A 47049-nucleotide genomic window follows, 5' to 3' on the forward strand; every position below is an offset into this window, starting at 1 on the left:
GAAAACCCATGAATTTGGATTGCGTGCCACCAGCAGAATCAAGACCTTTGTTTTCAAGTTCATCTCTGTTCCTGCGAAATGGATTAAGACATCACGTAGGCATGTATTGAATATTTACTCAGACAACAATGCTTATGCCAACCTGTTCAAGACAGACTTTGGTTAAAGACCATGCTTTTCTGGTTAAACCAGCGTATTACCTCAAGTCGCTTTATGGGGTAAGGGGATTTTGTGTCTGCGACATTTCTGTTGTGCAAGAAATATGTACAATAAAATGAATTTTGTCGCTTTGCAAGCAAAATCCCACTAAACCCTATAGGTTGCGGATTTGAGGGTATCAATATCCCAAACATCGGCTATCAGGCCAGTTTCTTTTCTCCGCCAATAACCTTTTTTTCCTTCCAGCCGAGCTGTTCCATATTATTGTCAAGAAAATCATTAACTACAGCTTCTATTACTGGTACGGAAACCGAATTACCAAACTGCTTGTAGGCATAGGCATCAACTGGGTTCACGGTAAAAGAATCAGGAAATCCCTGCAATCTCGCACACTCCCTAGGAGTTATCCTTCGAGCCATGTTGTTTTGTATGACTCCCAGACGGTTGGAATCGGAAGAGGTAAGCGTGATAGAGATGCTGTCAGGATCAAGGAACTTGAATACCTCAAACGACATGTTACCACATACCAGATTATACTTCCCGTCAGTTTCCTGAATATATCCTTTTTGAAGCAATGAAGGAATAATATCCACGATGTCTTCTCTCTGATAGAAGGTCTTGATTTGCTCTAGGGTGAGTCGCTTCCCATCTTTATCTTTCCCAAATTCGGGATGGCGTCTATGAGTAACCAGCAAATTCAGGAATTCGATTTCATGCTCAGTACATTCGCCCTTCTTGCCCAGTTCCCATGAATGAATCGCCTGTCCGCCACGATAATCAATCAAGCGGTAACCATGGAGCTTGCTCAAATCCATGCCAGCTACTTTTCTTAATTGCTGTTGGAATGTTTCTGAACAATAATACTTCTTATCTACATTTTCTTCGAGAATCTGGGATACAGTAGCTCGCCTCTGACCATAAGAGAAATCAAACAGACTGAGTTCACCTTGATTCTTCTTGAAAGCATGTGAATCTGTTGCCCCCAAATTGGTCTGAAGCGTCATCTTCGGCTCAGCTCCCAATATTCCAAGTATGTATAGACGGACACGGTTTTGCGGAACACCAAAATCAGAACTGTTCAGTAACAAATCGTATGTACCATATCCCAAATCATGCAGTTTTTGCATGATGGTTTCAAAAGTTCTTCCGTGATCATGTGTATAGAGTCCCCTAACGTTTTCAAGCAGAAATGCTTTCGGCTTGTATTGCCCCAAAATTCTCTCTATCTCAAAAAACAGAGTGCCTCGTGTATCGCCAAAGCCCATGCGCTTACCTGCGTAAGAGAAAGGCTGACATGGGAAACCTCCCAACAGGAAATCAAAAGAGGGGATTTCGCTAATTTCATGTATATCCCCCTGTGGATACTCCCCAAAATTAAGTTGATAGGTCTCACATGCCCTAGGGTTTATTTCGCTGGAAAGTACGCAGTCTGAAAGGATACCATGTGCCTTGAGAGCATTGGATACCCCTAATCTGATACCGCCTATTCCTGCAAATAAATCAATGAAATGTATCATCCCAATTTCTCCTTTATAAATTCGATTAATAATTGAAACTCCTTCTCCGTATAGCCCACATTGCAATGGCTGTTCAAGCACATATCGTTGGCAGCAGAGGTTCTGGAGAAGTTGCCGGCTCCATCAATGATATAAGCCACATAGCTTCTTCTGTTGATTGTACTCTGAAATCTGGCACGTGCTTCACGTCCCTTTCTTTCTACTGTACTATTTGATGTTTCCTGGAAAGAAACTTCTATACCTACATAAGGCTTAAAACGGCCTTCATCTGCCATCCTATCGACAACAATATCAAATGTAGCTTCCTTGTCATCGTCAAGCTGGACTCCCGGAATCGTACCATTGCTTACTACACGATACTCTTTTCCGAGTTTTTCCGACAAATATCTGACGGCATACAGCTGCGCTGCATTTCCAAGATCATTTGCCGTCTTTCCTCCTACTATGCGACTTACACGAATATAATTCTGCTTCACATAGGCTGCAATCTTGCTTTTTTCGCCTAGCAAGGAACCAAGCTTGCACTTTTCCAACACCGCTCTTGTTCCTGCATTGGCAGAATATGCCCCGAACAGCAAGAGTACGATCAAGTCTTTGCATAGATTCTCGTTCCTGCAAGAAGCATGCAGCCCCTGTATGGAATCTATTTGCAGCTTCTTATTAGAAGGTGAACCTTTAACAGGCAAGCTGGTAAATGAATAGAAATATTCTCTGTCGCCCATTTTATACGCAAGGGATTTATCTGTAAAAAGCTCAGAGAATGAAGCATTGAAACGTTGCAGCTGTTCTGAACCTACATCAGACAAAATCATGAGATGCTTCAGAAACAGATGCCATCCGAACTTTGACGCTTCTATAAGCGAAAAGATTTGGGCAATATCTGTTCTGTCGGCAAGATTCAACAACGAGATAAATTTACCCTGAGTATCAAGCAAGTACTGCAAGATGCTCATCTCTTCGGCTTCTCTCTTGACTTCTTCCGGCCACCATTTCGAACCAACTGCTTCCAGTTCCTGAATAGTGCGAATATATTTATCTTGATCCATACTTCTTTATTTTAAAGTTTCTGCAAAGATACATAAAAAAAATGAGATGGGCTTTTTTTTTAGATATTATTTCAAAAAAAAGTTCAATCAGCCCACTGCCTACAACTTCATTAATTCAAACTTGTTTTCTTTTTCCGGTAATTAACATCGCATCAAGGATATCGAGGTGATAGAGAAAATGGAAAAGTTAACTTGTAAAAACTAACATGGTCTCTATTGGCGATGAATCCTTTCACAGCTTGGAGCATGCCGTATTGGAAGGCCTCACTGTTCTTGTTGTATCAGTTCATCTTCGTTGAGTGACTGAAGGGCGTTCAGAAGGTTTCTCATTCGATTAGGATGATTGCCGAATATCTTCTTGAACGTGAGGTCTGCCTTAGGATCCAAGTACTTCATAACCATCTGTTTTTAAATTCTCAAACGCAAAGTTGCGACTTTATTTTCATATCTGCAAGGGATTTCTAGGAAAAGTTACGGAAAAAGTTATTTTTAGACGCGACCCAGTCGCCATGTTAGGACAATAGCTTGTTATTTGCCCGGTCTTTGAAAGCTTTTGCCCTTTACCTTTCCCTTCGACCGGTGACCGTTGGTTCAGGGAGTATGGTACCTAAAAGGTTATTCAGTATTCAGTTATTCAGTTTTTTTCGCGATAGTAACCCTTTTTGTAGTTATAAATTGTAAGTAATTATTTTATATTATATATATATATATTTATATATATATAATATACTATCTATACAGAGAATGGTAACAACAGCGAAAAAAACTGAATAACTGAATACTGAATACGTTTCCCGAAAACGGGTATTACTTTGTAATATGCTGATTTATATGGCAAAACATAGTTTTCTATGCCACAAAACATAGAGATGCACCCCACAAAACATAGAGTTTGATTTCTTTAACTAAGTTTCAAATCGTAAGTTGCTGAAAATCGCTCCTTATCACATGCAAAAATTTGGTAGATAAAGAAAATCTTCGTATCTTTGCATTGTGATTAGAAGAAAGATATCACCCTTCTTTTTCACCATCAATCGGAAGATATAGGTACCAATCGGAAGAAAGATGAATCAGAGAACATTAAAACATTAACCCTTTAAAAATTAATTGATTATGGGAATTGGAACTAGTAAGTATCGTAAAGTAATGCGTACCCCACAAAGTGGTGAGAACGCTGGTAAGAAACTCTGGTATGCTACTGCAGTGAGCGACCGGGAGATGAACTTCGAGGACTTCGTAACTCACATCTCTGAACACAATTCGCCTTACAGCCGAGGCACCATCCACGGAGTGCTGATGGATACGCTCGACTGCCTGAAGGAGCTGATTCTCGACGGCAAGAGCGTGAGACTCTCCGACCTCGGCCTGTTCTCCATCGGTATGACCTCGCGCGGTGAGGAAACCAGAGAGAAGGTGACGGCTGCAAGCGTGCAGGGGGTTCACCTGATTGTGAGAAATACCAAGAACTGGAGTAATGCCGAGCTCAAGAAGCTCACCAAGATCGTGGCATACGATGAGTATGTAGCCGGCGAAGGAGGCGGAACCTCCGGTACTCCTGGCGGAGGCTCAGGCTCCGGTGATACCACTCAGGGTGGCGGCACTCAAGAGGGCGGCGGCTCTCAGGAAGGCGGCGGAACCCAGGAAGGCGGTGGCGGTAACACCGATAGTGGTGACGTTGGCTTCTAGGCATAGCCCCTTCGGGGGCTTTGCTCAGGTACTGAAACTGAATTAATCACTAATAAATTCAAGTTTCGCAAGTGAGGGAAATGATTGAAGTTAAAGAAGTTATCACTCCCTACGGTCGTTCCTTCTAACTTCCCTAACTTCACTGAATTTCCCCATATGCGAAAGTTCAGTTAATCACTAATAATTAATCACTAATGAAATGAAAATGAAGCGTGAAACTTGGAAGACAATCATTCAGATCTTGTTGTCTATCGTAACGGCAGTAGCCGCATCGCTCGGAGTAACGAGCTGTATGTAATAGCAGTAATGTGCTGTATGTAATAGCAGTAATGTGCTGTATGTAATAGCAGTAATGTGCTGTATGTAAATTTAGGTTCTTAATATCCTCTCCATTCTGAAAGCCGGCTGATTTTAGGCTCATCACTAAAAATCAGCCGGTTTTGTATTTTCCTGACGGGGGTACATGTGATAACCTTCATCAGATGTTAAATCGGATAATTCTTGTTAAATAAATCGATTATTATCTCGCATGGCTATACCTTTGCACCAAAATTTATAATCAAAAGGATAATATTTTAAAGGATAATATTTTAAAAAAAAAGAGAAGTAACATGAGTGAAAAAACAGAAAGTTCAGTAGCCTGCAACCCGCATCGGGTAGGCTTCCTGGGGCTGCTCGTCACACTGGGCATCGTGTTCGGAGACATCGGAACATCACCCCTCTATGTGATGAAGGCCATCCTGCATACAGGCGAAACCATCAGCGAAAGCACCATCCTGGGTGCACTGTCCTGCATCATCTGGACACTCACCCTGCAGACCACCATCAAATACGTATGCGTGGCGCTGCGTGCCGACAACAATGGCGAAGGTGGCATCCTCGCCCTCTACGCCCTGCTGCGCAAGATGAAGAGAAAGTGGATTTACATTCTTGCCATCATCGGTGCCAGCACCTTGCTGGCAGATGGAATCATCACACCTGCCATCACCGTGACCACAGCCATCGAAGGACTCGAGAGCATCAGTCCCCACCTGCCAGTCATCCCCATCACCCTGGGCATCATCACCATCATCTTCTTTGTGCAACGCTTTGGCACAGAGAGCATTGGCAAGTCGTTTGGCGTCTTCATGCTGATATGGTTCCTGCTGCTGGGCGTAACGGGAGCTTTCAGCATCACCTCTTATCCCTTGATACTGAAGGCGTTCAACCCCTATTATGCAGCCATGCTTCTGGCAAGATCGCCGGAGTGGTTCCTGATTCTGGGCGCCGTGTTCCTCTGTACCACCGGTGCCGAGGCTCTCTATTCCGACCTGGGCCATTGCGGCAGGAAGAATATCGCCATCAGCTGGGGCTTTGTGAAGACCATGCTCATTCTCAACTATCTGGGTCAGGGTGCGTGGGTGCTGAATCATGTGGATACATCAATGGCCGTGAATCCGTTCTTTGCCATCATGCCGCAGAGCATGCTGTTCTTCGCCATCATCATGGCCACGGGTGCGGCAATCGTGGCGAGCCAGGCACTCATCAGCGGAACCTTCTCCATACTGAGCGAAGCCATGAACCTTCACTTCTGGCCGCGCATGCGAATCAAGCATCCTACCCATTTAAAGGGACAGCTCTATATTCCGATGATCAACCTCGCCATGTACATCGGCGTGGTGCTCATCATCCTGCTCTTCCGCGACTCCTCGCACATGGAGGCAGCCTACGGTCTCGCCATCACCATCACTATGCTGATGACCACCCTGCTGCTCGGTTTCTACCTCCACAGCAGGGGCGTGGCGCGGATTTTCACAATGCTGTTTATGGGCGCTTACTGCACCATCGAAGCCATCTTCCTGGCAGCCAATCTGTCAAAATTCCTCGCAGGAGGATGGTGTACGATGCTCATAGGCGGAATCCTCTTTCTGATGATGTATGTGTGGGTGAGAGCCATGAAGATACGCCGACATTATATCAGCACCAAGCCGCTGAATGATTATTATCAGATTATCTCCGACATCAAGGCCGATGAGAGCATTCCCAAGTACGCTTCCAATCTGGTTTATGTAAACCACGCCAGCAAGGAAGGCACCGTAGACGACAAGCTGCTTTACTCCATCATCAACAAGCAGCCGAAACGTGCAGACCATTACTGGCTTATCAACATGGAGTTTGTTGACACACCTGATACGCTGGAGTACAGTTGCGAGACATTGATTCCCGATACCCTCTACAGCGTGACGATGCACATTGGCTTCCGCATAGAGCCTAGGGTGAGCCTCTATCTGCGCCAGGTGGTGGAAGATCTTGTGGCAAGCAGGAAGGTAGATTTGAGAAGCACCTATCCATCGCTGCGCAAGAACGGCATTCCGGGCGATTTCCGTTTCATCATCATCCACCGCGTTTATTACCCTGAGAGCTCAGATAATCGTCAACAGAATTTACTGATGAGCATCTACGCCATTATCAGCAAGATTGGCATCGACGAGCCTAAGGCTTTGGGGCTGGATACTTCCATGGTGGTGGTAGAACGGGTGCCGCTCATCATCAGCCAGCGCACCGGAAGCATCAGGCGCATCGCCCGGATTGAGGAGTAACAGGAAGATTTTCCGACACAAAAAAATCTGCCAGATGATAACTTTTCGGATTATTATTTGTATCTTTGCACCGGAATTGCGCAAAGCAAGGTTGAAAGATAATAAAAAGACAATTGAATGGGAAATAAAACAACAGCAATGGAGCGGGGAATGCAGCGACGAACGGAACTGCTCCTGGGAAAGGATAATCTTGAGAAATTACAGTCGGCACGAGTGCTCATCTTCGGTATCGGAGGCGTGGGGTCATGGTGCGCTGAGGGACTGCTGAGAAGCGGCGTGAGGAACATCACCATCGTGGACAGCGACCGCGTCTGCGTGACCAACTGCAACCGCCAGCTGATGGCAACCAGCCGCACCATCGGCGAGGTGAAGGTGGATGCACTGCGCCAGCGCCTGCTGGATATCAACCCTGATGCCAACATCACCGCCTATCAGAAAATATATCAGGCGGAAACAGCCGATGAATTCCACATGGAGGAATACGACTTCATCATCGATGCCATCGACTCGCTGAAGGACAAGGCAGATTTGATTCTCCGTGCCACTTCCCTTCCGAAGGAAATCACCTTCATTTCTTCGATGGGTGCAGCCCTGCGCAGCGACCCGTTCATGGTGAGGAAGGCTGAGTTCTGGAAGGTGGATGGCGATCCGCTGGCAAGGGCCCTGCGCAAGAAATTCAAGAAGAACAAGACGTTTCCCCGTCGCAAGTTCCAATGCGTTTTCAGCGAGGAAAAGCCGATGCAGAACAGGGGCGACCAGCGACTCGTGGAACACGAATGGTGCTCAACAAAGGCGCAGATCAACGGTTCGCTCTGTCACATCACCGCCACTTTCGGCATGGCAATCGCAGGAATGGTCATCAATCACATCATCGATTGATGGCTTGCATCATAACCAGGTGTGTGCATACTTTTCAACTTTCCCTAATGAATAAATTTATTTGAGAGCAAAAAAAACAAGATTTTCTTGCTTAATAAAAATAAAAGTCTTATCTTTGCATAAGATTAGCATGATGTTTAAATATAATCAGGAGGAGAAAATATGTTGATATACGTAGCCAACCCACTTTATGATGCCGTCTTCAAGTATATGATGGAAGACGAGCGAATAGCCAAGACATTGCTTTCTGCACTCTTGCAGAAAACGGTGATTGCTGTAGAAATGCGACGTCACGAGTATCCTAACATTTCTCGTGATGCCATATCCATGTTTCGTGTTGATTTTGCGGCAACCGTATTGGAAGACGATGGCAGCAAGAAGCTTATTCTGATAGAATTGCAGAAAACATGGCTGGAGACGGAGACCTTGCGCTTTCGCCAATATCTGGCTGTGCAGTATAACAACAAGGAGAATATGCGCAAGGAAACCAAGGGCAAGTTTGCCCTGCCTACTGTAGCTGTTTATCTGCTGGGGCATTGCGTGGGTGAATTCAAGGATCCCGTAATCTATGCCAAGCATAAGGTATATGACTATGAAGGAAATGAAATTCTCCAGGAGAAGCCAGACCCATTTGTAGAGAGTCTGCAGCATGACAGCATCATTGTCCAGATTCCGCTGCTGAAAGGAAGAGTGAACAATAGACTGGAGAAAATATTGAGTGTGTTCGATCAGTCACAGATTTATCCAGATGACCAGAGAATGCTAGAGTTGGATGAAAATAAATATGCGGATGATGCAGAAATGGCTCATATCCTTCATCGTCTCCAGTCGGCAGCCGCTAATCCTGATATCAGAAACAGAATGAATGCTGAGGATGAATTCTTCCAGGCTTTGGAAGACAGGGATACTACTATTATGAAGAAGGATAAAATCATTAAAGAGCAGAATGCGAAGATGGAAGAGCAGAATGCTGTGCTTGAAGAGCAGAAAGCGAGGATGGAAGAGCAGAAAGCATCTTTGCGTGCTGCAGTCTTGGCTCTGTCGAAATCTGGCATGGCTGCAGAAATGATAGCAAAGACATTGCATATCGAAGAGGAGAAAATAAAAGAAATATTATCCTAGCCAATAACATCAAAACAGAAGAAGGCGATAGTAGACACATCGTGGTGAGCCACGGCCGCGTCCGTGAGCATCTCTGCGGCATCTACGAGTTCCTGGAATCCAAGAAAATGGAAAGCCTTCAGGAGCTGGAAAAGAAATAATATTCTAGTGGCGTATATGTGGGAATTGATTGAAGTTAAAGAAGTTATCACTCCCTACGGTCGTTCGGGAAGTTAAGAGACAATAGTCATCTGGCGTAAAACTTAGAACATTTGTCCCTTTAACTTCCCCTTAACTTCCCTCTAACTTCCCTCTAACTTCCCTCTAACTTCCCTCTAACTTCCCTCTAACTTCCCTCTAACTTCCCTCTAACTTCCCTCTAACTTCCCTCTAACTTCCCTTTAATTTCCCTTTAACTTCCCTCTAACTTCCCTTTTATCTTCCCTTTAACTTCCCTTTAACTTCCCTTTAACTTCCCTTTAACTTCCCTCTAACTTCCCTTTAACTTCCCTCTAGCTTCCCTCTAACTTTCCTTTAACTTCCCTCTAGCTTCCCTCTAACTTTCCTTTAACTTCCCTCTAACTTCCCTTTAACTTCCCTCTAACTTCCCTTTAACTTCCCTCTAGCTTCCCTCTAACTTTCCTTTAACTTCCCTCTAGCTTCCCTCTAACTTTCCTTTAACTTCCCTCTAACTTCCCTCTAACTTCCCTTTAACTTCCCTCTAACTTCCCTCTAATTTTGTTCCCAAAAAGGCAGTATATTTAACAAATAATAACATTCCTGCTTTCTTTATAATATATTAACTATTACAATTTGGAAATATTACAAACTTTTCTTACCTTTGCAGTCGAAAATGAATAAAAACAGTAAAAAATATACAATTCTCAGAATTTATGATGAACAGGATAACCAATTATATTCTCCTCATCACATTCTTAATATATGGCGGCAGAGCGCCAGCACAGAATGTCAAGCATGAGAACGACTCCGTGAAGATGAACAAACCATTCAATATGGATGTACGGACGAACATAATATATGACGCATTACTGATTCCCAACGTAGGAGTGGAATTCGACCTCGGCAAGAGATGGACGGTTGCCGCCAACGCCATATATGGCTGGTGGAACAACGACCGTAGCCATTGGTACTGGCGAGCCTACGGTGGTGATGTTGCCTTGCGCAAATGGCTGGGAAAGGCAGCCCGAAGGAAAGCCCTCACGGGGCATCATGTCGGGGTGTACGGCCAGATTTTCACCTACGATTTCGAAACCGGTGGAAGGGGCTACATGGGCGGCAAGCCCGGTGGCACGCTCTGGGACAAGATGAACTACGTGGTGGGAGCCGAATATGGCTACTCCCTCCCCATCGCCCGAAGATGGAACATCGATTTCACTATCGGAGCCGGATACTGGGGCGGAATCTACCACGAATATCTCCCACAGGACGGTGAATACGTATGGCAAGCCACGAAGAAGCGGCAATGGATAGGCCCTACAAAGGCTGAAATATCCCTCGTCTGGCTCCTGGGCAAAGGGAACTGTAATCAGGGAAAATCCAGAAGGAAAAATTCTTTTCTGATGGATTCCACAGACTGGAAAGGAGGTGGCGATGATTAGAAGAATCCTTACATTTTTCATCCTCCTGCTCACCCTTATCCTGACTTCCTGCGAGCATAAGGAACTCAAATTCCCCGAAACCGTCAAGTTCCGTTCCCTCAGAGTGGTGCTGAAATGGGAACAGCTGGCAGACTTCGAGAAGCCGGAAGGAATGCGAGTCATCTTCTTCCCTCTCCAAGGCAAAGGAGATCCCTGGATATTCGACTTCCCGTATGGTGAAGGCCGGACGATAGAGTTGCCAGTCAACGACTATGCCGTGGCGAGCTACAACTATGATGCCGACGGCATTCTGTGGAAGAATACTGACAGTTTCTGGCAGTTTACCGCCTATACCCGCTCCGTTCAGACGCCTGATGGCGAGCATGCCTGCATCACTCCTCCGTGGATGTGCGGCTACTATCTGGAAACGGTTTCGGTCAAGGACAATGGCAAGGAAGACGAGCTGGTCATCACGCTCTATCCCGAGAACAAGGTGAGCCGATACACCTACGAGGTGCATGGCATCCGCCATCTTGAGAGAGTGGCTGACATCAGGGCGAGTCTTTCTGGAATGTCGGGTTCGCTGCTGTTGGCAAACGATGAGTTGCCCGATGATGTTCCATCCGAGCGCCTGCTGTTTGGCGGCGAGGTAAAGGACGGTCAGATCAGGGGCGGCTTCTACACCTTCGGCTATCGCCAGAAGAGCACCGAGCCTCATGTGTTCAAGCTCTACATCAAGAGTCGCACGGGCAAGTTGCATGTTCTGGAGCAGGACGTAACCCAGCAGGTCCGTTCCTTCCCTGTAGAGGGCCATATAGGCAATGTTCATCTGGTATTGAACTTTGATTTCGGCATTCCGGAGGATTCCGGAGGCATCAAGGACGATGCCGGATTTGACGTAGGAGCCGATGACTGGGCAGACGTAAACACGGATATTCAGTGTTAGAAAATATGCGATTCAGAAAGTTTTCAGGTAAAATAAACCAATTATATATTTAATGTTTCAGTAAATTTAATTATCTTATGAACAAAATTTATTTATTAACCGCAGCCTTTGCCGTAATGGCATCGCTGTCAGGATGCTCGGACACCGAGCTCGCAAGCATTGACACCGTTCAGGAAAAGACCCCAATCGGCTTCCATACCGTTGGCAGCCAGATGGAATCTAGAGCAACGATTATTAATTCTGGGGATATCACAAAAACGGACTTCAAGGTATATGCCTTTGATGGTGATGGTAACGCTTTTATGGGTAATAATGATACTGATAATGATTTTTTCGCTCATAATGGTGTTCACATCAAGTATGACGCTGTGAACAGTGCCTGGACATATAATGATCCTTCAAATCTTCGATATTGGCCAAATTATTCGCTGGATTTTTATGCAGTAAGTCCTGCAACCTTTCCTGGTGAATTGTCTTTAGGTTGGAAATTTAACCATGAAAGCCCAACGATTTTCTATTCACCCAGCGATGAGTATGCCAATACATCAATTCCTGCCAATGTTGATGTAATGTACGCTGTTGCCAAGGGACAGACAAAATCTGGTGGCGGGAAGGTGAATTTAGCTTTCAAACACATTTTGTCACAAATTGCTTTTCAGGCAAAGACCAATGATCCAAACTTAGTTGTAGAGATTAATGAAATTAAGCTCTTCAATATAAAGTTTAGCGGTTACTTTGATATTCCTACAGATAATACTGCACCGAAAAGAAAGAATTGGCGACCTAATGACCTCCAAAGAGGTGGTCTTGATTTCACTGTTATAAAAGAAGGAGCAAATATTACGGTAAATAGTACTACAGATGCTACTGATATATCTAAAAAGACACCAATGTTAGTTATCCCTCAGCAGTTGAGAGCTTGGCAAACCAGTACAACAACACCTAAAACAAAAGACGATGCTGATAAAGACAAAGAAGGCTATTTAGGTATTAGTTGCAAAATTAAAGTAAACGGAGAATATATAAAAGGTGACGCAAGTAAATTTGAGTACATTTGGGTTCCATTCGGAGCTGATTGGCAACCAGGCAAGCGTTATGTCTACACCCTGATATTCGGTGGTGGTTATGATGAGCATGGTCAGCCAATCTTAACTCCAATTAATTTCGAACCATCAGTAGAAGATTGGGGAAATGTTGATGACAATACTTCAACAGACAAAGACATTCCATTGTATCAATAACATTCAATTAGGCAAAAACTTCACAAGTAAGTCCAATTATAGATAAAATCCCCTGCAAGAGAACAGCAACAAGCTACCTCTTGCAGGGCTTTTCATATCCCTACCCTTTTTATCCATAGTTTAAAGAAGCTCGTTTTACCCATATTTTAAAGACCCCCGTTTTACCATACGCCCTGAACCAACGGCCATCGGCCGAAGGGAAAGGCGCAGAGCCCGTTTTCCCCATACGCCCTGAAAGGGCAGAAGCTCCTAGCCCAGGGCATCGCCCTGGTTTTTTATTGTCGCAAACCTGTCGCCCTGTAAGGGCGCCTTGCTGAAAACGCTATTATACCCAGGGTGCTGCCCTGGGCTAGGAGCTTTTGAGCCTTCAGCCCGTTCTTGAACCACATGAGAAAGTTCTGTATTTTCATATCCCACGGATATATTAATTTATCTCTCAGAGATATTTTCATAATTCACAGAGATATTAGCCCCGTCCTTTTAGAAATAAAGATAAACCAGGGAACTGTAGAGCTGGACGGAGAGAACGTAGAGGAGATAGAGCGGAGCAAAGACGCGGATGCCTGAATACGACGCCTCATAAGCCTCCGTGAGCGAACGGAAGCGGTTGCTCGCCACACCAAAGGTGAGACTCATCACCATGACCGCAAAACAAATGTACGGAAGGAGACTCTTCGTAAAACTACTGCCCCAGATGCCACCCATCACGTTCAGCAATATAGCATGGGGAACCATCGTGAGACAAACCATCACGAAGACGAACAGCAGAAACTCGAAAAACACCACTCGCATGGCTACCCGCTGGCGATATTCCCTGCCGTTGAAATGAAGCAGACCGCTCCTGTAGAGTGCCCCCAGCGAGATGCAGAGCAGCAGGAGCCAGACCAGCATCGGCTGCATCAGATTCTCCGTAAAGCGTCCGAAGAACCATCGGATGCCCTCGGCATTGAGCAACGTGCGCGGGAAGGTTTCCGGCATCGCAGCCGTCTGCAGCCACGATACCAGCACCAGAACGCACTGGCCAACCAGCAATCCGCTAGCCAGCCATGCCCCCAAACGGGTCAACTTCCGATAAATCGATATCCTATTCCTCATAGTCCTATTCCCCATGACTTATCTCCCTCGTGACCTACTCCTCGTCAGCCACGAGATTATCAATATCCAGGATGCGCAGTTCGCAGGCCCTTACCACCAGTCGGGTGGCATTCACGCTATTGCCGTTGTTGCCGTCAGGAAACAGCTTCTGCACCAGCTCGTTCTGGCGCTTCTCCAGACTCTTCACGCCGAAAGGCATTCCTCGCAGGCCAGTAATCTGCTCCTTGGTGTAGCCCAGGGCAAGATGGCGCAGAAAACGCTCGTCATATTCATCAATCTCGTAATTGATGAGAGCCTCCTGGCGCATCAGCTCGCTGTTTACGCTCTTTTTGAATCGCTCGATAATCTTCTTCAGGATAGGCTGGTTGAAGACCATCTTCTTGCCGCCCATGCAGCTCGCCACATCACCACGGGTGAGCAGTTCACCGCTCTTTAGGATGATTCCGTCGCATCCGGCATCCAGCGCATCCACCCAAAGCTTCTCGTTGAGGATCTCGCCCGTAAAGATGAGCACCTTCACGTCGGGATACTGCTGCTTGGTGCTGCGGCAGATTTCCACGCCAATGGTGGTAGAACCGCCCAATCCCAGATCGAGCAGCACGAGGTCGGGCTTCTGCGCCTTGATAAGTCGCCAGTAAGCCGGTTCGTTTTCGGCAGTTCCAATGATTTCTGCCTCAGGAATGTCGGTCTTGAAGATGCCCTCGGTACCTTTCAGCTCCAGTGGCACATCTTCTACTATAATCACTTTAAAATTCTCCATATCTCTATTCTATTTTAAGTATTTCTATTCAACTCCAGCTTGAGTTTTCTCATTCTGAACTTCTGTTATTTCTAATTCAACCTTATGTTTCCATCTTTCCTTCAAGCCCTCGAAGTCGATTCTCTTAACGACCGCTACAGGCAGGACAGCCGTGATGATTGCACTGCCGTCAGATCCGGCAGTGGAACTGAGACCGCAGCCGCGCAAGTTGGTAATATCACCTACCTCTCTGGCTATCTGTCTTGCCACGAGATAATTGACATCCACGGTAGTTGAAGAAAAGAAATCGGTAATCTGGCGGGAAACGTAAGCCGACTCATGCTGCTTCACATACACCTCGGCATAAGGATTTCCGTCCGTAGTCTCGATTCTGATGTCGCACTTCTTCGTATTGGCTATCAGGATTTCGAAAAGAAGCTCCAGCAGGTGGTAATCCAGCCTTACCATACCCTTCGCCTGCTCCATCGCCTGAGTACTCAGCATGGTATATACCGATTTGTAATACTCTATCAGCTCGCGTAGCGATTCCACATCATCGGGATTGGTTTCGATGAGCTGTCGGATGCGCGACGGATAATACATCGTTTCGTGTTTCAGGGCAGAGAGACAGTTGTCGAGCACCTGATTGGCAACATACAGCTTGTCGCCCTCGTATTCCGTTCGATGGATTTCATCTTCCAGCAGTTCCAGTCTGCTGTAGTCCTTCCGGACATCTGCAATGCCGTCGTTCAGCGCTTTCTCGATGCGCACCACCACCTCGTTGAGCTGTTCGCTGTTGGCTCTACGGCTGGTTTTCTCATCCCATATCTCGCTGATTCGCTGCAGCTTTTCCTTGTCAGAGCTGCTGCTGAGCAGAATCTGGTTGATGGTATTCACCTTGTCTACGGCGAAGCGATAGCGCAGGATGTGGCGATAATACAGCAGATAGTAAGCCAGCGGCAGCTGCAGCAGGAGGAGTATCAGGAGAACCACCGCCACATTCTTGGAGTTTTTGGAAACCTCCATCGTGCGCACGTATTCATCGAGCGTATTGTCGGCGCTCATCTCCCTGAAGAGCTGGGTGTAGACCTTGTTGTTGCTGGCATACAGGTCCCACTGGTGGAGCGCCAGGGCTGCCACAGCACTCTCGTTGCGGATATCGAGAATCACGTTGTAGTCGGTTGGCAGACTGTCTCTGAGCCACTGCAGTTCGGCTATGGCTCCCGACTTGGGATACTTCACCATCAGGAAGGTTCCCTTAGGCCGGAGCGAGAGATAATGGCGGTTGAGATACTCTCTTGCTGAATCGGCGAAGGCAAGCGTGCGCTCGTAATGACCGTTGACATTGCTGAAATAGGCGCTGTCGGCATACTGGTCGGCTCGCTGCAGATTGAGCGGCTTCTGAACGGCTGTACGCTTGTGCTGATGATGAGAGCCATGAGATTTCTGCATCTTTGCCCAGGCGCTGCCTGAAGGAAGACATGAGAACAGGGCTATCAGCAACGACAGCAGGAGCATACGACCCGCAGGAAGGCGGAAGGCAAAACGGCTCCCCTTGCCCACCTTGCTTTGTACAGAAATATCGCACTTGTCAAACATGCGGCTCGTCTTCTTGTATTTCTCGATGATTCCCTTGCAGTTGATCAGTCCGAAACCATGTCCGCCGGTATAGGCGCGGTCGAAGACATGAGCCAGCTGTTCCTCGTCCATACCCCTTCCGTTGTCCGTGATGGAAATCTCCACATACTTATCCTCTGCCTTGACCTGAGCCTCGACGACCACCTCACCACCGGCAGGAGTAAACTTCCTGGCGTTGTCGGCTATCGTATTGATCATGAAGAGCGTCAGGGCACGGTCGGCTTTCAAAACAGCATCCGTCGGCTTCACCACGAGCCTGATGCCCTTCATCTGGAAGCTCGTCTTTCCCTTCTCCACAATGTCGAAGAGCTGTTGCAGGGAGAAGCTCTCAATGCGGAGATTCAGCATTCCCTGCTTCATCTGAATCCAGCGTGTCAGGGTACTGTTATAATCTTCAATGACATCTACCAATTCCAATATATACTGGTAGCGCTGTTTTCTTACCTCCTCGGTTTCACCACCCTTGCAGAGTCGGGTCACCTCGTTCAGCATACGGTTTATATACGAAAGATTTGAGTTGGCAAACTCCACTTTGGTGCGCTGCTCCACGTTGCGTTCCTTGTTGGCAGATACTCTCATCGTCAATTCCATACGGCGTTCTGTTTCCTCTTCAAACTTCTCAAGGAATTCTTTATGTTTCTGAGCATTAAGTTCCATTCGTTCATGCAGAGGTTTAAGCAGTTCTTCCGTGGATTCCTCCTTGGCTTTCTTGCGCTTCATATAGTCGAAGACATAGAGCAGGATGACGGCAATGACAATCATGGCTATCACGGCGATGATCATGACATTGAGAATCGTGGCGATATCGTCGAGCTGGGCTGCACGGGCTTCGAGCTGGCGGTCCTGTCGGGAAGACTCCTGCAGGTCGAGATAGGCGTTGCGGTTGTAGTCGCTCTTCACCTTGTCGTCGAGTGCGGAATAAGCCAGACTCATCTGCTCGCGGATGGAAGCCACGAGGTCGGGCGCCTGGAAGATAGCCTTGTTGTCATAGAGCGCATGGTTCAGACAGTCGAGCGACGACTGGTAATCCCTGATTTGCCAATAGCACTCGGCAAGGGTACGATGGGCTCCTGCCGTCTGATAAACATCGCCATAGCTGCTGAAGAGATTGAGCGCCCGCTGGGCAAAGTTGCCGGCAAGCAGGTTGGCTGGCATCTGCTCGATGTTGAGATACTGGAAGGCAGGCAGGTTGTTCCTGATGAGGAACTCCCGGTTGTCTTCATCCTGGATATGTTCGCTGATAGCTTGAAGGGCATTCGCCTGCCAGTAAGGATAAGGATTAGGACCGCTCGCCAGCATGTAGCATCTGATGAGCATATCGAATTCTGCCTGCAGAATCTCGTGCTGAGTACCGTGGGTAATCGCTCCACCCGAACCGTAATTGTAGAGATAGTTCAGATACTGGGCTGTGTCCTGCTCCAAGGCGTCAGGGTCTATCTGGTTCAGGGCTTGCATCATCGGCTTCTCCAACTGCACATAATAGAAATAGGTGGAAGCCACAACCGCAAACTCTGACTGGGCATAGACCGCACGCTGATATTCACGAGGAGGAAGGTTATCAGTCTCCTCGCCTATTCGGCGCAGTCGGCGCATCGCTTTCTCACGATAGGCGTAGAAATCCTTGTTGCGGGCTTCCCGCTGACAGAGTCGCATATTCTGGACGTCGGCAATAAGGAGTTCTATCTGGTTGTCGCTGCGTTCTTCCACCTGGTTGAGCCACTGTTTGGCAAGCTTGTAATCCATCTTGGCTATAGCCACGAAGGCAAGGTTGTTGCAAGCCTCTGCATAACCGGTAGGATAATCGCCGGAAAGAGCTAAGGCTCTCTTTGCCAGCACTTTGGTAGAGTCGAGGTTGCGATAGTGAAGAGCATAGGATTGGCTGTTCAACTTATCCACCTCATACTGATGGGCAGGCGAACAAGCTGAAAAGAAAAGCGCCGCCACCACCACAAGGTTGATGACGACGCTATAAAGATGACATTTCTTTTTATGCATAAGCATAAAAACCAAACAACTTTTATTTAAAAACGATTTTCAAAATTAAGCGCGAGCCTTGGCAATATAGCCAAGAGCTTCCTGGCACTTAGCTGTGATAGCAGCCCAGTCGCCAGCAGCAACAGTCTCCTTAGGGAAAAGCTTAGAGCCCATACCTACACAGAGAACGCCAGCCTTGATCCAAGGAGTAAGATTCTCCTCTGTTGGCTCTACGGCACCTGTTACCATGATGTTGCTCCAACGCAATGGTGCCATCACATTCTTGACGAATGAAGGACCACCTACGTTACCTGCAGGGAATACCTTGGTTACATCGCAACCTGCTGCCTGAGCATTGTTGATTTCTGTAACAGAACCACAACCTGGTGAATATGGTACCAGGCGACGGTTGCAGACTGGTGCAATGTCAGGGTTGAAGTTAGGACCTACGATGAAGTTGGCACCCAACTGGAGATAGAGAGAAGCTGTACCAGCGTCAACCACTGTACCAGCACCCAAGATCATCTCAGGGCAAGCCTTGTCAGCCCACTTTACCAACTCACCGAAAATCTCGTGAGCGAAGTCACCTCGGTTAGTAAACTCGAAAACGCGAACGCCACCCTCATAGCAAGCCTTGATTACGTTCTTGCATATTTCAACGTCCTTATTGAAGAATACAGGAACCATACCAGTCTCTTTCATGGCTGCCATGACCTGCATTTTGCTAAACTTTGCCATTTTTATTTTAATGTTAAGTGTTAAATGTTATCGCTGAACGCGACCATTAGCGTTACCGCCAGCAAGACTCTCTACCTCATCAGCAGAAACGAGGTTGAAGTCGCCAGGGATAGTGTGCTTCAATGCAGAAGCAGCTACTGCGAACTCCAATGCCTCTGCCTGAGTCTCCTTGGTCAGGAGACCGTGGATCAGACCACCAGAGAAAGAGTCACCACCACCTACGCGGTCGATGATAGGGTTGATATCATAGTGCTTGCTCTGGTAAAAGTCCTTGCCGTCATAGATAAGAGCCTTCCAGCCGTTGTGTGTAGCAGAGAGAGACTCACGGAGAGTAGAAACAACATACTTGAATCCGAACTCCTTCATCATACCCTGGAAGATGCCGTAGTAACCCTCAGCATCTGTCTTGCCGCCCTCTACGTCAGCATCTGGCTTGAAGCCCAGGCAGAGCTGAGCATCTTCCTCATTACCGATGCAAACGTCAACGTACTTCATCAAAGGACGCATTACAGAGATAGCCTTCTCTGAAGTCCACAGCTTCTTGCGGAAGTTGAGGTCAACAGAAACAGTTACGCCATGACGCTTAGCAGCCTCACAAGCCAACTTGGTCAACTCAGCAGCCTTGTCGCTGATAGCAGGAGTAATACCGCTCCAGTGGAACCACTGGGCACCCTCCATGATCTTATCGAAATCGAAATCTGCAGCATCAGCCTCTGCGATAGCGCTGTGAGCACGGTCGTAGATAACCTTTGATGGGCGCATAGAAGCACCAGTCTCAGCATAGTAAAGACCAACACGGTCGCCACCACGAGCAATGAAATCAGTGTTTACACCATAGCGACGGAGAGCATTCAGGGCAATCTGACCAATCTCGTGCTTTGGCAGCTTAGATACGAAGTAAGCCTCGTGACCATAGTTAGCCAAGCTGACAGCTACGTTAGCTTCACCACCGCCAGGGATGATGCGGAATGAATCACTCTGAATGAAGCGCTCGTTGCCTTCTGGTGACAAACGAAGCATAATTTCACCTAATGTTACAATTTTTGCCATTGTTGATAGTTTTAATTTATTGTTTTTATGTTTGTTTGTAATTGACAATTCTAGGAACTCATCATTACATGATCTTGACAATGTTTTAAGTCACCGTCTCATATCGCTGGCAAAAATAACCATAATTTCCCAAATAACGAAATAAAAAGGGATTTTTTTTCGTTTTTACCCGTATTTTTCCTTTTTTCAATACTTTTTTTTGGTTTTTGTGCAAAAAAACAGCTGTGTATTCGCACAATTCATTTTTTTATTGTATATTTGTGCCCGAAAGTATGAACTGTGGTCGCACACACATGCTTTGGTTCAATAATCAATTGATGGAAATGCACAGCCGGCACATATTACTATATAATAATGTTCGCGCGAAGCTTTCCTCAAAAATAAATACTTAAAACAATGGCCGAAAAAATCAGAATCAAGGATATTGCTGAAAGAGCTGGCGTATCCGTCGGAACGGTTGACCGAGTTCTCCATGAGCGCCCCAACGTATCCAAGACTGCCCGTGAAAAGGTGGAGAAGGCGCTGAAGGAGATGAATTACCAACCCAACATGTACGCCAGTGCATTGGCGTACAACAAATCGTACACCTTCTATCTGCTCATCCCTAAGCACGAATCGGAAGCTTACTGGGAAGAGATAGAGGAAGGTGCAAAGAAGTGTGAAGAGGTGCGCCGCGATTTCCATATCAACGTAGAAATCAGATTTTACGAGCGCTCCAATGAGGATTCGTTCCGTGATATGTCGAAAGAGATTCTGGAAGCACAGCCTGAGGGCGTCATCGTGGTTCCGTCTTCGCTCGCCGTAACACGGGAGTTGACCGAACAGCTGCATCATAAAAGCATCCCCTTCATCCTCCTCGACTCATACATGCCCGACCTGCGTCCGCTCTCATTCTTCGGTCAGGATTCGTTCTGCTCTGGCTTCTTCTCAGCCAAGGTGCTGATGATGATTGCCAGTGGCGAAAAGGAAATCATGCTGATGAGACAGACCAAGGACGGAAAGGTGGTCAGCAAGCAGCAGGACAACCGAGAGGTAGGTTTCCGCCACTACATGCACGATCACTTCCCACAGGTGGAAATCAAGGTACTCGACCTGCCGCTCAACGGAACCCGAAACGAATACGTGAAGATGTTGGAGAGATATTTTGCCGAGCATCCGGATACGCATCACTGCATCACCATGACATCGAAGGCACATATCGTGGGCGACTTCCTCCTGAAAACCAACCGCCGTGATGTTCAGATCATGGGCTATGACATGGTGGAGAAGAATGCCCACTGTCTGCGCGAGGGAAGCATCTCGTTCCTCATCGCACAGCACGCCTACATGCAGGGTTACTACTGTGTAGACACCCTCTTCCGGGCAATCGTGCTAAAGAAGAAGGTGACCACCGTGAACTACATGCCTATCGAGCTGCTGATGAAGGAGAACGTAGACTTTTATCGCAGAACGCAAATCTAAAATGATTCTGATTGAAGGAAATAAGTATTTGAATATATACATAATTATAAATATATAAAAACAACTACAGAATGAAACTATCAAGCTTTATCAAGATTAACCCTGCCGACTCGGTAGTGGTTTGCTTGCGCCCAATGAAGAAGGGCGAAGAGATTGAGGTAGATGGTAAGACCATCACCCTGTTGCAGGATACTCCTGCTGGACATAAGGTGCTCATCGACGATGCTGCCGAAGGAAAGGACATCATCAAGTATGGTTATCCAATCGGCCACGCCAAGAAGGACCTGAAGCAGGGCGAATGGGTGAACGAGAATAATCTCAAGACCAATCTTGCCGGAACTCTGGAGTACACCTACAACCCAGTAGACGAGCAGTTGAGCATCGCACAGGAGAACCGCACCTTCAAGGGATTCGTTCGCAAGAACGGCGAAGTAGGTGTAAGAAACGAGATCTGGGTGGTCCCTACTGTGGGCTGCGTGAACGGAATCGCAGAGAAGCTTGTTGAACTCCTGAAGAAGGAGACCAACTGCGAGGGAATCGACGCCATCCACGCATGGCACCATAACTATGGCTGTTCTCAGCTTTCAGGCGACCATGAGAACACCCGTAAGGTGTTGCGAGACATCTGCCTTCATCCAAATGCTGGCGCTGTGCTCGTACTCTCTCTCGGCTGTGAGAACAATCAGGCTGACGCTTTCATGGAGATGCTTGGCGACTACGATAAGGACCGCATCAAACTTCTTGTAACACAGAAGGTTGAAGGCGATGAGCTGGAGGAAGGCATGAAGCTGCTCCGTGACCTCTATCAGAAGGCTAAGGAAGACAAGCGCGAGGACGTGCCGGTAAGCAAGCTCCGCGTAGGTTTGAAGTGTGGCGGTTCTGACGGCTTCAGCGGCATCACAGCCAATCCATTGGTAGGTGAATTCTCTGACTGGCTGGTTGCTCAGGGCGGAACATCTATCCTCACCGAGGTGCCTGAGATGTTTGGTGCAGAGACCATCCTGATGAACCGTTGTGAAAACAAGGAACTCTTCGACAAGACTGTTCACCTCATCAACGACTTCAAGGAGTACTTCCTCAGCCACGGTGAACCAGTTGGCGAGAATCCTTCTCCAGGCAATAAGGCTGGTGGAATCTCTACCCTCGAAGACAAGGCGCTGGGCTGTACACAGAAGTGCGGCCGTGCTCCGGTCAGCGGCGTATTGCAGTATGGTGATCGTCTGGAGACTACCGGTCTCAACCTCCTTTCAGCTCCAGGCAATGACCTCGTAGCAGCCACAGCACTGGCTTCTGCAGGTTGCCAGCTCGTACTCTTCACCACCGGTCGTGGAACGCCATTCGGCACCTTCGTACCAACCATGAAGATTTCTACCAACAGCAATCTGGCAAAGAATAAGCCAAACTGGATTGACTTCAATGCTGGTGAACTGGTAGAGGGTACTGAGATGAAGGATCTTGTACGTAAGTTTATCGATAAGATTATCGCCGTAGCCAATGGCGAGGAAGCCCGCAATGAGAAGAACGGCTACAGCGAAATCTCCATTTTCAAGAATGGAGTAACATTGTAACATTAAATATAAAACATGAGTAATAAAAAAGGTTTGCTGGCGCTATCGCCGTTATTTCTGCTGATTGTCCTCATCGCAGTGTTCACCGTCTATTCTACGGATGCGACTCACAAGGACACCAGCTTGTCGCTCACCGTGGCATTCATGATATCCAGTATCTATGCCGTGGCGATTTCGGGTGGAATGCCCATCAAGAAGCGAGTAGATACCTACAGTAAAGGTGCTGGTGCCAACAACCTGATGCTCATGTTGTGGATATACGTACTGGCAGGTGCGTTCGCAGCATCGGCAAAGGCGATGGGGGCTGTAGACGCCACCGTGAACCTGGCGCTGAGCGTTCTGCCTGCCAGCATGATTCTTCCAGGACTCTTCCTGGCGGCTTGCTTCATCTCCGTCTCCATCGGTACCAGCGTAGGAACGGTAGTGGCGCTGGTTCCTATTGCAGCCGGACTGGCTAGTTCCATGCACGGCAATGTGGGTATGATGACCGCCATCATCGTGGGTGGCGCCTATTTTGGCGACAACCTTTCGTTCATCTCTGATACGACGGTGGTGGCAACCCAAACGCAAGGTTGCCGGATGAGCGATAAGTTCAGGGTGAATTCGCTCATCGTGGGTCCTGCAGCCCTCATCATCCTCGGCGTCTATGCCGTGATGGGAATCGGTCTTCAGGCTCCAACCGACATTGCAGACGTGGAATACGTCAAGGTATTACCTTATATATTAGTACTCGTCTGCGCCATAGCCGGCATGAACGTGATGGCTGTTCTGGCAATGGGCACGATACTCTGTGGCTTCATCGGCGTGGCAAGCTACTATCTCGGTTCTCCCCTCTCCTACGACCTGTTTGGCTGGTTCTCGGCAATGGGCAATGGAATCACGGGCATGGGCGAGCTGGTGATTATCGCCATGATGGCAGGTGGAATGCTGGAAATCATCCGGGAAAACGGAGGAATCAACTATATCATCGACAAGATTACCGCCCGTGTTCACGGCAAGCGTGGAGCCGAACTCTCCATTGCTGCGCTCGTATCGCTGGTGAATATCTGCACAGCCAACAACACGGTGGCAATCCTGACTGTAGGAAATATCGCAAAGAAGATAGGTGATAAGTTTGGCGTAGACAACCGCAAGGCAGCCAGTATCCTCGACACCTTCTCGTGTATGGTGCAGGGAATGATTCCTTACGGAGTTCAGATGCTTCTGGCAGCCGGTCTGGCAGGAATCAGTCCGATGGACATTCTGCCCTATCTCTACTATCCGGTAGCCATCGGTATTGCCGCATTCCTCGCAATCATCTTCCGCTATCCGAAGCGATATTATTAAACAGAAAAATATCATTTAAAAATCAGGCGATATGAACTTTTTACAGAGAAACCTTTTCATCAAGCTGCGTTCCGAGAATTTCGGAACCGATGAAGAACTGGAACCAATGACAACCTTCAAGATGCAGAAGATTGCCCAGATGATGAAGAACCTCAGCGACATTCCAGAGGGAGAAGTTCGCATGAACAACAGTTTTCTGAATCGCCGTCTTACCAAGATACAAGATGACGAACGCCATGCTATCGACACCTCGATAGAAACCGTCTACCTGCTGCGCATCATCGTGGGCAATGTGAACAGCATCCTGAAGAGCGGAATCAATCTGAAGGGAATCATCCAGCTGGGCAACTACCTGCGCACGAAAGGCGACAAGGTAGACTTCGTGAAACTGGAGAAATGGCTTACCAGACTTCGCATCCAGCGCATCGCACAGCTGGAAGGAAGCGTGCTCATCACCTTCTTTGACTTTGAACAGGACGAAATCCCGTTTGTTCGCCACGTAGAGCCTGGCGCATACAAGCATACGCTGCGCTCGCTCTATTACAACATTACGGAGCATCAGGACATCCAGTTTGAACAGAACAATGCCGGCTTCGTACATACTACTGGAGGCACCATGCGCAAGAATCTGCGCCGAAGCATGCGCTTCCTGCAGTATGCTCCGATAGAGACTATGAGCAATTTCATGAACAACTTCTTCCGTTCACTTTCGGAAATCGAAGAATAGTGAAATATAAATTTATATAAAAAACGAACACGTCTGATGCATATATCGGACGTTTTTCGTATCTTTGCAGTTATGAAAAGAAGTATCATAACAATAATTACCATTATTTTTACCCTTGGGCTTCATGCTCAAGTGCAATGTGAAGATACCTGCAGTCATGTACATGGTATTGACCTCAGCCATTACCAAGGGAATGTCTTTTGGGAAACTGTAGGTGATAATTCCAAGATGGCTTATGTCTATCTGAAAGCTACTGAAGGCGGAACCAACGTAGACGCCAAGTATAAGAAGAACATTGACCTGGCTCACCGGTACGGGCTCAAGGTAGGATCCTACCACTTCTACCGCGCCAGGATTCCGCAGCAGACGCAGCTGGAGAATTTCATGGCGCAATGCCGACCTGGGGATCAGGACCTGCTGCCGATGATAGACGTGGAGACCAAGAGCGGACTGAAAACTGAAGAGTTCTGCGACTCGCTGTTCAAGTTCCTGCATCTGGTAGAAAAAGCCTACAGACAGAAGCCGCTCATCTATACTGGAGCCAACTTCTACGACCATTATCTGCTGGGCAAGCTGGACAGCTACAAGCTCATGATTGCCCAATACTCCAAGCGGGAACCCGTATTGGCAGACGGCAGAGACTTCGAGATGTGGCAGTATACAGGTAAAGGCAGACTGAACGGAATCAATGGTTATGTTGACAAAAGCCGCTTCATGGGAAGGCATAGACTGAGAGAAATCAGATTCAGACATCGATGACTTTGAACTTCGTTACTTTGAACTTGGAGCTTTGAACTTTATGATTAGCTTCAGGGGGTAAAAGTGTGGGCTTGAGGTTAGAAAATCAATGATATCTGGAAATTAAAATATGTAAATCAATAAACTTTAAATAAAACTATGGCAATTATAAAATGTCCAGAATGTGGACGCCAAATTAGCGATAAAGCACCAACATGTCCAAGCTGTGGTGTAGAGATTGCGGGCAAAATCACCAAATGCCCTAACTGCGGAGAGGTATATTTCAATTATCTTGAAATGTGTCCTAACTGCCAGACTCCCAATCCGACATTGGTAGGTGGCAGAGGCGGATTCTCTCCTGCTCCTTCTGCACCGGTGCAGCCTGCACAGCCAGTGGAACCGGTTGCTCCAGTTCAGCAGCCAGCAAGACAAACCATGCAGCAGCCAGCAAGACAAACCATGGAGCAGCCAGCAAGACCGGCAAATCCGGGAATGCCTGCAACTCCTCCACCTCCACCAGTACGCCCAACGGCAGCTAACGGAAACGGAGGCGAGCAGAATCCGGCAAACAAGGAACCAGAAAAGAAGAAGGGAACCAGAAGCATTCTGATCATCTCGCTCATCTTCTCTGTTCTCGTCTGCGGAATCCTGTATTACTTCTATGACAATGCCAACAAGAACAAGGAGAAGGAAGCTTACGAATACGCCATGCAGAGTACTGACCCGATGGTTCTGCAGAGTTATCTGGACACCTACAAGGACGCAGACGAAGCCCACCGCGATTCGATTACAGCCCATCTTGACCGTTTGAAGCAGACGGATCAGGACTGGACCAATGCCGTGGTAAGCGGTTCTAAAGATGCGCTGCAGGCTTATCTGGAGAAATATCCGAACAGCATTCATAAGCAGGAAGCCATCAACAAGATTGATTCCATCGACTGGAATGTGGCTAAGAATGCGGATACGGCTGATGCTTATCAGACCTACCTGGATGACCACAGAGACGGTTCGCACATCGAAGAGGCTGAGAATGCCCTGAAGAAAGTGAAGGGGCGTGACCTGCAGCCGGAAGAGAAAGAATTTATCTCTAGTCTCTATCGCCAGTTCTTCCAGAGCATCAACGCTCATGATGGTGATGGGTTGCTCGCCAACTGCGAAGACATTCTCTCTTCACTGCTGGGCAAGAATTCTGCACCGAAATCGGATGTCGTTACCTTTATGGACAAGCTCTATAAGGAGGATGTTGCCAACATGAACTGGCACATCAACAATGATTATCAGATCAAGAAACGTGAGATTGGCGACAGCGAATATGAATATCAGGTAGTGTTCACCGCCAAGCAGGTGGTTGACAAGACTGACGGTTCCAAGCACGAACAGTTGTTCAAGATTTCGAGCACCGTTTCTCCTGACCTGAAGATTTCATCATTCAATATGTCGAAGGTAACTCCTGCTCAATAAAAAACATGGGAAAATAAAACATGGGAAAATAAAATATGGGAAAATAAAAACGCCCTGTAAGAACAAAAGCATTCAAGTTTCAATGACTTATTTTAAAGCTTTTGCCCTTACAGGGTGATTTTGTTTATTGCATCTGACTTCTACTTTGCGTCCTTCATCTGGCGAAGCAACTCTTTCTGTCTGTCATTCAAGCCGGTTGGCAACTTCACATTATAGGTGATCATCAGATCACCGAAGGTTCCATCGCCACGGTCGTAACCCTTGCCACGAACACGAACCTTCGTTCCGTTCTGAGTCTCAGGCTTGATCTTCAACTTAATCTTCGAACCGTTGCTCAGCGTGATGATTCCTTCACCACCCAGCAAGGCAGTATACATGTCGATGTTCACGTTCATGTTCATTTCGCCATTGTTGGTTCGAGCACCTTGCTGACCGCCGCAGCCGCCGTTGCAACCGCCAGTACCGAAGTCAGCACCTGCGCCATAACCGGCATTGGCTCCACCGAAACCGCCAAAGCCACCAAAACCGCCCGTTCCAGCGCCGCCTCCGAAGCCGCCGAAACCAGCACCGCCCTGGCTGCTGCGGGAACGGCCGCCGCCAAAGAGATTTTCGAAGAAGCTGGAGAATCCACCTCCGCCACTTCCGAAACTGCTGAAGTCGAAGCCCTCAAACGGATTGCCGCCAGCGCCACCGGCACTGCCGCCACCAAATCCACCACCACCGAAGCCACCGGCGTTCTTCCAGTTCTCGCCAAACTGATCGTATTTGGCACGTTTATCTGGATCTGACAACACCTCATACGCCTCGTTCAAAGCCTGGAACTTAGCCTTAGCCTTCGGGTCGTTAGGGTGCAAGTCAGGATGAAACTGCTTAGCTCTCTTACGATAGGCTGCTCGAACATCCTTCTGAGGAATGTTCTTGTCAACACCAAGAATTTTGTAATAATCTACGAATGCCATATTCTTATACCTCCTATTTTTAATTATTTTTTGAATTATCCAACAAAAAGTATGCCGTAATTGCCAACTTTTTTGTACTTTTGCAGAGTAATAATAACTTTTTAGTAATATGAAACTAGTATTTGCAGCGCTCTTGTTGGCGCTTACCATCAACTCACCCGCTATGGCACAGCAACGTACCGTAAAACTGAGAGTGATCGAAACGAGTGACGTCCACGGTTCCTTCTTCCCTTACGATTTCATCAACCGGAAGCCAAAGGCAGGTACTCTGGCTAGAGTTTCTTCCTACGTCAACGACCTTCGAAAGACGTATAAGGACAATGTTATCCTCCTGGAGAATGGCGACATTCTGCAGGGGCAGCCCACCTGCTACTATTATAATTATGTGAACACCCAGGCTCGCAACGTGGCTTCGGATGTGGTCAACTATATGAAGTATGATGCGCAGGCGTTCGGTAACCATGATGTTGAGACCGGTCATCCTGTTTACGACAAATGGATCAAGGAGTTGAACTGCCCTGTTTTGGGAGCCAACATCATCGACACCAAGACTGGAGAGCCTTACGTCAAGCCTTACATCATCCTGAACCGCGAGGGTGTGAAGGTTGCCGTGCTCGGCTTGCTGACTCCAGCCATTCCTAACTGGCTGACAGAGAATCTCTGGAGCGGTCTCCATTTCGAGAACATGGTGACCAGTGCCCGGAAATGGATGAAGCACATCCTGGAGAACGAGAAGCCGGACGTGGTAATCGGCGTCTTCCATAGTGGTAAGGACGGTGGAATCGTTACCCCTGAATATGAAGAGGATGCTTCGCTCAGAGTTGCAAAGGATGTGCCAGGTTTCGACCTAGTACTCTTTGGTCATGACCACACTCGATGCAACGAGACTGTTACCAATGTGGAAGGCAAGCCTGTTATTTGTCTCGACCCTGCCAATAACGCCCTCTCCGTAGCTGATGCAGAGATTACTCTGACCCTCAACAAGAAGAAGGTGAACGGTAAGAAGCAATATGTAGTGACTGACAAGAAAGTGGTAGGAAACCTTGCCGATGTGACAAAATGTCCTATCGACGAGGATTTCATGAAGGCTTTCGAGCCTCAGATTGCAGAAATCAACCAATATGTGGGCAAGCAGATTGGTACTTTCAAGAACACCATCCACAGCCGTGAATCGTTCTTCGGAAGCTGCGCCTTCAATGATTTCATCCTCAACCTGCAGCTCGAAATGACCAAGGCTGACATTTCCTTCAACGCTCCGCTCCAATTCAATTCCACCATCAACGCTGGTCCTGTCTACGTGAGCGATATGTTCAACCTCTATAAATATGAGAATCAGCTCTACGTGATGCGCCTCACCGGTGAAGAGATTCGCAAGCATCTGGAGATGAGTTATGACCTTTGGGTGAACACCATGAAGAGTCCTGATGATCATCTGCTTCTGCTCGACACCCAGACCAAGGGCGATCAGCAGCGCCTGGGCTTCAAGAATCTCTCCTTCAACTTTGACAGTGCTGCAGGAATCGACTATGAGGTGGATGTTACGAAGCCAGACGGAGAGAAGGTGAAGATTCTGCGCATGAGCAACGGTCAGCCTTTCGATGAGAAGAAATGGTACAATGTAGCCGTAAATAGCTATCGTGGCAATGGTGGCGGAGAGCTTCTCACTCGTGGCGCCGGAATTCCAAAGGACAGTCTGGACAGTCGAATCATCTACCGCAGCAAGCGTGACCAGCGCTACTACCTGATGGAAGCTATCGAAAAGATGGGCACTATCGAGGCTAAAGCCAACAACAACTGGAAGTTCGTACCGGAAGCATGGACCAAGCCTGCTGCCCAGCGCGACTATGAATTGCTGTTCGGCAAGGAAAAATAACTGAGTCCACTTTAAAAAGTAGTTTTTGGTTCTTTTTTCTATAACCCCATTTGATTATCAGATGGTTACTTTTGGAGGAATTATCAAAAATGACTTTTTAAAGTGGGCTCATAACTGAACTTTCGCAAGTTTCTTCCCACACGCCGGTGACCGTTGGTTCAGAGCGTGTGGGACTAACTTGCAAAACTTGAGAAAAAATATATTATGAAGTATTGGTTTATATTTTGCAAGAGTGACGTCTTGCTGGAGAAGAGAGAAGACGGAACCTATATGATTCCATGTAGTGAGGAATGTCCGATAGAGACAAAGCCCTGGACCCACATCCTCAACATCACTCCGATGGAGGACGGAACGGAGGTGAAAACCTTCACCATTCCGGAACCCGTCACAGACCATCCGAAGTTCGAGATGTGCGGTCTGCGCCCCAGTTTCTATAAGCTCGCACCTGAGCTTTATCAGAAGGCTGGCAAGTGCCAGGAACTGAACTACTGGGACATGAACACCCATTTCTGCGGCGTCTGCGGCGCTCCGATGCAGATGGCAACCGACATCAGTAAGAAATGCACCCAGTGCGGCAAGCAGGTCTGGCCATCTCTCGCCACCGCCATCATCGTGCTCATCAAGAAGGGCGATCAGGTTCTTCTCGTTCATGCCCGCAACTTCAAGGGCAACTTCGATTCTCTCGTAGCCGGATTCGTAGAGACGGGCGAAAGCCTGGAAGAAGCCGTGCATCGCGAGGTGATGGAAGAGACGGGACTTACCATCAGGAACGTGAAGTATTTCAGTTCCCAGCCATGGCCTTATCCAAGTGGACTGATGGTGGGCTATACGGCAGAATATGTGGATGGAGAAATCCACCTGCAGAAAGAGGAACTCTCTCGCGGCAAGTGGTTTAGCAAGGACAACCTCCCTATCCTTCCTGAGAAATTATCCATTGCCCGCCGCCTGATTGACGCCTGGCTGGAGGGCAAGATTTAATAGTTGAACGCAACAAGAAACTTTTGTTCTGAACAAGAAACAAGAATGCAACAAGAGATGAAAGAGAAACTTTGGAATGCTAACTATGTGAAGGTGATGACGACCAATTTCTTGCTCTACTTCGCCTTCTATCTTCTCACCCCGTTGCTCCCGCTCTATCTGAGTGAGACCTTCGGGACAACGAAGGATGTAATCGGCATTGTACTGAGCGGATATACTGTGGCAGCCCTCATCGTCCGCCCCTTCAGCGGCTATGTGGTAGACGGGTTCTCTCGAAAGAAAGTATTGATGATCTGCCTGGCATTCTTCGCCATCTTCTTTGCAGGATACATTGCTGCCAGCACCATCCTGATGTTTGCCATCTGCCGAACCCTGCATGGCGGACCGTTTGGCGCCGTAACCGTTGCCAACAGTACCTGCGCCATTGATGTCCTGCCTGCCAGCCGCCGCAACGAAGGCATTGGCCTCTACGGACTGAGCAACAATTTCGCCATGGCAATAGCTCCGTCTGTCGGAATCTATCTCCATAATATGGTGGGCAGTTACATGGTACTGTTCTGGATTGCCTTCATCGTAGCCATCGCTTCGGTGGTGATTGCCGGAACGGTTCATCTGCCGGAGAAGGAGATTGTGAAGAACAAGGAGAAGCTGTCCCTGGACCGATTCTTCCTGACCCGTGCCTGGCTGCTCGCCATCAACATTTGCATGTTTGGTTTCTGCTGGGGTGTTCTGAGCAACTATCTTGCCATCTACAGCAAGGAAGAACTCGGTATTACGGGCGGAACGGGAACCTATTTTGCCATTCTTTCGATGGGCTTGTTCCTCTCCCGCTTGCAGGGTCGTAAGGCACTGAGCAAAGGCAAGTTAACGCAGAATGCAGCCGAAGGAATGCTGATTTCGCTGGTGGGCTTCATCATCTTCGTCGCCATCAAGCATCCAGTAGCCTATTACCTCTCAGCCGCACTCATCGGTTTGGGCAACGGTCATCTCTATCCTGCCTTCCTGAATATGTTTATCAATGTGGCGCGCCACGACCAGCGAGGCACAGCCAACAGCAGTATTCTTACGGGTTGGGATTTGGGATTCGGAATCGGCTGTCTGCTCGGTGGTGTTGTGGCAGAGCATTTCAGCTACAACGGAACCTTCTGGATGGTAGCCATCGAAAATGCCGCAGCCGTCGTTCTGTTCTTTGCCGCCTCTAAAAGCTTTTTCGAGAAGCGGAGAAGAGTAGAATAGAATTTTCAGAAAAAATGTTCCGTGAGAAAACGGAAAAAGAAACAAAAAATGAGGGTGTGCCATCAACAAGATGGTGACACACTCTCAACTGTTTTCCAATGCTGTATTTCAGCTTAGAATGGAAGATCGTCAGCGCTTCCACCTGCTGCAGGAGCTGCTGGCTGAGCTGGAGGGAATGGAGCAGTAGCACCTGCTGCAGGAGCAGCTGCAGGAGCTGGCTGAGCAGGAGCTGCACCCATAGGAGGGAATGCTGAAGCACCAGGCTGCATTCCACCCATTGCGCCAACAGCGTTAGGATCTACGCGCTGCACGTTCCATGCGCGGATACTGTTGAACCAACGACCCTGATACTCGTGAGCATCAATATCGAAGGAAACCAAAATCTCTTCACCACTCTGAATATTGAACTGAGCCATACGGTCTGCGCCAAAAACATCAAAGCACAACTTCTTTGGATATGCTTCGTGAGTTTCGATAACATAAGACTGAGCCTTCCACTCGCCTCTCTGAGAAACGCCGCTTCTTTCTGGTAAAACGGCAATAACCTTTCCTTGTAATTCCATATTAATATTTTAAAGTTTTTATAGATTCAAACGATTCTGACTGCGAAATTACTAAAAATAGTTCTAAAACTCAAACTTTTATCCAATTATTTTTGTGTATGAACAATATTTTTTGTATTTTTGTGCTCAATTAAGCGATTATGCTAAATTAAATAGGTGAATAAGAAAAATAAAAAATTAATTTAAAATAAATACTCATGAGATTTACAGTTTCAAGTTCTGCATTGAGCAACAAGCTCAACATGTTAGCCAAGGTAATCAGCAGCAAGAATTCCTTGCCTATCCTTGATTGTTTCCTTTTCCAGGTAGCAAATGGTGAAATGACAGTTACTGCCAGCGATAGTGACAATATCATCAAGAGCACCATCGAACTGGCAGACAATGACGGCGAAGGCGAATTCTGCGTACCTAACAGAGTTATCCTCGATGCGCTCAAGGAATTGCCTGAGCAGCCTCTCAACTTTGATGTTGACACGGAGACCTTTGCTATCAAAATCGTTTACCAGAACGGTCTTTACAACTTCACCGGTCAGAATGCGGAAGATTACCCTCGCACACAGAGCATGAACGAGGCTTCTCATTTCATCGCCCTTCCTACAAACGTGCTGATTGACAACATCTCACGTTCTCTCTTCGCTACGGCAAACGATGAATTGCGCCCTGTAATGAACGGTATTTATTTCGACCTCACTGCCGATGCTCTCGCCATCGTTGCCAGCGACGGCCATAAGCTGGTGCGCAACAGAAACTACACCATCAAGAGCGAGACTCCAGCTTCTTTCATCCTTCCTAAGAAGCCAGCTTCCCTGCTCAAGGCTATCCTGACAAGAGACAGCGATGACGTGGAAATCAAGTTTGATGACCGCAGTGCCGAAATCCTTTTCGCTGACGGCGAGATGAGATGCAGACTCATTGACGGTCGCTATCCTAACTACAACTCCGTGATTCCTAACAATCCTAACGAGGTAACCGTAGACCGCAGGGCTCTCATCAGCGCCTTGCGCCGCGTAATGCCTTTCGCCAGCGAGAGCAGCCAGCTGGTTCGTTTCAGCATCGAATCAGGCAGAATGGAGGTTTCTTCTGAGGATATGGACTTCTCTACATCAGCCCGCGAGCAGATGTCATGCGAGTATGTGGGTTCGCCAATCAACATCGGTTTCAAGGGCAGCAGCCTGAACGAAGTGCTCAGCAATATCAATAGCGACAACATCATCCTCCAGCTCGCTGACCCTAGCCGTGCCGGAATCATCGTTCCTGCAGAGCAGACTGAAAACGAGGATGTCCTCATGCTCATCATGCCTATGCTCCTGAATGACTAAGGAGCAGCAGGCTTAACTGAATCGTCAGACAAATATTTTTAATAGAAAAATGAAACTCAACTTAAAGAAGCCTTTAATCGTGTTCGACCTTGAAACAACAGGTCTGGACATGGTGAAGGACAGAATCATTCAGATATCATACATCAAGGTAAGTCCGGACGGAACAGAGACAAGAAAGAACCTCTTTGTCAATCCGGAGAAGGAGATTCCTGCAGAGGTCGTAGCCCTCACAGGCATCAGCAACGAAGACGTCAAGGACGCTCCTACCTTCAAGCAGCTGGCAGCCACACTCGACAAGGAGTTTGCCGGCTGCGACTTTGCCGGCTACAATTCCAACCATTTCGATATTCCGATGCTCGCAGAGGAATTCCTCCGTGCCGGAATCGACTTCGACTTCAGCAAGTGCCGCCTCATCGACGCTCAGACCATCTTCATGAAGATGGAGCGCAGAAACCTGGCTGCAGCCTACAAGTTCTTCTGCGGAAGAAAGATGGAAGAAGATTTCGAGGCTCATAGAGCTGACCAGGATACAGAAGCCACCTACCGCGTGCTGATGGCTGAGCTCGACAAATATGCTCCCGGCGTTCAGGACGAACCGGAGCGCGTGCTCAACAACGACATGGACGAGCTGGCTGCCTTCTCCAAGCAGAACGACAATGTAGACTTTGCTGGCCGCATCGTATGGCAGGAAGTGAAGGATGCTGACGGCAATGTAATGACCGATGAGAAGGGCGAGCCTCTGAAGCATGAGGTCTTCAACTTCGGCAAATACAAAGGCTGGGACGTTGGCGAAATCCTGACCCGCGACCCAGGCTACTTCACATGGGTTCTGGGCAGCGACTTTACCAACAATACCAAGCAGGTACTTACCCGTATTCGCCTCCGTGAATACAATAAGCGTATGGGGAAATAGGAGAATGTTGAAAGGAAAGAAAATAGTACTGGGCATTACGGGCTCCATTGCAGCCTATAAGTCCTGTCTCATCATCCGCGGGCTCATCAAGAAAGGCGCTGAGGTGCAGGTGGTCATCACGCCAGCCGGCAAGGAGTTCATCACTCCCATCACCCTCTCTGCCCTCACCCATAAGCCCGTGGTGAGCGAGTTCTTCTCGCAGCGCGACGGAACATGGAACTCTCATGTTGACCTCGGACTCTGGGCAGACGCCATGCTCATTGCTCCCTGCACCGCCTCTACGATGGGTAAGATGGCTCACGGCATTGCCGACAACATGCTCATCACCACCTACCTCTCCATGAAAGCGCCGGTCTTCATTGCACCAGCCATGGACCTGGACATGTACAAGCATCCATCCACCCAGGCTAACATGAAGACCCTCCTGGGCTATGGCAATCATATCATAGAACCGGAAGTGGGATTCCTTGCCAGCGGACTGGAAGGCAAGGGACGCATGGAAGAACCCGACATCATCGTGGAGTATCTGGAACGATTCTTCAGCGAGCAGGAAGACCTGAAGGGCAAGAACGTGATGATTACTGCCGGACCCACCTATGAGAAGATAGACCCGGTGCGCTTCATCGGCAATTATTCTTCCGGCAAGATGGGATTCGCCCTGGCTGAGGAATGCCTGCGCCGTGGCGCCAACGTAACCCTCATCTCCGGTCCCGTAGCGCTCTCGTGCAGTCCCGGAATCAACCGCATCGATGTGGAGAGCTGCGAAGAGATGTATCAGGCCTCTACCCTGGCTTTCCAGCAGGCAGATGCAGCCATCCTCTGTGCTGCCGTTGCCGACTTCAAGCCGAATGCCGTTGCCGACAGGAAAATCAAGCGTGAGAAGGACGACCTGGAATTGCGCCTCGTGCCTACGCACGATATTGCTGCTGCCCTGGGACAGATGAAGCAGAAGAACCAGCGAATCGTGGCTTTCGCCCTGGAAACCAACGACGAGGAAGCCAACGCACAGAAGAAGAGACAGAAGAAGAATGCCGACTTCATCGTGCTCAACTCCACCCGCAATCCGGGAACCACATTCCGCACGGACGACAATCAGATAACGATTATCTCAGAAAAGGGCAAGAAAGAATATGAGAAGAAACCAAAGACTGAGGTGGCTAAAGACATCATCAACGAATTGGCAAAAATCCTGTAGGTGGATGAAAGCTGTCTGTACGGTATGGATTCTGTTCTGTACCGTACAGACAGTTTCTGCGCAGGAGCTCCAGGCCAAGGTCACGATCAACCACGCCCAGATTTCGGGCACGGACAAGAGCGTCTTCGAAAGCCTGCAGCAGACCCTGGAGCAGTTTCTCAACGACCGCCAATGGACCCATCTGCAGTTTGCCAGGAAAGAGCGCATCGTCTGTAATTTCAACATTACGGTAAGCAAATATGATAAAGATGCAAACATGTTTACATGCAAGGCGCTTATCCAGGCTAACCGACCGGTCTATAATTCGGCCTACACCACCACCATATATAATAATGTGGACCAGAACTTCACGTTCAAGTTTGCCGAGTTCGACCAGCTGGAGTTCAACGAGCAGCAGATAGACAATCAGCTGACGGCTCTCTGCGCCTATTATGCCTATCTCATCATAGGTCTTGACCTCGACACGTTTGCGCCCAAGGGTGGCGAAGATGTGCTTCAAAGATGCATGAACCTTGCCAACAACGCCCAGAACCTCGATTATCCGGGATGGAAGGCATTTGCCGATTCCAAGAACCGCTTTGCCATCATCTCCGATTATCTGGACGGCGCCATGGAACCCTACCGCCAGCTGCAGTATGATTATTACCGCAAGGGGCTGGACGAAATGGCAAGCAACGTGGAACGAGGCCGGGGCGAGATTACTACGGCTCTTACCACCCTTCTCCGGAAGGCGAGGGAAAACCGTCCGCTCAGTCTGCTGCCGCAGATATGGACTGATTACAAGAAGGATGAGCTTGCCAACATCTACAAGGGTCATGGAACCCAGAAGGAGAAGGAAGCCATCTACGAACTTCTCTTCAGCATCAACCCGTCTCAAAGCGCTTTCTGGGACAAGATAAAAGAATAAAGCCCCCGGCTTTCTGCCAGGGTTAGAAAAAAGATTTAATGAATTATGCTCAAGCAACTGTATATTAGAAACTTTACGCTTATAGACGAACTGGATATAAGACTACATCCAGGCTTCTCTGTCATCACTGGCGAAACGGGTGCAGGCAAAAGCATCATCCTCGGAGCCATCGGCCTGCTGCTGGGCAACCGTGCCGACAGCAAGGCCATCAAGTCGGGCAAGGACCGTTGCGTGATTGAGGCTCATTTCGACCTCTCCAGATACGACATGAAGGGTTTCTTCGACGACAACGACATCGATTTTGATGCAGAAGACACCATCATCCGCCGTGAACTGACCAGTGCCGGCAAGAGCAGGGCTTTCATCAATGACACTCCGGTTCCCCTGACCAAGATGAGAGAACTGGGCGAACAGCTGGTGGACATTCATTCGCAGCATCAGAACCTGCTGCTGCAGAAGGAAGATTTCCAGCTCAACGTGGTAGACATCCTGGCTAAGGACGCAGCTCAGATCAAGACCTACCAGGCTGCCTATCAGCAATATCGCTCAGCCCAGGCTGAGCTGGAACGGCTGGAGCAGGAACTCAACAGAAACCGTGAGAACGAGGAGTTCATGCGATTCCAGTATAAGGAACTCGACGAGGCGCATCTGGAAGCAGGTGAACTTGAGCAACTGGAGCAGGAATCAGCGACCCTGAACCATTCGGAAGAAATCAAATCAGCTCTCTACGAAGCCGACCATTCGCTTTCGGGCGATGAGGGAAGCATCCTGCAGCTGCTGCGCAATGCCAGCAACAGCATCAGCGACATCAGGGAGGTCTACCCCGAAGTGGCTGAACTTTCCGACCGCCTGGATTCCAGCTACATCGAACTGAAGGACATTGCGCAGGAAATCAGCCGAAGCCTGGACCGGATAGATTTCGACCCAGCCCGCCTGGAACAGCTCAATTCCCGACTGGATAAGCTCAACGCATTGCTGCAGAAATTCCATGTAGAGACCGTAGAGGAACTCATCGAAACCCGCGAACGTCTGACTCAGCAGCTTGACCATATCGACAATGGCGATGAGGACATCAGGCTCATGCAGAAGGAAGTAACCGACAAGCAGCTCAAGGCATTGTCGGCAGCCTATGCACTGACGAATCTGCGCAAGAAAGCCGCCAAGGCAATCGAGACGGAGATGAAGAACCGTCTCATCCCGCTCGGTATTCCTAACGTCCGGTTCGAGATAGAATTTGCCGAGAAACCGCTCAGCAGGGACGGTGCTGACAAGGTAAGTTTCCTCTTCAGCGCCAACCGCAGCACCCCTCTCCAGCCTATCAGCCAGGTAGCGTCCGGTGGCGAAATAGCCCGCGTGATGCTCTCGCTCAAGGCGATGATCAGCGGCGCTGTCAAACTGCCAACCATCATCTTCGACGAAATCGATACGGGAGTCAGCGGAAAGATTGCCGAGAAGATGGCAGAAATCATGACCGAGATGGGCAACCTGAACCGTCAGGTCATCTCCATCACCCACCTGCCTCAGATAGCAGCCATGGGCAGCCATCATTATAAGGTGATGAAGGAGGAAACCCAGACCGCAACCATCTCGCAGATGCGGGAACTGACTCCTGAACAGAGGGTGGAAGAAATCGCCCAGATGCTCAGCGGAAGCGACATCAGCCAGGCGGCACTGGCTAATGCCAGGGAGTTGATAAACAAACATGCCAAATAATAGATATGAAAAGAATCAATATAATAATTTTGACTCTGATGCTGGGAGCATCGAGTGTCCTTGCGCAACCTGGCTCTGTACAGAAGGTTGCCAAAAGCGTCTTCACCTTGACTACATTCAATAAGGACGGCGCCATCATATCATCTACACAGGGAGTGTTTATTGATAACAAGGGTACTGCCATCAGTACTTTCAAGCCTTTCGTAGGAGCCACCAAGGCCAGCGTGGTCGATGCCACGGGAAAATCGTATGAAGTTGACGCCATCATGGGAGCTGATGAGCTTTATGATGTTGCCAAATTCAGAATCAAGGCGAATACGGCTGCGGCTACCATCGCTGCAAAGGAGACGGAAGCCGGACAGAAAGTGTGGCTCGTTCCCTACTCTATCAAGAAGTCGCCATTCCAGCAGGAAAGCATTACGAGTGTAGAGAAATTCCTTACATCCTACAACTACTACATCTTCTCTACGGGAGTTCCTGAGAATGCGGTAGGCTGTCCTTTCGTCAACAAGAACGGACAGGTGATAGGACTGATGCACAGCAACGGTCAGACCACGGCGATTGACGCCAACTACGCCAGTCAGCTGAAAGTTTCCGGTCTTTCATCGCTCGATGCCGCCCTGAGAGAGACTTCCATCCGCACAGCCCTGCCTGATACAGAGGAGGAAGCCATGACCATGATGACCCTGAAGAAGGGTCAGCTGAACATGCAGGATTATGACAAGTATGCTGACGAATTCATCGAGAAATTCCCTACATCTGCCTTCGGATATAAGGAAAAGGCGCTCGACCTGGTGAACGACAGCAAGTATGAAGAGGCTGCCCGAATGATGGAAACCGGCATTAAGAAGTCTGCTGCCAAGGATGAGGCTCATTCGGATTATTCTGACATCATCTATCAGAAGATAATCTATAAGGGCGATTCCGTTTATACAGCCTGGACACTGGACAAGGCGCTTGACGAGGCTCGCCAGGCTTACGCCATCAAGGCTCAGCCGGTCTACAAGCATCAGGAAGCCCGAATCCTCTTCACTAAGGGCGATTATGCAGATGCAGCCAATATCTTCCTCGATCTGACCAAGACTCCTATCAATAGCGGTGAGCTCTATCTGGAGGCTGCGCAGGCAAAGACAAGGCTGAAAGCTCCTGATTCTGAGATTGAAATGCTGCTCGACAGTGCCGTCAGCGTGGGAGCCCGCACCAACATGGCGGGGCCATACTATCTGGCTCGTGGTCAATATCTGGCAGGCAAGGGGCAGTATCGCCGTGCCGTTCAGGACTTCAACATGTACGACAGCATTGCGCGCCCGGTAGATCCAGCCTTCTTCTATGCCCGCTATCAGTGCGAAACCAAGCTGAGAATGTGGCAGCCAGCGCTGTTAGACATTGCCCGAACCTGCTATCTTGCGCCAAAGGAGCCAACCTTCTTTGCCGAGTGGGCAAGTCTGGATTTGCGAGTAAAGCGTTATGATGAGGGAATCAGTGCCGCATCCCGCTGCATTGAGTTAGCCCCTGAATATGCTGACGGCTACCTCCTCCTCGGTCTGCTCTATAAGGAGAAGAACATGAAGGCAGAAGCCATCAAGAATCTGAAAAGGGCAGAAGAGCTGGGCGATAAGCGAGCTGCCGGATATCTGGAAAAGATAAAATAGCAAGCAAGTTTTTACGAAAAGAATAAGAAAATGGGGGAAAAGCTCTGGATTTAGAGATGAGCTTTTCCCCCTTCAACTATATTTATTTCTCGTGTAATTTTCTTATTTTATTTTCCCGTAAACTGTCCCATGAAGAGGATGCTACCGCTCTGTCTGTCAGTAATCGTATAGACGAACGGACAGTCAGCATGGAAAACCACATGGCGCTCTTCTCTTGGCGCCAGGGCTGTAAGCATGATGGCTCCGGTAACGGCAGCAGCCTTGGTTCCTGTTTCGCTCACCTCTATCTTTGCCTTCTGCAGCATCTGACTCACGAAGAAATCGCCCTTGGCGAAACGGCTGAAATCTGCCTTCGACGGGTTGAAGATAGATGGCGCACCCAGCTGACTGATGATGTCGTTGAGCGGCAATTCTATTTCTGTGGTAAACTTAGGCAATTTCAAGTCTACCTTGCACTCCTCCATATTTCCCATCATTGTCCTGAATTTTCCTGCATCCATACCCTTCATCATCTCGTCGATGCTCTTGCCCTCTTTAGGCAGCATGACGGTCATGCAGTAGGTTCCGTTGCCGTAGAGCAGCTGCACCGCCTTGAAGGTTTCATTCTCATAATAGTCGAATTTCTCTTTCTGATGCATCATCTCCACCTTCTGGATATCGCGCGTATAACCACGGAAATACTCCAGCTTCGTGTCATTCTTGTCAAACTCCTTCATCCAGGTGCCCTTGAAGTAAATGGCGTTCAGCAGATAGGAAACTGCACTAGGCTCCATGCGGTCGATAAACTTCGGAATCATTCCCTTTGTCTGCTTCTCGCACCAGGAGTTGATGCGGTCAGCTGACTTCTGTGAATTGAAGTCGAGGCTCTCTATTCCAGCCTGATAATTGTCAGAAACAGCCTTCACAAAATCTTTATCCAACTGATATTTCTTGTTGACAGCCACGTAGTTAGCGATGTTCACTTCGGTCTGCTTGTCCAACTTACCAGCACTCATGATCAGCGCCTTATACAGTTCGTTCAGTTCCTTCAGGCTCACCCCTTCGCAGCCAATCGCCTTCATGATTTCCTGCTGGGTTTCACCGTCAGCGCCGTTTGCCAACATACCCATGAGATAGGAAACGCTCATAGGCGAAACCACCTTCGAGTCCATTCCCGAAACCTTCTGGAAGAGGTTGAAGGCAAACTTGTTGTTCTTCTGCAGAATGTCGAGCTGAGCATCCGAGAGAGTCAGATATTGTTCGTCCATATCCATATCTTCGCTAGGGCGAGCCACCTGGTTCCCGTCCTTGATTTCCTTATTCACGTTTTTGCTTGTAGAGCAAGAGTTGATAGCCATAGCTGCCAGCATCATCAGCACGGCAGACTTCATCATGTTATTCTTTTTCATAATCTCTTCTTTTAAATTTCGTCTGCTAGTAAAATGCAGCAGTCGGGAAATCCTTGCATCTCTCTTCTTTATTTTAACTCTTCTTAATATTTCTCAAAAATAATAGTTTAAAAACCGTAAAAACCTTTGCACATTCCAGAAAATAATACTATCTTTGCATTTTACATAAAGGAAAGAAACAGTTACTAACAATCAAAACAATTTAAATTATGAGCAAATATTTTGCAGAATCAGAATTGATCATCAATGAAGATGGAAGTTGCTTCCACCTCCATTTACGCCCGGAACAGGTGGCGGATAAAGTAATTCTCGTAGGCGACCCAGGTCGCGTAGCTCTCGTAGCATCCCATTTCGAGGAGAAGGAATGCGAGGTTTCAAGCCGCGAATTCCACGCCATCACCGGAACATATAAAGGCAAGAGAATCACCGTGCAGAGCACCGGAATCGGATGCGACAATATCGATATCGTGGTCAACGAGCTCGATGCCCTGAAAAACATCGACTTCGCTACCCGCACCGAAAAACCTGAGCACACCACCCTCACCCTCGTACGCATCGGAACCTGCGGCGGCCTGCAGCTCAACTGTCCTGCCGGAACCTTTGTCGCTTCACAGAAGAGCATCGGTTTCGACGGACTCATCAACTTCTATGCCCGCCGCAATGAAATCTGCGACCTCGAGACCGAGGCTGAGTTCAAGCGCCAGGTGAAGTGGAACGACCAGATAGGAAATCCATACTGTGTAGACAACGACCCGGAGCTGCTCAATCAGATTGCCGGCGACGACATGGTTCGCGGAATCACCATCGCCTGCGGCGGTTTCTACGGTCCTCAGGGCAGAGAGCTCCGTGCCCCTCTTGCCGACCCGGAGCTTAACGCAAAGATTGAGGAATTCGAGTATAAAGGCTTGCGCGTCAACAACTTCGAGATGGAGAGTTCAGCCCTTGCCGGTCTTTCTCTCCTCCTCGGCCACAAGGCATTAACCTGCTGCATGGTCATCGCCAACCGTCGAGCCCTCAGTGCCAACACAGGCTATAAGAGCACCATCGACAATCTCATCAAGGTTGTGCTCGATAGAATCTAGTTCATTGCAGCAATACGCCCTGAAGGGGCAGAAGCTCCTAGCCCAGGGCAACGCCTGGGTTGAAACAGCAAACAACTCTGTCGCCCTGAAAGGGCAAAAGCTTTAAAATTCGAACCCCCGCTAGGCGTCCCGGCGGATTTGAAATCCGCCGTAAAAAAAGGTTCGACCTATTAAAACCCTGGGGATTTGTAATCCCCCAACAAAAGGAAAGCATACTCCTTTGCTGCGGATTACAAATCCGCAGAACCTAAATAGGTTAGGATATTTTTAAACGCCGGATAGCAAATCCGGCGGGACGCTAATGCCCTGAAAGGCTAAAACTCATTGCAGCAATACGCCCTGAAGGGGCAGAAGCTCCTAGCCCAGGGCAACGCCCTGTGTTAAAACAGCAAACAACTCTGTCGCCCTGAAAGGGCAAAAGCTTTAAAATAAACAAGAAAGAATGAAGAATCAAGAAGAATGTATCTGCGCCCTGGCAACCCCAGCTGGCGGCGCCATCGGAATCATCCGACTCAGTGGCTCCGACGCCATTACCCTCACCGACAAAATCTTCCAGTCTGCCAACGGCAAATCCCTGGAAGAAGCCAAGCCCTACACTCTGCATTATGGCGAAATCAAGGATAAGGATGGCAACACCATCGATGATGTACTGGTGAGCGTGTTCCGTGCACCCCACAGTTATACAGGCGAGAACTCCACCGAGATTTCCTGTCATGGCAGCCGATACATTCTTCAGCAGGTTCTCCATCGTTTTACGGAGGTAGGATGTCGCCAGGCAGAACCGGGCGAATACACCCGTCGTGCCTATCTCAACGGCAAGATGGACCTCTCCCAGGCAGAAGCCGTAGCTGATCTCATCGCCTCTACCAACAAGGCAACCCACAAGATGGCGCTCAGCCAACTGAAGGGTCATTTCAGCAACGAACTCTCCCTGCTGCGCGAAAAATTATTAAAGATGACTTCGCTCCTGGAGTTGGAGCTCGACTTCAGCGACCACGAAGAACTGGAGTTTGCCGACCGCAGCGAACTCCAGGCACTAGCCGAAGAAATCAATCACAAGATTACCACCCTCGCCCACTCCTTCGAGACCGGCAACGCCCTGAAGCAGGGAGTAGCCGTAGCCATCGTAGGCAAGACGAATGTGGGCAAGAGCACCCTGCTCAACCGTCTGCTCCACGAGGAGAAGGCAATCGTGAGCGACATTCACGGAACCACCCGAGACGTAATCGAAGACACTACCCTCATCGACGGAATCACCTTCCGCTTCATAGATACGGCAGGAATCCGCAAGACGGATGATGTTGTAGAAAACATCGGAATAGAGCGCACTTTCCAGAAGATGGAAGAGGCGAAGATAGTAATCTGGCTATTAGATGAGCAGCCGTCAGTCTCAGAAATCGAGGAGATGAAGCTGAAGAACCAGGGCAAGAAGCTGCTGGTAGTATTCAATAAGATGGATAAGCTGGAGGATGAAAAGCTTGAATTCGATAAGTTCACTCATTCCTGCGGTTCAGATTCCAGCGAAGCAGAATCCCCACTCTTCATCAGTGCCCGTACAGGCGAGAACGTTTCATCCCTGGAGCAGGCATTAGTAAAAGCTGCTGATATTCCTGAGATTACCGAGAACGACGTCATCATAACGAGTGCCCGCCACTACGAAGCCCTCATCCGTGCCCATGATTCCCTCTCCCGAGTATTGGAGTCGATGGAAATGGGAATGAGCGGCGACATCATCGCCGAAGATTTGAAGATGGTTTTGGAAGAATTGGGCGAAATCACTGGCGGACAGATAAGTAGCCAGGAGACATTGAACAATATCTTCAAGCACTTCTGCATCGGAAAATAAGTATAAATAGGGTGTGTCATAAGTCCATAATACATGCTCGCAAGTCCGCTAGGCGTTGGGGTCCGTTAGGCGTTCCTGCGGATTTGCAATCCGCAGACAAAAAAGGTTCGACCACTTTAATGCGGATTTGAAATCCGAAGCCGTAGGCTTTTCATATCGCCAAAATCGTGATGCAGCATTCTCGCTTGAGGCGGATTGCAAATCCGCAAGGAAATAGGTCGAACCTTTTTAAACGGCGGATTGCAAATCCGCCGAAACGCCTAGCGGGCTTGCGTTTCTAATAGAACGCCTAGCGGATTTGCGAGCTTTATTATGGACTTATGACACACCCTCCTTGTTTTATACATTACTCCCCAAACTCCTCCTTCACATCAAAGCAAGGACAATCCTTGGCGGCGAACTCGTTGTGGCCATGAACTATCGCCTCGGGATATTCCTCCTTCAGCTGTTCTATGAGCGCTTTCAGCGCCGCCTTCTGCTCGGAGGTTCGGGTATCCTTCGGCTTGCCATCCTTGGAAAGCCCGCCGATGTAGCATACTCCGATGCTCACGGTGTTGTGTCCCTTACAGTGGGCGCCAACTTCCTCCACTGATCTGCCCATGTGGATGCTGCCATCACGATAAATCACGAAATGATAACCGATGCAGAAAAAGCCACGCTCACGATGCCAGCGGTCGATGTCGGCAACGGTAAAGTTGCGACCTTCTCGGGTCGCACTGCAATGAATGATGATTTCCTTAATCTTACGCATGAAATTACTATTTTAAATGAATGAATGTTAGGGCGGAAATCCTAAAATGCTATCGAGATTTCATCACTACCCCAATCTATGATACGTAACTTGATACACTCCTTCTTTTTAGAAGCCTTCCTTAATCGTTCACAAAGTCGGTCGAAGTATTCCTGAGAATGAATCACCAGCCCTGTGGCTGCAGCCTTACCCAGAATGATGCAGCCGTTTTCCAGCGTCATCGGTCCATTACCGGGTTTGAGACAAGGAGTATTAATACCCACTTCCCAAACAGCCTGTCCCTTCCTCAGGATAACAGGCATTTTTCTACTCTTATTAGCTATAGAAACAAAAGCTATCTCATAGTCTCCTGCAGGCAAAAAACGCTCAGGATGTTCTATGGTATTACAAACTGTCGTACCCTTTATTACTAATGTGCCGTCTACTCCCCATCGGGTAAAGCGACGGCGATAAATGATTATTTCCATAAATATCGAAAAATAAAATTGATTTATTGATAGGGCCATTAAGGATTTCCTTACTGAAAATCCTTAATGACCGAAAATGACCGTGACCGTTAATGACCGGATGTATTAATGGTCACTTACTTTAAACCACTATTATACTGAAGGTTGAACCTTCTGGTAACGCATATCGGGCAGCACACCTATCAATCCCTGCCGCTTCCAGTTTTTCAACATCTGTCTAACAACCTCACGAGTTACGTTAGCCCCCTTTACAGCTATACTTTGCTGTAATGCCTGTTCAAAGGAAAAAGTAACGTCAAGCCGCTCGAAGATAGAATCATTTTTGCCGCGTCGGGAACGATCATAAGTCGTCTGACCGCAATAACTCTTGGATGAGAATGCATCCTCTATGCGACTACGGAAGAAGTAGAGTGCATTGTCCAACTGATAATCTGCCAGGATATTGAAGGCTTCGAGCATGGTTGGTGTCTGCGTCTTTACGATCATTTCCTTCCATAACAGCGGATTCTGTTTCAGCTGCTTCTCGGCACCCTGGAAACCATGTTTCTGAATCAGTGTCTCAGCTACCTTACAGAGCATGATGCAGGTCATCATTCTCATCGTGGTAGGACAGATACGGAAACGCTGGCGGGCTTTCACCTTGTCGTCATTTTTCATGGTCTCCAATCGTATCTGTTCCAGCCACTCCCTGCCCTTATTCTCCAACTTAGGCAGAACCACCTCGCCCTCCATCAGGGGCAAGAGATGAGCTATCTGCCGTATGTGCTCACGTTGAGTTTCGGTCAGCACGAAGAGATTGTCTGTAAGCGGAGTGAACGTGTTGTCCGGTGTTCGCGCCACGACAATACGGCTTTGGAAACCATCCGTATAATTGTTCACTACCCGATAGAGTGCATCTGGCGTTCCGCACATCACAACGTTCCACAAAAGATGTTCGATA

Annotated in this window: 36 protein-coding genes and 3 pseudogenes; 25 read left to right on the top strand and 14 right to left on the bottom strand. The window is 48.3% G+C overall.

What is annotated here, in order from left to right; translation table 11 throughout:
* Nucleotides 1-359: 359 nt before the first annotated feature.
* From dcm to ACTQ16_RS13540, 3 genes and pseudogenes are all read right to left on the bottom strand, one after another.
* Nucleotides 360-1676, bottom strand: coding sequence for a DNA (cytosine-5-)-methyltransferase (gene dcm / locus ACTQ16_RS13530; RefSeq protein WP_295348276.1), 1317 nt, complete (start codon nucleotides 1674-1676; stop codon nucleotides 360-362).
* Nucleotides 1673-2722 (bottom strand): hypothetical protein, encoded by a 1050-nt coding sequence (locus ACTQ16_RS13535; RefSeq protein ID WP_441937858.1) that lies wholly within the window; start codon nucleotides 2720-2722, stop codon nucleotides 1673-1675. Before ACTQ16_RS13535 ends, dcm begins: the two co-directional genes overlap by 4 nt.
* A 273-nt stretch (nucleotides 2723-2995) precedes the next feature.
* Nucleotides 2996-3118 (bottom strand): annotated as a pseudogene (locus ACTQ16_RS13540) (Rpn family recombination-promoting nuclease/putative transposase); the annotation flags it as partial.
* A gap of 717 nt (nucleotides 3119-3835) precedes the next feature.
* Here ACTQ16_RS13540 and ACTQ16_RS13545 point away from each other — a divergent pair.
* From ACTQ16_RS13545 to ACTQ16_RS13580, 8 genes and pseudogenes are all read left to right on the top strand, one after another.
* Nucleotides 3836-4408: an HU family DNA-binding protein gene (locus ACTQ16_RS13545; protein WP_441937859.1), complete on the top strand. Its 573-nt coding sequence runs from the start codon at nucleotides 3836-3838 to the stop codon at nucleotides 4406-4408.
* A gap of 205 nt (nucleotides 4409-4613) precedes the next feature.
* Nucleotides 4614-4706 (top strand): smalltalk protein, encoded by a 93-nt coding sequence (locus ACTQ16_RS13550; RefSeq protein WP_153121823.1) that lies wholly within the window; start codon nucleotides 4614-4616, stop codon nucleotides 4704-4706.
* A 313-nt stretch (nucleotides 4707-5019) separates the two neighbouring features.
* Nucleotides 5020-6987 carry a KUP/HAK/KT family potassium transporter gene (locus tag ACTQ16_RS13555; RefSeq protein ID WP_441937861.1) on the top strand — a complete coding sequence of 656 codons (1968 nt, stop codon included), beginning with the start codon at nucleotides 5020-5022 and terminating at the stop codon, nucleotides 6985-6987.
* A gap of 117 nt (nucleotides 6988-7104) precedes the next feature.
* Nucleotides 7105-7866 (top strand): tRNA threonylcarbamoyladenosine dehydratase, encoded by a 762-nt coding sequence (locus ACTQ16_RS13560; RefSeq protein WP_294970520.1) that lies wholly within the window; start codon nucleotides 7105-7107, stop codon nucleotides 7864-7866.
* A gap of 162 nt (nucleotides 7867-8028) precedes the next feature.
* A complete protein-coding gene (locus ACTQ16_RS13565) occupies nucleotides 8029-8988 on the top strand; it encodes a hypothetical protein (RefSeq protein ID WP_295346442.1) in 960 nt (319 codons plus the stop codon).
* Between the two features lie 998 nt (nucleotides 8989-9986).
* Nucleotides 9987-10586: pseudogene (locus ACTQ16_RS13570) on the top strand (DUF3575 domain-containing protein); the annotation flags it as partial.
* Entirely contained in the window at nucleotides 10579-11511 is a 933-nt protein-coding gene (locus ACTQ16_RS13575; protein WP_441937863.1) for a DUF5119 domain-containing protein, read from the top strand. The pseudogene ACTQ16_RS13570 and the gene ACTQ16_RS13575, both read left to right, overlap by 8 nt.
* A 77-nt stretch (nucleotides 11512-11588) precedes the next feature.
* Nucleotides 11589-12752, top strand: a complete 1164-nt coding sequence (locus ACTQ16_RS13580) for a fimbrillin family protein (RefSeq protein WP_441937865.1) — start codon at nucleotides 11589-11591, stop codon at nucleotides 12750-12752.
* A gap of 480 nt (nucleotides 12753-13232) precedes the next feature.
* On the opposite strand, the gene ACTQ16_RS13585 is transcribed toward ACTQ16_RS13580, so the two are convergent.
* From ACTQ16_RS13585 to ACTQ16_RS13605, 5 genes are read right to left on the bottom strand one after another with little or no spacing between them, the layout of a single operon-like run.
* Nucleotides 13233-13847, bottom strand: a complete 615-nt coding sequence (locus ACTQ16_RS13585; RefSeq protein WP_441937867.1) for an ABC transporter substrate-binding protein — start codon at nucleotides 13845-13847, stop codon at nucleotides 13233-13235.
* Nucleotides 13848-13881: 34 nt separating this feature from the next.
* Nucleotides 13882-14607 carry a DUF5932 domain-containing protein gene (locus ACTQ16_RS13590; RefSeq protein WP_153126131.1) on the bottom strand — a complete coding sequence of 242 codons (726 nt, stop codon included), beginning with the start codon at nucleotides 14605-14607 and terminating at the stop codon, nucleotides 13882-13884.
* A 24-nt stretch (nucleotides 14608-14631) separates the two neighbouring features.
* Nucleotides 14632-18219 (bottom strand): DUF5112 domain-containing protein, encoded by a 3588-nt coding sequence (locus tag ACTQ16_RS13595; protein WP_441937869.1) that lies wholly within the window; start codon nucleotides 18217-18219, stop codon nucleotides 14632-14634.
* Between the two features lie 45 nt (nucleotides 18220-18264).
* Nucleotides 18265-18936 carry a bifunctional 4-hydroxy-2-oxoglutarate aldolase/2-dehydro-3-deoxy-phosphogluconate aldolase gene (locus ACTQ16_RS13600; protein ID WP_006846600.1) on the bottom strand — a complete coding sequence of 224 codons (672 nt, stop codon included), beginning with the start codon at nucleotides 18934-18936 and terminating at the stop codon, nucleotides 18265-18267.
* Nucleotides 18937-18963: 27 nt separating this feature from the next.
* A complete protein-coding gene (locus ACTQ16_RS13605; protein WP_294970509.1) occupies nucleotides 18964-19986 on the bottom strand; it encodes a sugar kinase in 1023 nt (340 codons plus the stop codon).
* Nucleotides 19987-20382: 396 nt separating this feature from the next.
* Here ACTQ16_RS13605 and ACTQ16_RS13610 point away from each other — a divergent pair, with 396 nt between their 5' ends.
* The 6 genes from ACTQ16_RS13610 (at nucleotide 20383) to ACTQ16_RS13635 (ending at nucleotide 27267) form a co-directional block, all read left to right on the top strand.
* The gene (locus tag ACTQ16_RS13610; RefSeq protein WP_441937871.1) at nucleotides 20383-21447 is read left to right on the top strand and encodes a LacI family DNA-binding transcriptional regulator; all 1065 of its coding nucleotides are present in this window, start codon (nucleotides 20383-20385) and stop codon (nucleotides 21445-21447) included.
* A 71-nt stretch (nucleotides 21448-21518) separates the two neighbouring features.
* Nucleotides 21519-23015, top strand: coding sequence for an altronate dehydratase family protein (locus ACTQ16_RS13615; RefSeq protein ID WP_294970505.1), 1497 nt, complete (start codon nucleotides 21519-21521; stop codon nucleotides 23013-23015).
* 15 nt (nucleotides 23016-23030) lie between these two features.
* Nucleotides 23031-24341 (top strand): Na+/H+ antiporter NhaC family protein, encoded by a 1311-nt coding sequence (locus ACTQ16_RS13620; protein WP_294970503.1) that lies wholly within the window; start codon nucleotides 23031-23033, stop codon nucleotides 24339-24341.
* A 31-nt stretch (nucleotides 24342-24372) separates the two neighbouring features.
* Nucleotides 24373-25068: a hypothetical protein gene (locus ACTQ16_RS13625; protein WP_294970501.1), complete on the top strand. Its 696-nt coding sequence runs from the start codon at nucleotides 24373-24375 to the stop codon at nucleotides 25066-25068.
* Between the two features lie 72 nt (nucleotides 25069-25140).
* Nucleotides 25141-25827: a glycoside hydrolase family 25 protein gene (locus tag ACTQ16_RS13630; protein WP_153126117.1), complete on the top strand. Its 687-nt coding sequence runs from the start codon at nucleotides 25141-25143 to the stop codon at nucleotides 25825-25827.
* 138 nt (nucleotides 25828-25965) lie between these two features.
* Nucleotides 25966-27267, top strand: coding sequence for a double zinc ribbon domain-containing protein (locus ACTQ16_RS13635; RefSeq protein ID WP_441937873.1), 1302 nt, complete (start codon nucleotides 25966-25968; stop codon nucleotides 27265-27267).
* A 140-nt stretch (nucleotides 27268-27407) separates the two neighbouring features.
* Here ACTQ16_RS13635 and ACTQ16_RS13640 read toward each other — a convergent pair whose 3' ends face one another.
* Nucleotides 27408-28226 (bottom strand): DnaJ domain-containing protein, encoded by an 819-nt coding sequence (locus tag ACTQ16_RS13640; protein WP_217761218.1) that lies wholly within the window; start codon nucleotides 28224-28226, stop codon nucleotides 27408-27410.
* A 109-nt stretch (nucleotides 28227-28335) separates the two neighbouring features.
* Between ACTQ16_RS13640 and ACTQ16_RS13645 the strand changes: the two genes are divergently transcribed.
* From ACTQ16_RS13645 to ACTQ16_RS13655, 3 genes are all read left to right on the top strand, one after another.
* Entirely contained in the window at nucleotides 28336-30099 is a 1764-nt protein-coding gene (locus ACTQ16_RS13645) for a bifunctional metallophosphatase/5'-nucleotidase (protein ID WP_441937875.1), read from the top strand.
* A 201-nt stretch (nucleotides 30100-30300) separates the two neighbouring features.
* A complete protein-coding gene (gene nudC, locus ACTQ16_RS13650; protein WP_441937886.1) occupies nucleotides 30301-31077 on the top strand; it encodes an NAD(+) diphosphatase in 777 nt (258 codons plus the stop codon).
* 45 nt (nucleotides 31078-31122) lie between these two features.
* Nucleotides 31123-32313, top strand: a complete 1191-nt coding sequence (locus ACTQ16_RS13655; RefSeq protein WP_295346458.1) for an MFS transporter — start codon at nucleotides 31123-31125, stop codon at nucleotides 32311-32313.
* A gap of 113 nt (nucleotides 32314-32426) precedes the next feature.
* Here ACTQ16_RS13655 and ACTQ16_RS13660 read toward each other — a convergent pair whose 3' ends face one another.
* Nucleotides 32427-32876: a DUF3127 domain-containing protein gene (locus ACTQ16_RS13660; protein ID WP_293630174.1), complete on the bottom strand. Its 450-nt coding sequence runs from the start codon at nucleotides 32874-32876 to the stop codon at nucleotides 32427-32429.
* Between the two features lie 197 nt (nucleotides 32877-33073).
* Between ACTQ16_RS13660 and dnaN the strand changes: the two genes are divergently transcribed.
* The 6 genes from dnaN to ACTQ16_RS13690 are packed head-to-tail and all read left to right on the top strand — an operon-like array spanning nucleotide 33074 to nucleotide 40575.
* On the top strand, nucleotides 33074-34195 hold the full coding sequence (dnaN, locus tag ACTQ16_RS13665) for a DNA polymerase III subunit beta (protein ID WP_441932305.1): 1122 nt from the start codon (nucleotides 33074-33076) through the stop codon (nucleotides 34193-34195).
* 49 nt (nucleotides 34196-34244) lie between these two features.
* Nucleotides 34245-35108: a 3'-5' exonuclease gene (locus ACTQ16_RS13670; protein WP_294970486.1), complete on the top strand. Its 864-nt coding sequence runs from the start codon at nucleotides 34245-34247 to the stop codon at nucleotides 35106-35108.
* Between the two features lie 4 nt (nucleotides 35109-35112).
* The gene (gene coaBC, locus ACTQ16_RS13675; RefSeq protein ID WP_294970484.1) at nucleotides 35113-36303 is read left to right on the top strand and encodes a bifunctional phosphopantothenoylcysteine decarboxylase/phosphopantothenate--cysteine ligase CoaBC; all 1191 of its coding nucleotides are present in this window, start codon (nucleotides 35113-35115) and stop codon (nucleotides 36301-36303) included.
* 4 nt (nucleotides 36304-36307) lie between these two features.
* Nucleotides 36308-37210: a DUF4835 family protein gene (locus ACTQ16_RS13680; RefSeq protein ID WP_441937877.1), complete on the top strand. Its 903-nt coding sequence runs from the start codon at nucleotides 36308-36310 to the stop codon at nucleotides 37208-37210.
* A gap of 45 nt (nucleotides 37211-37255) precedes the next feature.
* Complete coding sequence (recN, locus tag ACTQ16_RS13685) at nucleotides 37256-38923, top strand: DNA repair protein RecN (RefSeq protein ID WP_441937878.1); 1668 nt, start codon at nucleotides 37256-37258, stop codon at nucleotides 38921-38923.
* A 5-nt stretch (nucleotides 38924-38928) separates the two neighbouring features.
* The gene (locus ACTQ16_RS13690; RefSeq protein WP_441937879.1) at nucleotides 38929-40575 is read left to right on the top strand and encodes a tetratricopeptide repeat protein; all 1647 of its coding nucleotides are present in this window, start codon (nucleotides 38929-38931) and stop codon (nucleotides 40573-40575) included.
* Between the two features lie 107 nt (nucleotides 40576-40682).
* On the opposite strand, the gene ACTQ16_RS13695 is transcribed toward ACTQ16_RS13690, so the two are convergent.
* The gene (locus tag ACTQ16_RS13695) at nucleotides 40683-41963 is read right to left on the bottom strand and encodes a serpin family protein (protein ID WP_441937880.1); all 1281 of its coding nucleotides are present in this window, start codon (nucleotides 41961-41963) and stop codon (nucleotides 40683-40685) included.
* Between the two features lie 209 nt (nucleotides 41964-42172).
* Between ACTQ16_RS13695 and ACTQ16_RS13700 the strand changes: the two genes are divergently transcribed.
* Together ACTQ16_RS13700 and mnmE are read left to right on the top strand one after the other, a co-directional pair.
* The gene (locus ACTQ16_RS13700; RefSeq protein ID WP_441937881.1) at nucleotides 42173-43045 is read left to right on the top strand and encodes a nucleoside phosphorylase; all 873 of its coding nucleotides are present in this window, start codon (nucleotides 42173-42175) and stop codon (nucleotides 43043-43045) included.
* Between the two features lie 442 nt (nucleotides 43046-43487).
* Nucleotides 43488-44891, top strand: a complete 1404-nt coding sequence (gene mnmE, locus ACTQ16_RS13705; protein WP_441937882.1) for a tRNA uridine-5-carboxymethylaminomethyl(34) synthesis GTPase MnmE — start codon at nucleotides 43488-43490, stop codon at nucleotides 44889-44891.
* Between the two features lie 346 nt (nucleotides 44892-45237).
* On the opposite strand, the gene ACTQ16_RS13710 is transcribed toward mnmE, so the two are convergent.
* The 3 genes and pseudogenes from ACTQ16_RS13710 to ACTQ16_RS13720 form a co-directional block, all read right to left on the bottom strand.
* Nucleotides 45238-45642 carry an N-acetylmuramoyl-L-alanine amidase gene (locus ACTQ16_RS13710; protein WP_441937884.1) on the bottom strand — a complete coding sequence of 135 codons (405 nt, stop codon included), beginning with the start codon at nucleotides 45640-45642 and terminating at the stop codon, nucleotides 45238-45240.
* Between the two features lie 41 nt (nucleotides 45643-45683).
* Nucleotides 45684-46109, bottom strand: coding sequence for a DUF5675 family protein (locus tag ACTQ16_RS13715; protein WP_295346783.1), 426 nt, complete (start codon nucleotides 46107-46109; stop codon nucleotides 45684-45686).
* A 132-nt stretch (nucleotides 46110-46241) separates the two neighbouring features.
* Nucleotides 46242-47049, bottom strand: a pseudogene (locus tag ACTQ16_RS13720) (DUF3987 domain-containing protein); the annotation flags it as partial.

It is taken from the genome of Prevotella sp. LCP21S3_D2, from assembly GCF_052118345.1.
Taxonomy (GTDB): domain Bacteria; phylum Bacteroidota; class Bacteroidia; order Bacteroidales; family Bacteroidaceae; genus Prevotella.

Excerpts from the sequence above, each read along its gene's own strand:
- dcm (WP_295348276.1), bottom strand. The coding sequence starts at position 1,676 with ATGATACATTTCATTGATTTATTTGCAGGAATAGGCGGTATCAGATTA.
- ACTQ16_RS13535 (WP_441937858.1), bottom strand. The coding sequence starts at position 2,722 with ATGGATCAAGATAAATATATTCGCACTATTCAGGAACTGGAAGCAGTT.
- ACTQ16_RS13545 (WP_441937859.1), top strand. The coding sequence starts at position 3,836 with ATGGGAATTGGAACTAGTAAGTATCGTAAAGTAATGCGTACCCCACAA.
- ACTQ16_RS13550 (WP_153121823.1), top strand. The coding sequence starts at position 4,614 with ATGAAGCGTGAAACTTGGAAGACAATCATTCAGATCTTGTTGTCTATC.
- ACTQ16_RS13555 (WP_441937861.1), top strand. The coding sequence starts at position 5,020 with ATGAGTGAAAAAACAGAAAGTTCAGTAGCCTGCAACCCGCATCGGGTA.
- ACTQ16_RS13560 (WP_294970520.1), top strand. The coding sequence starts at position 7,105 with ATGGGAAATAAAACAACAGCAATGGAGCGGGGAATGCAGCGACGAACG.
- ACTQ16_RS13565 (WP_295346442.1), top strand. The coding sequence starts at position 8,029 with ATGTTGATATACGTAGCCAACCCACTTTATGATGCCGTCTTCAAGTAT.
- ACTQ16_RS13575 (WP_441937863.1), top strand. The coding sequence starts at position 10,579 with ATGATTAGAAGAATCCTTACATTTTTCATCCTCCTGCTCACCCTTATC.
- ACTQ16_RS13580 (WP_441937865.1), top strand. The coding sequence starts at position 11,589 with ATGAACAAAATTTATTTATTAACCGCAGCCTTTGCCGTAATGGCATCG.
- ACTQ16_RS13585 (WP_441937867.1), bottom strand. The coding sequence starts at position 13,847 with ATGAGGAATAGGATATCGATTTATCGGAAGTTGACCCGTTTGGGGGCA.
- ACTQ16_RS13590 (WP_153126131.1), bottom strand. The coding sequence starts at position 14,607 with ATGGAGAATTTTAAAGTGATTATAGTAGAAGATGTGCCACTGGAGCTG.
- ACTQ16_RS13595 (WP_441937869.1), bottom strand. The coding sequence starts at position 18,219 with ATGCATAAAAAGAAATGTCATCTTTATAGCGTCGTCATCAACCTTGTG.
- ACTQ16_RS13600 (WP_006846600.1), bottom strand. The coding sequence starts at position 18,936 with ATGGCAAAGTTTAGCAAAATGCAGGTCATGGCAGCCATGAAAGAGACT.
- ACTQ16_RS13605 (WP_294970509.1), bottom strand. The coding sequence starts at position 19,986 with ATGGCAAAAATTGTAACATTAGGTGAAATTATGCTTCGTTTGTCACCA.
- ACTQ16_RS13610 (WP_441937871.1), top strand. The coding sequence starts at position 20,383 with ATGGCCGAAAAAATCAGAATCAAGGATATTGCTGAAAGAGCTGGCGTA.
- ACTQ16_RS13615 (WP_294970505.1), top strand. The coding sequence starts at position 21,519 with ATGAAACTATCAAGCTTTATCAAGATTAACCCTGCCGACTCGGTAGTG.
- ACTQ16_RS13620 (WP_294970503.1), top strand. The coding sequence starts at position 23,031 with ATGAGTAATAAAAAAGGTTTGCTGGCGCTATCGCCGTTATTTCTGCTG.
- ACTQ16_RS13625 (WP_294970501.1), top strand. The coding sequence starts at position 24,373 with ATGAACTTTTTACAGAGAAACCTTTTCATCAAGCTGCGTTCCGAGAAT.
- ACTQ16_RS13630 (WP_153126117.1), top strand. The coding sequence starts at position 25,141 with ATGAAAAGAAGTATCATAACAATAATTACCATTATTTTTACCCTTGGG.
- ACTQ16_RS13635 (WP_441937873.1), top strand. The coding sequence starts at position 25,966 with ATGGCAATTATAAAATGTCCAGAATGTGGACGCCAAATTAGCGATAAA.
- ACTQ16_RS13640 (WP_217761218.1), bottom strand. The coding sequence starts at position 28,226 with ATGGCATTCGTAGATTATTACAAAATTCTTGGTGTTGACAAGAACATT.
- ACTQ16_RS13645 (WP_441937875.1), top strand. The coding sequence starts at position 28,336 with ATGAAACTAGTATTTGCAGCGCTCTTGTTGGCGCTTACCATCAACTCA.
- ACTQ16_RS13655 (WP_295346458.1), top strand. The coding sequence starts at position 31,123 with ATGCAACAAGAGATGAAAGAGAAACTTTGGAATGCTAACTATGTGAAG.
- ACTQ16_RS13660 (WP_293630174.1), bottom strand. The coding sequence starts at position 32,876 with ATGGAATTACAAGGAAAGGTTATTGCCGTTTTACCAGAAAGAAGCGGC.
- dnaN (WP_441932305.1), top strand. The coding sequence starts at position 33,074 with ATGAGATTTACAGTTTCAAGTTCTGCATTGAGCAACAAGCTCAACATG.
- ACTQ16_RS13670 (WP_294970486.1), top strand. The coding sequence starts at position 34,245 with ATGAAACTCAACTTAAAGAAGCCTTTAATCGTGTTCGACCTTGAAACA.
- coaBC (WP_294970484.1), top strand. The coding sequence starts at position 35,113 with ATGTTGAAAGGAAAGAAAATAGTACTGGGCATTACGGGCTCCATTGCA.
- ACTQ16_RS13680 (WP_441937877.1), top strand. The coding sequence starts at position 36,308 with ATGAAAGCTGTCTGTACGGTATGGATTCTGTTCTGTACCGTACAGACA.
- recN (WP_441937878.1), top strand. The coding sequence starts at position 37,256 with ATGCTCAAGCAACTGTATATTAGAAACTTTACGCTTATAGACGAACTG.
- ACTQ16_RS13690 (WP_441937879.1), top strand. The coding sequence starts at position 38,929 with ATGAAAAGAATCAATATAATAATTTTGACTCTGATGCTGGGAGCATCG.
- ACTQ16_RS13695 (WP_441937880.1), bottom strand. The coding sequence starts at position 41,963 with ATGAAAAAGAATAACATGATGAAGTCTGCCGTGCTGATGATGCTGGCA.
- ACTQ16_RS13700 (WP_441937881.1), top strand. The coding sequence starts at position 42,173 with ATGAGCAAATATTTTGCAGAATCAGAATTGATCATCAATGAAGATGGA.
- mnmE (WP_441937882.1), top strand. The coding sequence starts at position 43,488 with ATGAAGAATCAAGAAGAATGTATCTGCGCCCTGGCAACCCCAGCTGGC.
- ACTQ16_RS13710 (WP_441937884.1), bottom strand. The coding sequence starts at position 45,642 with ATGCGTAAGATTAAGGAAATCATCATTCATTGCAGTGCGACCCGAGAA.
- ACTQ16_RS13715 (WP_295346783.1), bottom strand. The coding sequence starts at position 46,109 with ATGGAAATAATCATTTATCGCCGTCGCTTTACCCGATGGGGAGTAGAC.